This is a genomic window from Streptomyces sp. ST2-7A (assembly GCF_021390475.1).
GTDB lineage: Bacteria > Actinomycetota > Actinomycetes > Streptomycetales > Streptomycetaceae > Streptomyces.
This window is the reverse complement of sequence record NZ_JAJUWS010000051.1, coordinates 1-46401: the sequence shown is the minus strand read 5'-3', so window position 1 is coordinate 46401 and position 46401 is coordinate 1. Positions and strand designations below refer to the sequence as shown.

Here is a 46401-nt window from a genome sequence, read left to right as displayed (position 1 = left end):
CCTACGACGCGGCCGGTCGGGTGATCCGCCGCACCGTCACCCGCATCTCCCGCACCCCCGACACCTGGCACCACACCTGGGACGCCCACGACCGCCTCACCAAGACCGTCACCCCCGACGGCACGGTGTGGACCTACCTCTACGACCCCTTCGGCCGCCGCATCGCCAAACACCGCCACCACACAGGCGGCCGCCTCGCGGAGACGGTGCGCTTCACCTGGCACGACACCACCCTCATCGAGGAACACCACACCACGCACGACAGCACCGGGCCCGATACCGTCACCACCTGGGACCACACCGGCCTGCACCCCCTCACCCAAACCACCCGACGCATGGACGGCGACGCCGGGGCCGGAGACGATCTCGCGAAGGCCGATCAGGGCGAGATCGATCACCGCTTCGCCGCCATCGTCACCGACCTCGTCGGCACTCCCACCCACCTCACCGACCCCGACACCGGCCACACCACATCCCTGGTCACCACCCTCTGGGGCCACACCCCGGGGACGGCCCCCACACCACTCCGATTCCCCGGCCAATACGCCGACCCCGAAACAGGCTGGCACTACAACCTCCACCGCCACTACGACCCCACCCCCGCCCGCTACACCACCCCCCCCCCCCTCGCCCCGGCCCCCGCCCCCAACCCCCACACCTACCCCCACAACCCCACCACCTGGACCGACCCACTCGGGCTGAGTGCTTATCAGCCCTCCTCGCAGCCCGAAAAGAATAAAGTTCTTCCAAGTCGGAGTGCGGCCTTCAGGGAGGCGAAACGTGACCTTGGAATTCCCACGGGGCAGCAACCGAATGAAATCAGAAAGATTCCCATGGAGGATCGCAGTGGGCGAAAGCTGAAGAATCCCGACGGGACGATAGTGCAAACTCGTGAATACGTATTCGAGCGAAAGCGTGGAGACAGGGTTATCATTCAGGATCATTCCGCCGGTCATCGCTTCGGAGAAGGAGGGGTTGGCGATCAAGGGCCACATTTCAATGTCAGGCCATTTGATAATCCTCGGACGGGCAAAGTCCCCGGAACTGCTCAGCACTACGAGTACTAGAGGCGATTGACAATGTCGTGGATCTCCGTCCTGGATAACCCTGAAGGAATTCTCCGCATTTATCGCAACTCCCCTCCCTCGCTTCGGGGGGTGCGAATTCGCGAGTTCTCCATGAGTAGGAGTGGGCCGACCATGCGACTCCTCATCGGCCTGTCAAAATTTCCGGACAATCCACCGATGAAGTGGTGGCGCGAGGGGTTCAACAGAGTGCTACTGGATCTTCACTTCGTTGAAGTCGATGATTTTTCCTTCACTCGATTTTCGCCTGTCTCTTTTTGTGATTTCGAGATGAGTAAGGAAGGCACTGTTCGATTTTCCGCAAAATCAGACTCCATGGATCTGCACGGGGTGGCATATGCTGCGTATGTCGCACGTATTTCCGCTTATGCGGATACATCAACCCAGAGATCGCCTTGATCGGTGGTGATGTCGGGGCCACCGAGTAGATCTGTAAGGTCTGTAAGGAGTGAAGTGGGTAAATTCTCGAAGCCAGGGAAGCGGGGATAGCACAGTTGCGTACCTGTGCGTTACCCGACACTGCGAACGATATTGCGTCGATTGCGGTCGACCGATGCAATATTCCCGGTATTTTCCGGTCCTTGGTGGTCTATGCCCTGGGAATGCAGGCATGGATGCCGTTAATTTTATCGCCTTCTTGGTCGACGGAAATCCTGCGCAGTGACTCGATGCCCTAATTTTCGGAGGTGACTCATCGATGGACTGGATTTCGGCTCTGGACTATCCGGAGAAGATTACCCGTCTCTACGAACCCGAACTCCCGCCGCTTGACAGGGTGGAAATCGGTGAAGTTTCAATGAGGGAATGCGGGCCGGACCTGCATGTAATTCTCGCCCTGTCGAAATTTCCGAAAAATCCACCGCTGGAGTGGCGGAAAGATAAATGCAACGAAGTGTCTTTGGAGCTCATCTTCAGGAGAGTGGAAGAGTTTTCCTTCACTCGATTTTCGGTCGACCCGATCTGTGACCTCGAAATAACCAAAAACAGTCTTGTGTGCTTCTCTGCGAGGTCGAACTCCATCGAGCTGAGCGGGAAGTCCAATTCTGTCGATATCGGGAGAATTTCTGCCTATATAGTGTGAATCGCCTCGACAAGGGAACTCATTTCGCGACGAAGTGCATGCACGTCTATCGCCCCTTCCATGCGAATGGCCGGCTACCCGGATGCGGCGTGCGGGAATTCACAAATGTCGGCGGTTCGGGGGTGCATCTCCTCTCCAGTCTCTCGAAGAGCAGTGAATCGATGACCGTGCCGGGCTCCTCGGGAAGACCTGATGTGGAATGGTGACTTCTCCCCACTCGCACGCAAGGAGCTCGTCCCGGTGGAGGACAGAGCATGCCGTCTCCCCGGGGTGGACACGAGTGAACGAAGTGTTCCGTGAACCTCGAAGGGACGAAATTCGCACGAGGCACTTCGGCATACCCAGAACTCCGTTTCCGGTCACTTGCGGATGCGCTCCGAATCGGCCGAAAGCGCGGAGGAGCGGGGACGACGTATCGAGAGGCACGGACAGCCCAAGGTCGCGGAGCGTGGAGGGCTCCATGATCACGGTCGTTCGTGTCTGCTGTGTGTGAACCTCGCTCCGACCGGTCATTCCCCCGAGAACCGGACGTCAGCCGACTACGCCGAAGCCCTCAAGGGAGGCGGGCCGGCGACCCACCGGCCCGCCCCCCTCGCCCGGCTCAGTCCTCGTCGAGGGGCGGCCTGTTCAGCGGCCTTCGGGGCGGCACGCCGGCGGCCCCGGGTCTTCTTCGGGGCCAGGCGGTCAGGTCCTCATCGGTGAGCCTGTGCCGGGACAGCTGCCGGTTCAGGTAGGCACCGCAGTCGTCGGCCGGAACGCTCTCCCACTCCGGGTCGTACGTGTGGTGCCACTGCGACACCCACGGCATCAGTTCGTGCAACCCGGCCAGCAGGGGCAGTAGACGATTTGGTGTCCCATGCCTCCTGCTGTTCGCGGTGGTCGATGAGGCCGATCAGCGCGAGCGCCTGCTCGGAGTGGTCCCATCCGGCCCAGCCGAGCAACAGCGACGGGACGTTCTCCGGGCTCGCCTCCGGGTAGGAGATGAACCGCTCCTTCGGCACGTCCGGCTTCCCCCGGTGTGACCGGTACGACGGCTTGAGGAAGTCCGAGGACTTGTACTTGGGCGGCACGGGGATGTCGAGGCGCTGCCTGGTCCGGTCCTCCTCCCGCTGCACTCCCGGGTCTCCTCCCACTGCCTGCGCACCCGCGGGCAGGAGTCCTTGTAGTGCAGGGCGGCCAGGTGGGGGACGTGCTCGGGCTCGATCGGTTGGGTCAGGACATCCGAGAAGGGCAGGTCCGGGCTCATCAGGTGGTCGGTGGCGTAGAGGCGGGCGACGGAGGTCACCTTCTCGTCGGTCCGCAGCAGGTCAGCGAGCCGGCTGATGGTGAGCGTGCGGGGCTGCCGCATCCCGTCCCGCAACTCGAACCACAGCTGCTGGGCAATGTCCTCGCCCATGTGGCCGATCGACGGTGCCGGTTGGAGGTGCGGCGGGATGGCGACACGGTTCGGGTTCGGCTCTTCGACCGCTCCCGGCGGGTGCCCGCCGTGTTGGTGCCCGGGTGGGAGTCCGAGAGCGGTCGGGGTCTGTGGCTGTTGCGGGAGATGACAGCCGCCCTGGGCTACACCTGCGTCCCGGAGGGGAAGTGGGTGTGGTTCACCGTCCCGCTCACCACCCCGGGGGCGGGCGGATGAGCCCCGGTGTGGTCGTCCCGCTCCACGAACCCCCGTACGCGGGGGAGTTGCGCCGTTACGGTGATCGCGTGACCACGCAGGAGCGTCCCGCCGGTCCGTGCGCCACCTCGGGCACCACCCCGCCGATCCTGCCCGCGCCGCGCACCCCTGGCGGAGGACCACCACGGCAGCGGCCCGTACGACCCGGAGGATGCCCGGCCTGATCGACCAGCTGGTCGACCTCGGCGTCATGACGCGGCGGGCCAAGGGGAAGATCGACCTGCCGGACGTCTACCGGATCGCCTTCGGCCCGGGGCGAAGGGGCGGCGTCCCCCGCCGCCCCGGCCCTTGACCGCCCCCGCCGGGGGTGGGGACGGGCCCGCGGGGCCTCGCCTCTTTCGAGACGCTCACCCGTCGAATCGGATCACGACTGTGGACTGTCACCTCTCCGCCGAGCCCGCTTCCGGGACATGACCTGATCGGCAATCCGATCGTGCGTCGAACGACAACCCGGGGCCTCTCCCGGCGCCGGCGGTCCGGGAGGGTACACCGGTGCGAGGAGGTGTGGCCGTGTGGAGTACCACCGAGCACCGGAACCCCGCGAAGTCGCGTTTACGAACCCGGGAGACCGTGATGGCGGGGTTCGGCAGGAGGATTCGAATCGGATGGATCGGATCCCTCCGCAGACGCGCCGGGAGGGCCCCGGGCGGGTAAGGTGTTTTCGGCCTCGAAGAACTCCCGACGTGAAACTCTTCTTCTCGGTCATGTTCTCACAGCGTTGAATGTGTACGGACTTCCACGTGAAGGGAAGGTTTGTCATGGGAGGACCTTGGACCCGTCTCATCGTTGCGGGTGTGCTTCTCGGTCTCGGCGCCCTGGCCATCCTCGCGGTGGAGGGATGTCAGCGTTTCAACGCCGCCTCCGACACCGTGCCGGAGGGGCGGGGGGCGATCCCCGCCGGCATGCCCGTGGACGATGAGAATTCGGCTCGTGAACGGGCCGGGATATTCCGATGGAATCCCCGGGTTCCGGGGTGAGCGGGAGAGGTTCGATGGAGAGGGTGTGCCGGTGATCGGAAGGGTAAATATCTGGAGCAGGGAGAAGGGATGGGGATGATCGAAGCGGAAGAGGTTGACGGAGATATTTTTGTTCATTACTCCGAAATTTTGACGGACCCCACTCGTTTTCGAGTCCTTGAGGTTTCCGAGAGAGTCGACTTCCGCTGCGAGGAGAGGCATCAAGGGGGATTCACTCATTGGGCTTCCCGGGTATCGCCCGTGGGTACGGAAGAGGGTGAGCCCGGGACCGCCGGAGGGCCGGGGTATTCGGAGAGCGATGACGCCTACTGTTCCGAACTGACCATCGTATTCGATCTCGATGAGGAAAAACCGGGAAAATGAACGACGGGTTTCGGTGCGGCGCGCTCCGGAGACCGCTCCTCGCGTCGCCCGCTCCCCTCGGAAGCCCGCCGGTCAGGCCGCGGCGTCGGTCGGGGCGGGGGCGGTGAGGGCCGAGCCCGGGTGCAGGTGCTCGCCGTCGCCGGGGATCACCTCCACCGTGCGGCCGTCCAGCCGGGGGGTGCGCGTAGGGTTCTCGATCGTCCGCATCCGGTCCCGGCCGTGGAAGTTCCACGTCGAACCGGTGTTTTCCACCCGGCCGGGGTGGCCCTTCGACTCGACCGGGCACAGACCGCGCGGCACGCCGATCAACAGGTCGCACTCGTGCGCCCGGCCCGACCGGGCGGTGAAGGAGAACGCCGCCCACGCGCGGTAGGGCTCGGCCGCGGGCGTCAGACGCCGGATGTGGTCCGGGGCGTCCTGCTCGTGGGTGTGGCCGAGGGGTGCCGCTGGAACCAGCGCCGCCCGGCGCCCCCGCGCGGCCCGGGCTTCGGCGCCCCTCCCGTCTCCGTCACCGCACGACCTCCACGGATCCCGCCTCTCCCGTCCGTGCCCCGGCGGGGACGGCCCGACCGACCAGACCCCATCGCGCGCGACGGACACCGGGGCGGGAGCCGTCCGTGCCCGACCGGGGTCCGGGGTCGCGGCGGGTGGGAGAAACCGGCGGACACCGCGAGGACCCGTCGGGGAGACTGATGACCCGTTCGCGACGCGGGGTGACAGGACGGGAGCCCCCTCTCGTCGGGTCCGCCCGACGCCCGTTCCCCGTGGCGCGAACGGCCGGTCGAGAGCGAGAGCCCGTTTCCGGAGGGAGCCGTGTGAACCGATTCGAGGAGCTGGCCCATCCCGACGCGCCCGCGCGACCCCGTCCGGGGGACGTGGTGGAGGTGGATCTTCCCGAGGCCGTCTCCTTCAAGGAGGGCTGTGAGCGGATCCTGAAAACCGTCGAGGGAAACCGCCGGTGGTATCGGCGCCCCCGTTGGGTGGAGGTCCGGGTGGGAGGCGCGCTGATGTGCGTCACCACCCCGGCCGTGGTGATGGCCGCGGTCGAGGACCACGGCCCCATCGGTCCCCGGGGGCCCGTCGGGAGTCCGCCGATGGGCTTCGACCGGAACCCCGGTCACGCCCTGCTCGGGGAGGGGGAGGGGCGCCCGCGCACGGTCACCTACGCCTGTCCGGAAGCGGAGTGCGGGAGGACGGAGACGCTGTTCCGCCCCGGGGCGCCGGTCTGCGAGGACCACGGCGTCGGGATGGTCGAGCGGTGAGGCCGGTGAGGCCCGGTGCTCACCCGATACCGCCCGCCTTCCGGGGGCGCCGGCGATGAACCTCACCGATGTGGCCGGTCGGGTCACCGGGGTGCTGAGCTCGCGGTTCCTCCTGGTCGCCTACCTGCCGGTGCTGGCCGGGGCCCTGCCGCTGGTGGTACTGGTGTGGGCGGGGGCACCGGGGAGGGAACCCGACTTCTCCCGGGCGTGGGAGACGGCCGGGTCGCTGGGGGTCGGCGAGTCGCTGGTGCTCGTGCTCGCGCTGCTGGTCCCCGCCTTCCTCCTGCAATCCCTTCAGCTCTCCCTGCACACCCTCTGGCGCGAGGGGCCGCCGTGGCCGTGGCTGCGCCGCCACCGGGCGGCACGATGGCAACGCCGTCGGGAGGCGTTGACCGAACAGGCGCGTCTACCGGCCGACTTCCCCACTCTCACCCCTGCCGAGCGGGAGGCCGCCACGGCCCGGGCCTGGCCCGCCGCCTCCCGGCTGAGGCGCCGATTTCCCCCCGGGGCGATGCCGACCAGGCCCACGGCACTGGGTAACCTCCTGACGGCCATGGAGCATTCGGCGGGACGTGTGCACGGGTGGGACGCCGCCGTGGCCTGGCCGCGCCTGTACTCGGTCCTGCGGGATCCGGCCCGGTCCCTGGTGGACGACGCGCGGGACGCCCTGGACCAGTCGATCGGACTGGCGACCGTCATGTCGCTCTGCGCGCCGCTCTCGCTCGCCCTGCTGTGGCCCTCCGGGTGGTGGACGCTCCTGGCCCTGGTGCCGGTGGTCCCGGCGGTGGGGGCGTACCGGGCGGCCCTGCGTTCCGCCACCACCTACGCGGTCACGGTGCACGGCGCCTTCGACCTGCACCGCTTCGACCTGCTGCGCGCCCTCCACCTGCCGCTGCCCGCCGACCCGGCCGGGGAGCGGGCGCTGGCGACGGCGCTGTGCGACCTGTGGCGCCAGGACTTCCCCCTGCCCGCCGGCACCCGCTACCACCACGACGCCGGCCCCGGCGAGCCCTGAGCCGTTCGACGCGCCGGCGGATCGGCGGACCGGCGGAGGGATTGATTCCCCCGGCGCCCCGCCGGCCCCGGCGGGGCGGTCATCCGGTGCCACCGGGGTGGGACCGCACTGCCACGCCCCTCCGGGGAGCGCCCCGGGCCGGCGGGAGCGTGCGGCGGTCGCGGCCCGGGTGCGCGAGCGTGTCAGGCGTCGGTGAGGAGGGGGTCGTACGGGGCGCTCGCGCGGCGCCCCGACATGAAGGAGAGGAAGTCGCCCACGAAGGCACTCCGCCCGTAGGTGCCAGCGGTGCCATCGGTGGTGGTGAGGTCGCGGTGGAAGGCGGTGCGGAAGAGGGCCCGGTACTCGTCCGCGTCGATGGTGCCGTTGCCGTCCTTGTCGGTGGCGTCGAAGAGGACCTCGGCGACGCGGATGAGCGCGGGTCCGGCGAGGGAGGGGACGCCGGCGGCGTACTCGTCGGCGTCGATACGGCCGTCGCCGTTCGTGTCGAGGGCGGCCTGGAGTTCGCGCCACCAGGCGGCGAAGGCGTCGTAGAGCCGGGTCTCCTCGGGTTCGTCCAGGTCGAGGCGGGTGGAGAGCTCGCGGGCCATGGCGGCGAGGTCGGGCCAGTCGAGCCAGCCGTCGCCGGTTTGGTCCAACACCCTGCGGAAGAATTCCCTCGCCGGGCGCCGGCCCTCTCCCGTGTCCGCGGAAGGTGCCGGGTCGGGGGCAAGGTCGCCGCTCAGCGGGGTGAGGAGACGGAACAGGGCCGAGGCCCGCTTCACGCGGGAGCGCAGGGCGGCCGCGGTCCGGGCGCGGGGGTCGTCACTGTCGGGGGAAAGGGAGAGGAGTTCGATGATGCTGTCGGCGTTGATCCAGTCCGCCGGCAGGAAGCGGGTCAGCCCGGCGGTGAGGTAGGCACCCTGCATGAGGGTCGGGGCACCGGGCGTCTCGGCCAGGCCGGCCCGGCGCCGGTACGACTCGGGAAGCGAGGCGACGGTGATCGCGCCCAGGAGCGGACCGACGACGGCCCGGCCCGCCGCCCACAGGGTCGGCGCGCCGTCGAGCAGCGGTGGGGCGGGAAGGTGGTCGAAGAGCCGGTAGAGGATGACGCGGGCCGCCTCGGTGTCCTCCAGCTCGTTCTCGACGACCCAGTCGAAGTACGGCCAGAAGTCGTTCAGGTCCTCGGGGAGTTCGGTGGCGTCGCCGTCGAGCGCGGCGAGGTATCCGCGGTACTCGGCGTACATCCGCTCCATCGTGTCCCGGTCGAGCGGTTGGCCGCTGAGCCGGCACATGGTGACCGCGCTCTCGAAGAGCGTGGCGACCACCCAGGCCCGGGTCGCCCGGTCCATCGCGTCGTAGGGCCGGCCGCGGGAGTCGGAGCCGCTCATCCGGGCGTGCAGTCGGTTGAGCCGGGCGGCCTCCCGTTCGCGGACCACCGGGTCGGCGTCGAACATGCGCCGCATGCTGAGGAAGGTGTTGCGCAGCCGCCGCCAGGGGTGGGTGACGAAGGTGGAGTTCTCGGCGAGGGCCGCGCCGACCTGGGGATGGGCGGCCTCCAGCACGGTGGCGCGGATGATGGCCAGTGCCCAGCGCGGGTCGTCGAAGAAGGCGCGGAACCGTGAGTCCGGGCCGAACAGCGATGCCTCGTCGGCGGTGCCCGTGGTGTCGGCGCTCATGGGCGGTCTCCGTTCGTGCGGGGCGGAACGCCGCCGAAGCGGCGGTCGCGGTGGCGGTAGGTGTGCAGGCAGCCGAGGAAGTCGGAAGCCCGGAAGTCCGGCCAGAGCATCTCGGGGAAGACCCACTCGGCGTAGGCGACCTGCCAGAGCATGAAGTTGGAGATGCGCTGTTCGCCGGAGGTGCGGATGACCAGATCCACATCGGGGGTGTCGGGGAACGGCAGGTGATCGGCGAAGAGCCGCTCCGTCACCTCGTCGGCGGGTGTCCCGCTGAGGATCAGCGACCTCGCGGCCTCCACGATGTCCCGGCGTCCGCCGTGGTCGAAGGCGACGGTCAGCGTCATCCCCCGGTTGCCGGCGGTCAGTGTCGTCAGGTCCTCGATGTCCCGGGCCAGTTCGCGGGGGATGCGCGGATCTCCCGCCCCGAGGAAACGACAGCGGATGCCACGGGCCAGCAGCAGGGGCGCGTGCTTGCGCACGACCCGGCGCACCAGACCCATCAGGAACTCGACCTCGGGGTCGGGACGGTTCCAGTTCTCGGTGGAGAAGGCGTACAGGCTGAGCCACTCGACACCGGCGGCCCGGGCCGCCTCGATGATGTCGATGACGGTGGTCTCGGCAGCCCGGTGCCCGGCCGTGCGGGGAAGCGAGCGCCGCTGTGCCCAGCGGCCGTTGCCGTCCATCACGCAGGCCACGTGTCGCGGCATCGCGCGCGCCGGCCCGGTGTCCCGCCGCCGCTCGTGGAGCCCGTCGAGCCCGCCGTCGTGTCGGCGCCCGTTCGGTGGCTCCTCCGTCGTCGCGCGGGTGCGGGGGGCCGGGACGCCGGGGACCCCGACGCCCGGATCCGTCCCGTCCGGCCCCGCCTCGTCCGGAGGGGTGTGTTCGGTCGCGCGGCGCTCGGTCACGTCCACCCCGCCCCACCGCCCCCGCTTCGCCCATGGCCGCGCCCCACCGGGGCCTTCCCTCCCGGGAGTGTGCCGGAGGGAAAGGGTCCCGACCCGCCGAACGGGTGGCATTCACCCTCGACTCGTGTGTTCGGATCCCTCCGGGGCGAGCGGGGCCGCCGGTCGGCGGGTGGCGCCGTTCCCGTCCCCTCCGGGGTCCCGCGGCTCGGCGAAGGGGACCGTCACCGCCTGCGGGTGAAGTGGGTGGCGGTGACACCGTGGGAGAAGGCGGTGCGCCGGTCGACGTCGAAGAGGGTGGGGTCGAAGACGCCGTCGAAGCGCGGGACCCCGGCGCCGGCGACCACCGGGTAGCTCTTGATCACCAGTTCGTCGATCTCGGGCAGGAGGGTCCCCGCGAGCCTGCCCCCGCCGCAGAGCCAGATGTCCGAGTCGTTGCCCTCCTCCCGCTTGAGTTCGCGGATCAGGCCGATCGGGTCGTTCGGGACGACGGTGACGGCCGGATCGATGTCGGGTTCGAGGGTGCCGGAGACCACGTACTGCCGCAGGTGGGCGTACGGGTTGGTGATCCCGTGGTCGAGGGCGGGCCGATAGGCGCCGAGTCCCATGACGACGGTGTCGAAACGCCGGTGGGGCATGTCGGCGAGGCCACCCGTCGCCCCGAACTGCGGAAGGTCCTCACCGAGCGGGTCCGGGCCGACATCGACGCCAACCTCGCCTACCACGAGGCATCCGGCCTGCCCGGTGACGCCATGGCCGTCAAGCTGTTGATACTCGCCCTGAACTGGCTGATCGTCGAACAGCTCACCCTGCCCGAGGTCTTCACGGAGGCGGAGCGCGAAGAACTCGTGACGGCGGCGGTCGAACGGATCGTGGCGGTCGGCGGGACGACCGACGCGGCGTGAGACCGGCCGGCTACGCGGTGCCCCGGAAGGTGTTGCGGTAGGCGCGCGGTGAGACGCCGAGGGTCTCCCGGAAGTGCTGCCGCATGGCGCTGCCGGTGCCGAATCCCGTCCGGGCCGCGATCGCGTCCACCGGGATGTCGGTGCGCTCCAGCAGGCGGCACGCCTGCTGGATGCGCTGGTGGGTCAACCACTGGACGGGCGTCACCCCCGTCTCCCGCTTGAACCGGCGGCTGAGGGTGCGCACGCTCATCGACGCCCGGCGGGCCAGTTCCCCGAGGGTGAGCGGTTCGCCGAGGTGCTCCAGGGCGTAGAGGCGGGCGGGGGCGGTGGACGCGCCGCCGGGCTCGGGGACGGGATGCTCGATGTACTGGGCCTGGCCGCCCTCCCGATGCGGCGGGACGACCGTGCGGCGGGCCACGACGTTGGCCACCTCCGCGCCGTGGTCGCGGCGGATCATGTGCAGGCACAGGTCGATGCCGGCGGCCACCCCCGCCGAGGTGAGCACGTTCCCGTCCTCGGTGTGGAGGACATCGGGATCGACGTCGATCTCCGGGTACAGCGCGCGGAGTTCGGCGCAGGACTTCCAGTGCGTCGTGGCCCGGCGCCCCGTCAGGAGACCGGCGGCGGCGAGGGCGAAGGCGCCGGTACAGATCGAGGCCACCCGGGCGTCGGCCGGAATCCGGGCGAGGGCCGCGCGGACCCGGGGATCCAGCCGGCCCCGTTCCTGCGGGCCGTAGTCGTCCTCCGCCGCCGGGACGATCACCGTGTCGGCGTCCTCCAGGGCCTCCGGTCCCCGCCCGACGCGGAGGGTGAAGTCGGTGTCGGTGGGAATCTCCCCCGCCTCCGGGGCGCAGGTCACCACCTCGTACAACGGGCGGTCGTCCGCGTCGAGGGCCGTCCCGAACAGGCGGTGCACGATCCCCACCTCCAGCGGGATCAGCCCGGGTCGAACGAGGACCACCACCCGGTGCGGTCTCCCCGCGCGTGTTCCCGTGCCGGGGCTCCCCGGCGCGGCCCGCCGGGGACCACCCTCTTCGGATACGCCGTTTCCACCCATGGCCGGATTCTTTCACAGTGTGTCCATCCGGCCAGTGGTTCCGTTTCCCGGCCGCTCGAAGGATGTGGGGCATGACGACGAGTGCCGACCGCGCCCCCCGGGATGTCGATCCCCCGGCCGCCGACCCCCGACCCTCCGGGGATCCGCCCGCCGATCCACCCGCCGGCCCCCCGGACGCGGGCCGCCGGGCCTGGTGGGTGGCCGCCGTGACGGGGGCCGCGATCATCGTGGCCGGGGCCTTCTCCACCGTGCCCGGTCTCCTCCAGGACCCCCTGCACCGGGAATTCGCCTGGTCCCGGGGCGAGATCGGGCTGGCCGCCTCGGCGAATATGGTGTTGTACGGCCTGACCGCGCCGTTCGCCGCCGCCGTCGCGGACCGCCTCGGTCTGCGCCGCGTGGTGGTCGCGGCCCTCGCCGCCGTGGCCGCCGGCGCCCTGCTGACCACGGCGATGACCGCCGCCTGGCAGTTCGTCGCCTACTGGGGCCTGTTGGTCGGGCTGGGCACGGGCTCGCTGTCCATGACCCTCGGCGCGGTCGTCACCCACCGCTGGTTCGTCGCCCACCGGGGGCTGGTCACCGGCCTGCTCTCCTCGGGCAGCGTGCTGGGACAGATGGTGTTCCTGCCCGGCCTGGCGTGGATCATCGCCCGCCACGACTGGCGCCCGGCGCTCGCCTGCCTCGCGCTGCTCGCGCTGGCCGTCGTCCCGCTCGTGGTGCTCCTGCTGCGCGACCACCCGGCGGACCTCGGACGACGCCCCTACGGCAGCCCCGCCTTCGTCCCCAAGCCGCCTCCGGTGCCGGGCGCGGCCCGCCGGGCGCTGACCGTGCTGCGCGGGGCCGCCGGAACCACCCCCTTCTGGGTACTCGCCGGTGCTTTCGCGATCTGCGGGGCCACCACCAACGGCATCATGTGGACACACTTCGTCCCGGCCGCGCACGACCACGGCATGCCCGCCGGCACCGCGTCCGGACTGCTCGCGCTCATCGGCGTCTTCACGGTCGTCGGCACCGTCATCGCCGGCCGGCTCACCGACCGGATGGACGCCCGCCGGTTGCTCGCGGTCACCTTCGCGCTGCGGGGGCTCCTGCTGCTCTCGCTGCCGGTGGTGATGGCGGCGACGGTCACCCCGGCCACGATGGTGTTCGTGGTGGCCTTCGGTCTCCTCGACCTCGCCACGGTGCCGCCCGTGGTCGCCCTCTGTCGCCGTTTGCACGGCGCGGACGGTGCCATCGTCTTCGGCTGGATCGCCGCGACACACCAGGTCGGGGCGGCGATCGTCGCCTTCCTCGCGGGCGTCGCCCGGGACGCCTTCGGTGACTACACCCCGGTGTGGGTGCTGCTGGGCGCGGCCTGCGCGGTGGGCGCGCTGCTGTCCTGCGCCATCCACCGCCCCGCCCCGCCGGGTACCGACACCGACGAGCCGGCCGGCGCGTCGCCGGCCACCGCGCCGCCGGCCACCGCGCCGCCACCCGTCGCGAAGCCCGGCGGGTGACCGCCGCACCGACCCTCAGCGGCGGGTGGCGACGACCAGGCGGCAGCGGGGAGAGCCGTCGGGGCGGTGCCCGAGGGCGGTCAGCGCCGGGGCCTCGACCTCGAAGCCGGCCCGCCGCAGGTCCGCGAGCACGTCGGTGAGCCCGAAGGTGCCGTAGTACATGACGAACGGGGGCCGCCACAGCGCGTTGCGCACCCGCATGGCGGCGTCGAAGCCGCGCAGCAGCCAGAACGCCCGCGAGGTCGGGGGGAGCGGCGCGGCCACGGGGAAGACGAACCGCCCGCCGGGCCGCAGCGCGTCCCGCACGTCGACGAAGAGGCCCGGCCGCTCGGCGGGCAGGAAGTGCCCGAAGGCGCCGAGCGAGATCGCGATGTCGAAGGCGCCCTTCGGGGCGAACGGCAGGCGGCGGGCGTCGGCCCGCACCCAGTCGATCGGGACGGCGCCGGGCGGCTCGGGCACGGTCTCGCGGGCGACCTCCAGCATCCCGGCGCTGAAGTCCACCCCCACCACGCGTTCCCGGCACACCCCGCGCAGCATCGACGTTCCGGCGCCGGTCCCGCAGCACACGTCGAGGCCGGTGCCGAACGGACCGATCCGCCACAGCGCGTCCCCGACTGCGTCCACCACCCGGTCCGGCGTGCGGAACGGGGTGTGGTCGAACTTCGGTGCCAGCAGGTCGTATCCGCGCTCGGTGGAGGAGAGCGCCTGCGCGGCGAGTTCGCGGAACGTCGGACCCTCGGGGGAGAACACGCCCCCACCGTATCGGGCCCCGGCCTCAGCGGATGTCGGCCTCCGGGTGCGCGGCGTCCCAGCGGCGCCGCGAGTCGGCGATGGCCTCGCGGTGGCCGGCGGACCAGTCGGCGAGCGCCTTCAGTTGCAGGGTCAGGCCGTGTCCCATGGCGGTGAGCACGTAGTCCACCCGGGGCGGGACGGTGGCGTGGACGGTGCGGTGCACCAGACCGTCGCGCTCCAGGCGCCGCACGGTGAGGGTGAGCATCCGCTGCGAGATGCCGGGGACGGCGCGCAGGAGCTCGCGGAAGCGGCGGGTCCCGGCGGCGAGTTCGACGAGGACCAGCACCGACCACTTGTCGCCGATGCGGTCGAGGACGTCGCGGATGCCGCAGTCCTCGTGTTCCTCGCCGCAGGAGAGGACGGGTTCGGCCGGCCGGCCGAACCCGTCGATGGGCGGGGTGGTTACCCCGGTGTGCGTCTCCGACATCGAAGTGCCTCCTTACGCCGTGGAACGAGGTTACCGATGATGAGTGGGTTGCCGATGGGAACCACCGTGAATCGGTGGAGAAGCGGAGGAATGCCGTGCTGATGGTCACCGGAGCGGGTGGGGGACTGGGTGGGGCGATCGTGGAGCGTCTGACGGGCCGGCGGGACGTGATCGCGGGCAGTCGGCGCCCGGAGGGGTTGCCCACGACCCTGCCGACGCGCCGGATCGACTTCGAGGACCCGGCCTCCCTGCGCGATGGGTTCACCGGGGTTCGGACGCTGCTGCTCGTCTCGGCCGGGTACGGCGAGGACGACACGGTGATCGCGCGGCACGGCGCCGCGATCGACGCCGCCGAACGGGCCGGCGTCCGGCGCGTCGTGTACACCTCGCTCACCGGGGCCGGGGACCACCTGCCGTACGCGCTGCCGCACCGTTGGACCGAGCGCCGGCTCCGGGAGGGGCGCGCGGCGTGGACGATCCTGCGCAACGGCCTGTACGCGGAACTCCTGGCGGCCCTCGCCGCCCCGGACCCGGAGGGCCGGATCACCGCGCCGTTGGGGGAGGGGCGTCTGGCGGCGGTCGCCCGGCGGGAGTTGGCCGAGGCGGCGGCCCGGGTGGCGATCGAGGCGGAGTCGGCCTCGACCGACGGCGGGGCGCGGTCCCCGCACGCCGGGCGGGTGTACGAACTGGTCGGGCCGGAGGCGATCGGCGGCCGGGAGGTGGCCGACCTGATGGGTGGGGGTGTGCGGTACGAGCCGGGCACCCTGGCGGGTGCGCGGGAACGGGTCGCCGCGTCGGGGGCGGCGGCCTTCCAGGTGCCGATGTTGGTGGGAACGGCCTCCACCATCGCGGCCGGTTTCCTCGCCGGCACGGGCGGGGACCTGCCGTCCCTGCTCGGGCGGGAACCGGCGGGCGCGACACGGGTGCTCGCGGAGTTGTTCGCGGGTGCGGGTGCGGGCGCGGGCGCCTGAACTCCCCGGGGCGGTTGGGCCGTGCCGTCGCCGGACCGGAACCGCTCCGGAAGCCGGACCGGGGTCAGGCGCCCGGACGGCCGGTGTCGCCGGTGTCGCCGAGGGAGATCAGGAGTCTGCGCAGCAGGTCGGCGGTGATCTCGCGGTCCTCCGGTCCGAGGGTGGCGAGCAGGCGATCCTCGTGGGCGACGTGGCCGGTCACCAGTCGGTCGACGAGCTCCAGCCCCTCGGTGGTGAGGGTGATCAGGACGCGGCGGCGATTGTCCGGATCGACCTCGCGGGTGATCAGGCCGCGTTCGACCAGGCGATCGGCGCGGTGGGTGAGGGCGGCCCCGCCGATCATCGCGGAGGCGGCCAGCTCGCCGGGGGAGAGGGTGAACGGGGGGCCGGTCCGGCGCAGGGTGGCGAGCACGTCGAACTCCCAGGGCTCCACGCCCTGTTCGGCCAGATGCTCCCGAACCGCCTGCCCGAGCAGGCGGGAGAGGCGGGAGATCCGGCCGATCACGGCCATGGGGGAGGCGTCGAGGTCGGGCCGGGCCCGCGCCCACCGGTCGAGGATGCCGTCCACCGCGTCCCGCATCACGCCTCCCGAAAAACTTCGACGTCGAATTGTTTGACGACAGGTTAGCACCGGGCTACTCTCGCATCGTCGTATATTTCGATGCCGAAAGGTTTGATGATGTCGAATCCCGGTTCCCCCGGTTCGTTATCCGCATCCCGGACCGGCCCCACCGCCGATCCGACGCCCGTCCCGACTCCTCTCCCAGCGCCGCTCGGCGTTCCCGAGGTCATCCGCACCCGGCGGGCCATCCGCCACTACGCCCCCGATCCCGTCCCCGACCACCTCCTGCGCGACCTCCTCGACCTCACTCTTCGGGCCCCCTCCGCCTGGAACGGTCAGGCCCGTTCCGTCGTCGCCGTCACCGATCCCGCCGGACTCGCGGGTCTGGTCCGTGCCACCGGCGGGCAGTCGCAGCCCCGGGAGGCACCGGTGATGCTCGTCTTCGTCGCCGACTGTGCGGACCGACCCACCGATCGCGAGGACATCCACCGCGCCGCCCGCGAAGCCGGCGCCTGGAGCGCCGCGTCCGCCGAGGACTTTCTCGCCTCCGAACGCGCCCACCGCCGTGGCCTCGCCGCACGCGGTCTGCTGCGCGAGTACGCGGTCAAGGACGCGATGCTCGCCGCCGCCCACGCCCTCCTGGCCGCCACCGCCCTCGGCCTGGCCACCTGCCCGATGAACGGCTGGGACGAGACGGCGGTGAAGGAGGTCATCGGCGTCGCCGACCGCGACGACCTCGCCATCGCGCTGCTGACCCCCGTCGGGTTCCCGGCCGAGACCCGGCGCCCACCCGGCCGACTGCCCCTCGGACGACGTGCCTTCGCCGACCGGTACGGAGTCCCCTTCGGGGCCCCTCCCACCGGCACCCCCGGCTCGGCCGTCCGCACCTGACCGCCGTCCGCGCCGAACCGGGACCATCCCGCCCGCCGGGGAGCGGGGAGCGGGGAGCGTCCTCGGCGAACCGGCCCCGCCCCCCGGACCCCGCCCACGACCCCGAAGGAGGGCCGACCCGTGTCCGAGGGCCGCCGACCCCTGCTCGACACCGGCGTGACGGCGCTCGCCCCCGCCGTATGGGGCAGCACCTATCTGGTCACCACCGAATTCCTCCCGCCGGACCGCCCGTTGCTCGCCGCCGTGGCCCGGGCCCTGCCCGCCGGACTGGTCCTGCTGGTGTTCACCCGGGTCCTGCCCACCGACGGGTGGTGGTGGCGGGCCGTGGTCCTCGGCGTCCTCAACATCAGCCTGTTCCTCCCGCTCCTCTTCGTCGCCGCGTACCTGCTGCCCGGCGGCGTGGCGGCGCTGCTGCTCTCCATGCAACCGGCGCTGGTCCTGCTGATCGGCATCCCGCTGCTGGGCCGGGGCATCCGCCTCCCGCACGCCGTCGCCTGCGCGCTGGGCGTCCTCGGCGTCGCGCTCCTGGTCCTCGAACCGACCGCCGAACTCGACGCCGTCGGCGTCCTCGCGGCGATCGGCGGAGCGGTCTCGATGGCCTGCGGCATCGTGCTCACCAAGCGGTGGGGAAGGCCCGACGGGGTGGGGGTGCTGCCGTTCACCGGCTGGCAGCTCACCGTGGGCGGTCTGGTCCTGCTACCGCTCCTCCTGATCGGAGAGGGCCTGCCGGACCGCGTCACCGGGGCCAACCTCGGCGGTTTCCTGTACCTGGGAGTGATCGGCGCGCTGGTCTCCTACGTGCTGTGGTTCCGCGGCCTCGAACGTCTCCCGGCCTCCGCCGTCTCCTTCCTCGCCCTGGTCAGTCCGCTGGTCGCGGCGGTGCTCGGGTGGGTGGTGCTCGGCGAGGCGTTCACGCCCCGCCAACTCCTCGGCGGCCTGCTCATCGCCGGTGCGATCCTCCTCGCCCAACGCGACTCCGCCCCGCCGTCCGGGTCCGGGCGGCGCCCGGTCGGCGGTTCGCGGAAAACCGTTGCCCGGTAGGAGAGTTCGCCTAGCATCGCCCGCATGGAGCCCTCCTCCGTCGCGCTGCGACTGGCCACCGGCGCGCTGGCGCCCCTGATCGGGAAGCTGTTCGTGAAGGAGGGACCGGGCGCCGAACTGGTGGACCGGCCAGTGCGGTTGGCCTCCCTGGTCTCCTTCCGGGGCGAGCGTCGCACCCTCGGTGAGGCGGAACTCAGCAAGCTCGCAGCCGTGTTGGTGCGCCGGGCCGGACGAGCGGCCGGCCCCGTCGAGGCGCCCTCCGCCGAGACGGCCGCCGAACTCACCGACGCCCTGGTCCGCGCCCTGCACGCGCTGGGCGATGTGGACATGGACGACGTGCAAGCCGTGCGGCTCGGCCCCGAGGCCCTCGCCGCCCGGCTACCCCGCCCCCGCGACCTGTCCGCCGACGCCGAAGCCCGCTGGGACACCCTCCTGCACACCTGCTGCGTCCACGTCCTGCACTTCTTCACCACCCGCTCGACCTTCGTCGCCCGCGCACAGGTGGAACAGACCCGGACGCTGCACCGCGCGACCCGGACCATGGACCTGCTGCTGGAACGGATCGGCGACCGGCGCGCGGAGGACGCCGACTTCGAGCCGCGCTGGGCCCGGCACGTCATCGCCCGCCACGGTGAACTGACCATCCACGGCCTGGACCTCGGCCACGGGCACGAATGGCAGCTGGACGCCGCGTACGTTCCGCTGGAGGTCACCGCCCCGGAGGCGGAGGCCGATGACCCGACGGCCCCGGCCGGTGCCACCGGATCCGTCGACCCCTCCGGCCTCGTGCTGCGGGCCGAGGACGCCCTCGCCGGCCGGGACCGGGTGCTGCTGCGCGGCGTCGCCGGCTCGGGCAAGAGCACGCTCGTGCAGTGGCTCGCCGTCACCGCCGCCCGCACCCACCTCGGCCCCCCGCGCGACCACCCGCCGGGCCTCGATCACCTGGTCGGCCGGGTGCCGTTCGTGCTGCCGCTGCGCCGCGTGGTGATCGACGGCCGGCCGCCGAGCCCCGACCGCTTCGCGCACGCCGTCGGCAGCCCGCTCGCCACCGCCCAACCGGACGGGTGGGCCGACCGGGTCCTGCGCGCCGGCCGCGCGCTGCTGCTGGTGGACGGCGTGGACGAGGTGCCCGAACGCGACCGGGAGACCGTCCGCCGCTGGATCCGCGAACTCATGACGACCTACCCCGGCAACCCCTGGGTGGTCACCGCCCGCCCCTCCGCCGTCCGGGAGGCGTGGCTCGCCGACCGCGACGCGGCACGCGGCTTCGTCGAACTCTCCCTCGCGCCGATGTCCCGCACCGACATCGAGCTGTTCGTCACCCGCTGGCACGAGGCCGCCGACGCCGACCCCGCCCTCGGCACCGCCCTGGTCACCGCCATCCGCACCACCGAAGCCCTCGGACGGCTGGCGGTCAACCCGCTGATGTGCGGGCTGCTGTGCGCGCTGCACCGCGACCGTGAAGGCTTCCTGCCCACCGACCGCCGCGACCTCTACGAGGCCGCGCTCTCCATGCTGCTCGAACGCCGTGACCTCGAACGCGGTGTGGACACCACCCTCGGGGCCGGGGGGCGACTGTCCCGGGACGCGCTGGTGCGGCTGTTGCAGCGCCTCGCGCACTGGATGATCCGCAACGACCGCGCCGAGATGGACCGCGCCGACGCCGTGGCCCAACTGGACCGCGTCCTCCCGGCCATGGCCCACCACGTGTCCGCCGACGGGGACACCGTCCTGCGCCACCTGCTGGAACGTTGCGGCCTGCTGCGCGAACCCGTCCCCGGCCGGTTGGACTTCGTGCACCGCATCTTCCAGGACCACCTGGGCGCCGGGGCCGCCGTGGAGGAGGGCGACTTCCCCCTTCTGCTGGACAACGCCCACCGCGACCGGTGGGAGGACGTCATCCGCATGGCCGTCGCCCTCGGCCGCCCCGCCGAACGCGTCCGCCTACTGGAAGGGCTGCTGGACGGCGCCGGCGAGAACTTCCCGTCGGCGCCCCCGGTGGAGGAGGCCGAGGGGCGGATCGTCCGCCGGGTCCTGCTGGCCGCCGACTGCGTGGCCCACGCCACCGAACTCGACCCCGGGACGCGCCGCCGGGTGACCGACGCCGTGGCCCGGCTCCTGCCCCCCACCGACATGCGGCAGGCGAGGTTCCTCGCCCACCACGGCGGAGCACTGCTCCTCGGTCTGCTGCCCGGACCGGAAGGGCTGACGGACGAGGAGGCGGGCGCGGTGGTGGTCACCGCGCTGAAGATCGGCACGGACGCCGCCCTGCCGCTCCTGGCCCGCTACCGGCGGCACCCCTCCCTCTGGTTGCGACGCCAGCTGGCCTGGAACTGGCACCACTTCGACGCCGAACGCTACGCGCGGGAGATCCTGGCCGACCTCGACGACGAGGACCTCTACATCAGCGTCCACACCCACGAACAACTGCGGCTGCTGCGCGACCTCGGAGGCCGGGCACGGGTGCAGCTCGTCGGCACCCATCGACCGGAGGAGCTGAGCACCTACCTGGTCCCGGAGCGGCTGACCCACCTGTGGTGGCGCGACCTCCCCGCTCCCGGGGACGACGGGAGCCGGACCTCCGCCTTCCCGCGCCTGCGGGAGATCCGGGTGCGGCGGAGTGCCGTGGCCGAGGGGTTCCGGCCTCCGCCGGGCTTCACCGCCGCCCCCCACCCCGAGGACTCCGGAGCCGTCCTCATGACCCGGGACACCGGGAACACCGGGACGCCGGGGTAGACGTCCGCCCGGAAAGCCGACCGTGCTCGCTATGGGCCTCACCGGTCCGGGGCGCACGACCGCCGTCCCGCCGCCCGGCCCTCGGTGACCGGGGGCCGGAATCCCCGGATGACTCACGGCTGTTGGCCCCGATGACATCATGGTGAGCGGGCCCGTACTCTCGGTACGGCGATGGTCACCGGGGGGATGACGGATGGGTGGGGGGACACCGAGCAACCCGGGTTCCAAGGTCACACAGCGGGATGTCTTCCTCGCCGTGGTCAGCATCGTGGTGGCCGCGATCGGCGCCGGGTGGTTCCTCAACTCCTGCTCCGCCGAGGGAGATGGAACGCCGGGAGGACTGCCCTCGCCATCCGCGTCCGCCCCCGACGGGGAGGCGCCGCGGGAGGACGCGGCCCTTGACGGCGAGGGGCGGGACGACCCGGAAGCGGACGAGGGGCGGGAACGGGCGGCCTCGGAGCCCGACGTTCGCTACCTGTCGGAGCTGAAGCCGGCGCACGGCACGGCGAGGACCGGTGCCGTCCACCTGGTCGGGACGGACTACGAGTACAGCGTCCGCGTCGAGCACCTCTGCCTCGGCGAGCAGGTGATCGCCTACGCGCTGGAAGGCGCCTGGGACACGTTCGAGGCCACCCTCGGCGTCACCCTGGAGGCTCATCCCGGGGATATCCACCACTTCCGCGTCCATGTGGACAACGAGCCCGCCACCGACCGCATCGCGCTGACCAAGTACGACACGGAGCGGGTCACGGTGGATGTCAGCGGCGCCGCCGAACTCCGGTCGCACGTCAACGCCGATATCCGCTGCGGCACCGGCGGACAACCCGTCTGGGGCGACGCCGTGCTCGGTGGCGTCCCCTGACCGTCGGCCGGGGACCGGGAGTGCACTCCGTCGCAGTCAATGCCCGTGCGGAGGCACGGCCGTTCGATGCGGTCGGACACGAGCCGTCAACCCTCCGCGACCTCAGGACAGGAGGCGTTCGACGGCCGTGCGGCCCGCTTCGAGGGCGGCCTTCAGCGTCTTCCCGTCGCGGGTGAGGCGTCCGACCCGGGGTGAGTCCAGGGCCGGACGGATCGAGAGGACGGCGGGCTCCGTCCGGGTCGCCGTCTCCACCGGCGGTGCCCCGGTGGGCAGGCCCGACCGGTCGTAGGCCGCGAGGAGCGCGTCGTCCTCCGACAGTCGGCTCCCACGTGCGTGGAAGGCGTCGTGCAGGGCCTTGGGGTAGCTCCGCAGAGCGGTCGAGGTGATCAGCCGCGCCCCGAAGGAGGGGCGTACGGACCCCCGGTCACCGGCGACCGGCGAGGGCATCGGCGCCGAGCGGGAGCGCAGCACCAGCACGTGGGTCGCCCCCTGCGCCAGCGCGGTGCGGTAGGGGATGGACTCGGCGAGGCCGGCGTCGTAGAAGACCTGCCCGCCCAGGCGGACGGGCGGGCCCGCGAGGAACGGCAGGGCGGCGCTGGCACGTAGCGCCAGCCGCAGTTCGGCCGGCCCGGTCAGGAACGGACGCAGGTCGGTGGAGAGGCCGGAGTGCGCGTCGGTGGCGAGGGGGTGCAACTCCACCGGGTTGGCCAGGACGGAGTCGAAGTCCATCCGGGCGACCTCGGGGTAGAGGTGTTCGATCAGGTGGTGCACGTCCACCATGGGACGGCGACGCCAGAGGTTGGACGGGCGGATCATCGCCCTCGCGTAGAGGGGGTCGGCCCATCCCGCCAGGTTCTCCGGGGTGTTGCTGAGCAGCCAGGCGCCCGTGATGGCTCCCGCCGAGGCCCCGTATACGGCGTCGAAGACCCTCGCCACGCCCGCTTCGTGCAGTGCGAGGGCCATGCCGGCGGAGATCGTCCCGCGCATCCCGCCGCCCTCGATGACCAGGGCCAGGCGCAGGCCGTCACGGCGCGAGCCCGGGCCGCCGTCGTCCCGCGAGCGGTCGGCGATGACCCGCAACACCTCGTGCCGCTCCCCGGTGGTGAGGTCCCCGGTGGTGAGGTCTTCCCGACGCATGTGCTGCCCTCCCGCTGCTCCCGCTTTCCGGCCTCTCCGGGGCGTCCGGGGCCTTCCGGAGCCGACGGTACGGGATGGGGTGCCGGCGATGCGTGCCGTGACGCGCCGGCCGAACACACTCCCGAGTGGGGCGGGTCCGACCGGTCGAATCGGAACGGTGTCGGATCATGCCGTCGCGGCGGGGGTGGGGAGGGAGAGTTCGCACCAGACGGATTTGCCGGGCGGGGTGCCGGGGTCGGAAGGGCTGGAAGAAGAGATGACGTGCCGGCCCCAGCGGTCGGCGAGGGCGTCGAGCAGGAGCAGGCCGCGACCGTCGAGGGCGTCCCGGCGGGCGTCGAGGGTGGGTGCGGGGGCGCGGGCGGCGGAGGGGTTCGGGTCGGTGTCTTGGACGGAGATCCGCAGCGCGGGGTGGGTCCACCGCAGGGCGAGTGAGGCCGGGCCGGTGGTGTGGCACACCGCGTTGGTGATCAGCTCGGAGACCAGCAACTCGGCGCGCTCCAGGAGTTCGTCCAGACCGTGGGAGCGGAGCACGGCCCGCAGTGTGGTGCGAGCGATCGCCGGGACGCGGGGATCGCGGGGGAGGTTCAGCTCGTACCGCCACGGCTCCGCGAACCCGATCCGTTCGGGAGGGGCGGTGGTACGGGGGGTGGGACAGGGGGAGGGGGTGTGCGACATGGATCTCTCCCGAGCGGATGAGAGGGACGGGCGGGTCCCCGGGGCGGCCATCGAGCGGTGTCATTGCCGTCGTCTCCCGTGCCTGCGGGCAGGGCGAAACGGTGTACTTCCCCTCGGGAGTACCGACGCGGGTAACTGAGTCACAACTTAGAGTATTTGTGACTCACCTGTGAGTCCTATTCCCTAAACGGGTGACCTCGTGAGGGCTTGGTTGGTCCAAAAGGTGACGCGCTGCCAGACTGTCCGCCGCATGAAGAGGGGTGACATGGCTCAACGGAACGTGCCCACCGGGCGCCGTCGACGGCTCGCAACGGAGATCCGACGCATGCGAGAACAAGCCGGAATTTCACTGGTGGAGGCAGCCCGGCGACTGGGTGTGGATCGCACGATGCTCTCCAACGTCGAAGCCGGTCGCACCGGTATCAGTGAGGACCGTGTCCGTTGGTTCGCTCACCACTACGAGTGCCATGAGCCCGCGTTGATCGAAGCCCTGGCGAAGATGGCCGTCGGACGCAAGGCTCGGCACTGGTGGGAGGAGTACCGGGGGAAAATTCCCGAGGGGTTTCTCGATGTCTCGGAGGTGGAGCACCATGCCCATCGCCTGCGCACGGCCCAGACCGTCCACCTGCCCGGCCTCTTCCAGACCGAGGACCACGCCCGTGCCCTCTTCAATCTCGTGGTCCCGCCGCTCTCCCGGTTGGAAATCGAGCTGCGTGTCGCCCACCGCATGGCGCGTCGGCAGGTGATCGAGCGGGAGGACCCCGTCCCCTACGTGGGGATCATCCATGAAGCGGCTCTGCGGATGGAGTTCGGAGGTCGTGCGGTGGCGCGGTCTCAACTGCGAGGCCTCGTCGAGGCCACCGAACGCGAACACGTGACCCTGCTCGTCATCCCCTTCAGGGCGGGGAGCTTCCATGGCGCCGGTCAATCCATCCTGTACGCCGAAGGGCCTGTCCGAGCGCTCGACACCGTTCAACTCGACACCGCACACGGAAGCTACTTCGCCGACGCTCCCACACCGTTGGCGAACTACCGTTCTCTGCTGGACTTGATGGAGGCCTCGGCGCTCCCTCAGGAGGAATCCCGGGACTTCATTCATGCGATCGTCCGAGACTTGTGAGGGCTCATGCAGCAGCGAGTGAGCACTTGGCGTCGTTCCTCTTTCTGCGGTGCCGGCGGCAACAACTGCGTGGAGGTGGCGGCGACGGTCGGCGGTGTGGCGGTGCGGGAGAGTGAGGTGCCGGGGCGGGTGGTGGTGGCCGAGCCCGCCGCGTTCGCCGCACTGCTGGACGCGATCCGGGCCGGGCGGGTCGGCGGTCCGGGCGGCTGAACCCGCCCCGGGGCGTTGATGGTTCGCTACTGCCACGATTCATGTGACTTCCCGATCGCCGGTTCTTCCGGGTTCTGTCACGGGCTGTGGTGAACCCCTGCCCGGGGATGGGGATTCCCGATATCAAGGTGTGCATGTGCACACGAAGAAAGCGTTGGGTGGCCGTGACGGCCGCCGTGGTGGTCGTCGGCCTCGGAGCGACGGCGTGTTCGAGCGGGCCGGAGAGCCCCGCCGCGGCACCTCCGGTGGCGGAGGACTTCGACGCGGCGGAGTGGGAGGCCGAACTCGAGGAAGCACTCAAGGATCTGGAGGAAATGGGGGACCCGGGGGATCTGGTGGGCTGGGACGACTTCGGCACCGGTGAGCCGTTGAAGGTCGGGGACTGCTGGGGCCGGGGGACCACGGTGGACCACGACCCCCGTTCCTGCACCGAACCGCACGTCTTCGAGGTGGTCGGCGTCCACGAGGGCTTCGAGGCGCCGGAGGGCGGTGAGGGACTCGACGGGATGCGGGCGGAGCAGGATGCCAAGGACGCCATCTGTGAAGGGCTGTTCGCCGAGTACTTCGGCGTCTCGTACAACGACCAGCCGTTGCCGATGATCCTGGTCACCCCCGAGCCGGTCGAGATGGGGTCCGACCGGATCGTGTGCAGCGCCTACACCACCCGCAGCGAGGAACACACCTCCCCCTTCTCCATCGGCTGAGCGCGGGGCCCGCCACCGGGCCGGCCGTGGCGCCCTCACCGGGAGGGGCGTGAAATGTGCTCCGGATCGGAGCAAACGGCCCACCGGGACGTGACCGGCCGGTAGGCAGGTGCGCATGTGCACACGGAAGAAGCGTTGGTTGGCGGCGACAGCCGTCGTCGTGGCCGTCGGGCTGACCACCACGGCCTGTGGTGGCGAGGAGTGGTCCGATCCGCCGGAGTTCGCGGCCGACGACTTCGACGCCGGGGAGTGGGGAGCCGGGGACGCGGCGGCCGGTGAGCTGTCCGTCGGCGACTGTTGGGGCCGGGCCGACACCGTCGACGAGGACCCCCTTTCCTGCGAGGAACCGCACGTCTACGAGGTCATCGGGGTCCACGACGCGGTGGGCGAGGCCGACGACGCGGCGCGCGACGCCCTGTGCGAGTCCTCCTTCGCCGACTACTTCGGCGTCACCCCGGCGGAACGGGGATCGCCGCATCTGGTGATCACCCCCGAGCCGGCGCCCGCCGGAGCGGAGCGCGTGGTGTGCAGCGTCCACACCACCCCGTCGGAGGAACACACCGGTTCCTTCCGCTGACCCGCCCGCACGCCCGCATCCCCCCACACCACAACGGGAGTCGCCCCGGGGCCCCGGCGAACGGTACGCGAAAACCGTTGGCCGGGGCCCGCCCCCGTCCGGCAGGATCCCCTCGCATGACGCACCGTTTCCAACCCCTGTACGACCTGCGGATCACCACGCCGCGCCTGGAGTTGCGGGTCCCCGACCCGGAGACGTTGGAAGGTCTGGCCGAGGTGGCCGCGGCCGGCGTGCACCGGGACGACGAGATGCCGTTCTCCGTGCCGTGGAGCGCGGCGCCGCCGTTGGAACGGGGCCGGGCCACCGTGCGGCACGTGCTGGGGACCCTGGCGCAGTGGCGGTCCGAGGACTGGACCCTCGCACTGGCGGTCCTGCACGAGGGGCGGCCGGTGGGGCGCATGGACCTGACCGGCCGCGACTTCGCGGTCACCCGCGAGGCTTCCACCGGTTCCTGGCTGGGCCTCGCCCACCAGGGCGCCGGCCTCGGCACCGAGATGCGCGCGGCCGTCCTGCATCTGGCGTTCGGGGAACTGGGGGCGTTGGCGGTGACCTCCTCGGCGATGACGGACAACCCCCGCTCGCTCGGCGTCTCCCGCCGCCTCGGTTACCGGGAGGACGGCGAGGAGTCGGCGGCCGTCTCGGGCCGTCGTCGCACCCTGCGCCGGTTGCGTCTGGACCGGGCCACGTGGACGGCCCGCGCGGCCGACGCGCCCGCCGGGGGAGGGGTGCGGATCGAGGGCCTGGAGGGGTGCCGGGAGATGTTCGGCGTCTGACATCGGACCGGGACGGTTCGGGTGCCCTGCCGACACCGATCGACACCGATCGACACCGACCGACCGCGGGACCGGGACGGCCGCGGCCGGTCGGCACCCCGCTCCCCGGGCCCGGTTCCCACGGTGTTTTCGCAGCTCACAGCCGTGAGCTGCGTGCGCATGCGGGTGTCCGGGGGGGAACGTATTCTGAGGACGACGGCCTTCGCCGCCGCACCGCCGCCTTCGTGTGGGAGATGCCCCCGGGTGGCGGACGGCGGGTGACCCGCCCCGGCATCGTTCCGGGAGGCCCGTCCGCCGGTGGGATGCCTCGGGTGGACGCGAGCAGCGCCACGACCGGGTTCCATCTTCCCTCCCCGGCACCGATTCCCTTCGGACTCCCCCTTCGAATCCCCTCTGGAAAAGGTGAGGTCTGTGATGACATCAGCTTCTTTGCGCCGTTCGACGATCGCCCTGGTCGGCGCCACCGCCCTGGCTCTGGGCCCGGCACTCTCGGCCGCGGCCCAGGACGACGAGGAGGGCCTCGACGAACAGACCCAGCAGGAGATCGAGGACCTCCGGGAGGCGATGGAGCCGTACGAGGACGTGGATCAGGCGATCGAGGACGGCTACGTGCAGGCCGAGGAGTGCGTCGAGACCGACGACGGCGCCATCGGCTACCACTACTACAACCCGGATTACATCGGACAGGAGGTGAACCAGGAGGAACCGCCCGTACTGGTCTACCTGCCCGATCCGGACGGTGAGCCGGGAGATCTGCGACTGGGCGCGGTCGAGTACATCGTCGCGGACGAGGGGCAGGACCCGCCGGAGTTGTTCGGTCAGGAGTTCGAGAGCCCGCCGGAGGAGCGGGACACCGGAGAGCAGCTCGACGAGCAGGACACCGACGACGAGGACAACGGGGCGGGACTCATCGAGGACCAGTTCAACGGGGACGACGCCCCCGACGCCTACTCGCTGTACGTGTGGCTGTTCTGGGACAACCCGGACGGCATCTTCACCCCCTACAACACCGACGCCACCTGCGAGGTCGAGTACAACTGAGCGGCCCGAACCCGCTCTCCCGGACGCCCGGCTCCGGGGCCGGGCGTCCCTCTCCCGGGACCACCGTCGAGGGTGGGCGGTAGGCGCGTCGAGGCGTAGCCTGGAAGGTGGACTCGGGATTGTTCAACCATCCCGCCGGGAGGCGGATGATCATGACCATCGTCAAGAGGAATTTCGAATCGGCCGACGAGGTCCGCCCCTTCGAGGACCACAAGGGACACCTGGACCTCATCGAGACCGACCACGGGCTTGTGGGCCGCGCGGTCTTCGAACCGGGATGGCAGTGGTCGAAGCACGTCAAGCCGATGGTCGGCACGGAGAGCTGCGAGGCGGCCCACACCGGGTACTGCGTCAGTGGCCGGATGAAGATCGTCATGGACGACGGCGACGAGGCCGAGTACGGCCCCGGGGACTTCATGGAGGTCACGCCCGGGCACGACGCCTGGGTGGTCGGCGACGAACCGTGTGTCGCCCTCGACTGGACCGGCATGGCGGACTACGCCAAGCGGATGGCCGCACCCGCCGGCGTCTGACACCCGCACACCGTGTCCGCCCCGCCGTCGGCGGGGCGGACACGGCCACACCGAACCCTCCGGGGCCCGCCGGCCACACCGAACCCTCCGGGGCCCGCCGGCCACACGGGACTCCCGTGCGGCCGGCGGGCCGATTCCTCCCCGGCATCCAACATTCGGCATTCGGCATCCGGCGCGGACCGAAGGCCCCGGGACGGGGTCCCTCACACCAGCCCCGGGTGCTCCAGTTCGTCGGTGACGCGATGGGCGTCGGAGAGCAGAGCCCCGTACAGCGGCCACTCGCCCGGCGCGTCCAGGTTCTCCCGCCGGCAGCGCTCCATCAGCTCCTCGTACCGGGTGCGGACGGCCCCGAGAGCCGCCTCCAGTTCGTCCCGCTCCGCGTCGTCCTCCGGCTCCCCGCCGCCGAAGCGCTCCACGGCCGTGGCGGTGTCGGCGAGCAGATCGGCGTAGGGGGTGAGGAAGTCATGGGCCAGCGAACCGTAGTGCTCGCTCTGCACGGCGTAGGTCAGGCCGCGCACGATGGAACGGGCGCGGAAGCCCACCCGCTCCAGAACGTTGACCGTCGTGTGCCGGGCGGCGAGGTCGGTGGCCGACGGGTCCGGGCGCGGCGCCGTCGCCCCCGAGGCGCGGCCCGCCCGCCCCGGGGGCCGGATCGGTGCCAACCGGGCGGCGTCCTCGCTCTCGGAGACCACCCACCGGGCCGTGCGGGTACGGGCCTCCAGGTCGCGCAGTTGGCGCTCCCACCGCCGGACGGTTTCCTCCGCCGGCGCATTCTCCGCCAGGGACTCCCCGACGGAGCGCAGCATGGCCGCCACCCGCCGGGCGAGGTCCTCGCAGGCCTCCTCCGCGTCCCCGCGCCGGTGCGGGGACGGGGACAGCACCAGCGCGAAGCCCAGGCCGCACCCCGCTCCCAACGCGACGGCCAGCAGCAGATCGAGCCCGTAGTCGGGGTCACCGTTACCGGCGGCGAAGGCGAAGAGCGCGACCACCGGCAGTTGGGTGCGCTCGTTGCCGAGCGGCCACATCCGGCCGGCGGCCAGGGCGAGCAGCATGAGGATCGCCAGCGACCAGCCGTGCACCCCCGCCGTGACGCCGAAGGCGGCGGCCAGGCTGACCCCGACCACCACCGCCGCCAGGTACTTCAACGACACCCGCAGGGAACGGTGCACCGTCCCCTGGAGGACGAGCAGGGCGGTGAAGGGGGCGAAGGTGAGCACCGAGGAGGGCAGGACCGCCGAGGCGATCAGCCAGGCCACCACCGTGGCGCCGACGATCTTGAACTGGAGCACGACGTCGTCGCGCTCCCAGCCCGGCCCGCGCGCCGCGCGTCGCAGGTGGTCCACGCCCTCGGCCGTGCGCCGGCGCACCGTTCCCAGCGGGCTCATCCGTTCTCCCTCGCGTTTCCGATCCGTGGCGTCCGGTGTCCCGGCGGGGCACCGCCGGGGACGTTGTCGGTGACAACCGTCCACCGTCGGAGTGCCCCTGCCCGGATCGATGGGTACGGCAACGGATCGGTCCGGGAGCGTCCGCATCCCGGTCGGGTGGGCCGGGGGTCGGAGGTCCGGGTGCCTAGGATGGCGACGTGAGCGGGCGGCGAAGCGGAACGGGACGACGGGGCGTGGCGCTCCGGGTGTCCCGGTGGACCCGGACGCGCCGGGCGATCCGGGTGCTGCCGCTGCTGCTGGGCGTGCTGTTGCTGCACGGGATCGGGACCGCCGCCCTCGCGCACGCCGCCGTGACGGCGCCGGGCCACCACCCCGCCGCCCACCCGGACGCCGGGTATGCCGCCGGGTACGCGGACCACGCCGGGTATGCCGCCGGGTACGCCGAATATGTCGGGCACGCGGGCCACGCCCGGCACGCGGGCCATGCGGACCACGCCCGGCACGTGGAACACGTCGACCATGTCGGCGGCGGGGAGCGTCCCGGTCATGCCGGTCACGACCCCCGGACCGGGAGCGCCGAGCCCACCGGGCACGCGGACCACCACGGCCAGGGTGCGGCGCACCCCTTCACCGCCGTTCCGGGCACCCCCGGGCATCCCTCGGCCCCCGACCGGGCCGCCGACGTGCGGGAGCCCTGCGGGCACGCGGAACGCACCGAGGTCACCTGTCACGCCGCCGGCGTGGCCCTCGCGCCCGCCCCGCCGTTCCCCACCGGCTCGATCCCGGTGCCGGTTCTCTCGGCGGCGCCGCCCGCCGTCCGGCCGTGCGCGCTCCTCGACCGGCGTGCCCCGCCCTCGCTCAGCGAACTCCAACTCCTGCGGGTGTAGGAGCGCCCCCGGGCGGTCGGTCCCTCGTGGCCGGCGCCCGGCGCCGTCGCGTCCCTTTCCCCGTTCCCACGTCCGCCGTTCGCGCTCCACCGCGCGTCCGGCGGCGACCCGTCGCAGGAGTTCCCCGCCATGCGTGTGACACGCCGTTCCCCCCGCCTCCCCGTCCGCCGGCCGCTCGGCCGCCTTCTCGCCTCGGCGGCCCTGGCCGCCGGCGCCCTGACCCTCACCGCCTGCGGCGCCGCCGACGACGGGGCTACCGACCACGCCGGCCACGCGGCCCCGACCACCGGGGACGAGGAGCCCCGGGAAGGACACAACGACGCCGACATCGCCTTCGCCCGCGAGATGATCCCCCACCACCGGCAGGCCCTCGAGATGTCCGAACTGGCCCCCGACCGGGCCGCCTCGCCGGAGGTCCTGGCCCTCGCCGAGGAGATCGAGGCCGCCCAGGGGCCGGAGATCGAGACCCTCACCGCCTGGCTGCGCGGCTGGGGCGTCGAAGTCGCCGAGGAGACGGACGCCGACCACCACGGCCACGGGCTCCACGACGGCCACGACATGCCCGGCATGTTGACCGACGAGGAGATGGCACATCTCTCCGCCGTCGACGGTGAGGCGTTCGACACCGCCTTCCTCGGTCTGATGATCGAGCACCACGAGGGGGCGCTGGAGATGGCCCGGCAGGTGTTGGCGGACGGTTCCCACGAACCGACCGCCGAACTCGCCCGGGAGATCATCGACGGTCAGGAGGCCGAGATCACGCGGATGCGCGAACTCCTCGGCGAACCCGTCGAGCGCTGACATCCGGGCCGGCCCCGAAGCCGGGCCCGATCCCCGTGGCCCGTCCCAACCGTCGACGGTCGGGACGGGCCACGGGCCTCAGCGCAGCAGGGCGAAGACGGACGCGGCGACCGCGAAACCGAGCACCGTGCCCACCATCACCTGCGCCGGGGTGTGGTCCCGCAGCACCACCCGCGACCAGCCGATCGCCGCCGTCACCGGCAGCAACGCCCACGCCGGCGCGCCGAACTCCACGATCAGCGCGGCCGTCGCCCCGGCGGCGACGGCCGCGTGCACGGACACCTTCCACCACGCCGTCACCGCGATCGTCACCAGCAGACCCGTCACCATGGCCACGATCAGCGCCAGGACCGGGCGCGGCGTGCCGAGGGCCGCCGAGACGCCCAACCCCACCAGCACCGAACCGAGGGTGATCAGCAGCGGCACGGCTCGCTGTTCGCGCACCCGCACGTGCCGGTCGCTCCACACCCCGCGCCGGATGCCGACCAACACCACCAGCAGCGGCAACCCGCCGCAGAAGACGACCGCGGGGAGGGTGCGCACCAGTCCGTCGAGGCCGTCCCCGGAGCGCAGCCCGATCACCGGCAGCAGCGCGATGACCAGGTGGACGGGGGCGAGGAGGTCGGTGATCAGCCGGGCGAGACGCCGGGTGGGGGTGTTCGGGACGGCCGGTTCCCCGACGGTGGACGGCCGGGCCGGCGGGGTGGGGACGGCCGGGCGGGAAGGGTCGGTCTCGGGTGTGGTGCTCACGTGTTCTCCGGACTCGCAGGGCTCTCGGAACTCGCCGGTCGGCACCGACCGGGGTGCACCGGCCGGGTGGTGACGGCAGAACATACGCTTCGGGCGGCCCCCGGGTTCACCGTCCGCGCCGGCCGGCCCGGGACGGACCCCGCCGTCGCCGGTGGGCCGGCAGGATGTTCGCATGGCAGGCCCGGACCCCACGGAACCAACGGACGCCCCCGCCCCCGCCCCTGGTGGCGAGACCGACACCACTCCCGCCGGCGGCGACGGGATCGAGCGGGGGAGCGGACCCCCGACCGTCGTGCCCGACCCCGACCCCGACGCCCCCGCGCCCGCCGCACCCGCGCGGCCGGTGCCCTCCTCGCCGGAGGTCTCGGCGCGGATGAGCCGGCAGGCCGTGCGCGACACCGCCCAGGAGGTCGCCGTGCGGCGCCTGCTGTACGCGGCGGGACACCGCTACCGCCTGCACCGACCCGTACCGGGCCTGCCCCGCCGCAAGATCGACATCGCCTTCCCCGGCGCCCGGGTCGCGGTCTTCCTCGACGGCTGCTTCTGGCACGGCTGTCCCGAGCACGCCACCAGCCCGAAGTCCAACAGCGAGTGGTGGCGCCGCAAGCTGGACGGCAACAAGGCCCGCGACCTCCGGACCGGACAGGCCCTCACCGAGGCCGGCTGGACGGTGCTGCGCTTCTGGGAGCACGAGTCGGCGGAGGACGTCGCGGCGAGCGTCGCGGCCGTCGTGCTGGCCTGCCGCGAGGGGGACTGACCCCGGCGACGGTCGTCCCGGCGTACGCCTCCCGGCCCTCGCCCCCACCCCCGCCTCGGCGCGTTTCCCCCGGCGGGTCGCGGACCCGCGCCGACCGGGCCGTTACCCGGGGCCGTGCACCCGGAGGGTCAGCCCCTCCGGGCTGCTCAGCCACACGACGCGACGACCGGCCTCATCTTCCCGGACGACCGGGGCCCGACCGTGGTCGTGCGCGCGGGCGACCACGCCGTCCGCGTCGTCCACACCGACCGAGAGCTCCCATCGCGGGGCGGAGCCCCCGGGGTCGGACGCGGGGACGAAGTCGGCGTGGTCCGGGGGGACGCCCAGCGTCCCGCGATAGAACCGTCGGGCGCGCGCGGGCTCCGCACAGGCCAGAACCATGCGATGGGGAGTCCCCGCCATGCCGGGCGGGAACTCCCATCCGGCGAAGTCGTACGGCTGCCACAGGGCGATGGAGGCACCCACCGGATCGATCAGCACCGCCACGCGGCCCTGATCGCCCGCGTCGAAGGGGGGCAGGACGAGGCGGGCGCCGTTCGCCGTCGCCGCCTCGATACGGCGATCGACATCCTCGACCGCCAGGTAGTAGGCGATGTGGGCGGGGGTCTCCGGTGGATAGACGGGGTTCGCCAGGTCGCTCACGCCCCCGATCGGGTATCCGTCGACGCTGATCTTGACGGCCTTGCGCCAGTCCTCCTCGTCCACCGCGAAGCGCCAGCCCAATACCCCGGAGAAGAAACGGGCGGTGCCGGTCGTGTCGCGGGTCTTGAGGTCCATCCAGCAGAAGCCGTTCATCGCACCCGGGCGGATCGTCATTCCGTATCCCCTGTCGTCCTGGTGTGGGTATCAGGTGTCCGTACGACTCCGCACGGGGTTTCGGTCGGGGGAGCGTGCGGTGGAGCCGACGGTGAGCCGTTTCCCGCCGGCACGTCGCAGCGGCGTCGGTGGGGCACACGCCACGCCGCGGCTTCGCCTCCCGGGTCGGTCCGCGCGCTCCCGCCGGCGCCGCGGGCGGCCGGTCGGCGCGGAAGCGGAGGAGCGGGTGCCGGCTAGACTCCGGGCCATGACCGTCGCCGAACCCGCTCCCGCGCCCGGTGCCGTCGGGGGCCCGTCCGTGGACGAGCCCGTGGCCATCGCCGACCTCTTCGCCGGCTGCGGCGGGTTCACCCGGGGCTTCACCGCCTTCCGCCCCGCCGGCCGACCGGAGTCCGCCGGTCCCGCCTTCCGCTCGGTGCTGGCGATCGAGCGCGACCCCGACGCCGCCGCCACCTACGCCGCCAACTTCCACCCGGAGGACGCGGGCCACGGCGGGGACGCCGGGATCGGCGGCCACGTGCACACCGGCGACATCGAGCACTGGCAGCCCACCGGCGAGGAGGCCGCCGCCGAGGTGGTGCTCGGCGGCCCGCCCTGCCAGGGCTTCTCCGGCCTGGGCAAGCGCGACCCGGACGACCCGCGCAACAAGCTGTGGCGGCACTACGTGCGGATCGTCAGCGAGGTGATCCGGCCCAAGATCTTCGTCATCGAGAACGTGGACCGCTTCCTGACCTCCCCCGAGTTCCACGACCTGGAGGTGGAGACCCGCCCCGGTGGCGAGTTGGCGGACTACCGGCTGGTGGACCCGCCCGGCGCGGAGGAGACCGACACCCTCGCCGAACGCCGACGCCGCTACCTGCTCAACGCCGCCGATCACGGCGTGCCGCAGACCCGGCGCCGGGCCATCGTGATCGGGGTCCGCAAGGACCTGCCCGGTCTCGACGCGCTGCGCTACCCGGAGGCCACCCGGGCCCGTCCCGGTCGCGGCTCCGACCTGCCGCCGTGGCGGACCGTCGCACCGATCTTCGAACGCAGCGCCGCCCTGCCGCTGCGCGAGGAACTGCCGCCGAGCCCGGACGGCTGGTGGCCCACCACCGCCCTGCACCTGCGCCGCAACCCCGAGCCGCTCTCCCTGGCCCGCTACGCCGCCATCCCGCCCGGCGGCAACCGCAAGCACCTGACCGGCGTGTACGCGAAGACCGACCGCGCGGGCCGGATCCGGCTCTCGCACGAGCCGGGGTGGGAGCGCGTCCCCGGCCCGGCGACGTACCTGTCGACGCCGAGTTGGGACAACCACCGCAACGGCTCGGGGGACGTGATGGGCCGACTGCACGCCGACCGGCCCTCGGTGACCATCCGCACCGAGTTCTACAAGCCGGAGAAGGGCCGCTACCTGCACCCCACCGAGCACCGTCCGATCACCCACCTGGAGGCGGCGCTCATCCAGGGCTTCCCGGACGACTTCCGCTGGTGCGGCTCGCGGACCTCCATCGCCCGGCAGATCGGCAACGCCGTGCCGGTGGGGCTGGGCACGGCCGTGGCGGCGGCCGTCCACCGGGCCCTGCGCGGCTGACCGGGGCGGGCTGCCGGCCGGATCGGCCGGCCGAGCAGGGCCCGGCCGCCTGCGCGTCGCGGCCGTTGTCGTACGGCTCGGCGGTGTCGGGCGTCGTCACGCCGGGGTCCGGGGCGCGGTGGATCGCTTCGCGGCCGGCACGGTCGCCGTCCGAACCGGGTTCGCCGACCATCCGTATACGGCCGAGCCCCCGCGCGGGTACGGGGAGGTCCGGCCGGGGCCCCCGGGGCGGGTGGGACGCGGCGGATACCGGCCCGACCGGGGGTTCCGGAACCGCCGGAATCGTGCCGGCGGTCCGGTCCCGGACACCCCGACTGCGAGAATGCCCGACATGGAACAGCGCGAATTCGGCAGGTCGGGACAGCGGGCATCGGTGATCGGACTCGGCACCTGGCAACTGGGCGCGGACTGGGGCGAGGTGAGCGAGAAGGACGCCATGGCCGTCCTGGACGCGGCGGCGGAGGCCGGGGTCACCTTCCTGGACACCGCCGACGTGTACGGGGACGGCCGCAGCGAACGCCTGATCGCCGCCTGGCGCCGGGAGAACCCCGACGTCGAGGTGATGGTGGCCACCAAGATGGGCCGCCGCGTCGAGCAGCTCCCCGAGCACTACACCATCGACAACTTCCGGGCCTGGAACGACCGTTCGCGCGCCAACCTCGGCGTGGACACCATCGACCTGGTGCAGCTGCACTGTCCGCCCACCGCCGTGTACTCCTCCGACGAGGTCTTCGACGCCCTCGACACCCTCGTCGAGGAGGGCCGCGTCGCCCGCTACGGCGTCAGCGTGGAGACCTGCGAGGAGGCCCTGACCGCCATCGCGCGGCCCGGCACCACCTCGGTACAGATCATCCTCAACCCCTTCCGCCTCAAGCCGCTGGAGCGGGTCCTGCCCGCCGCGCGGGAGGCCGGGGTCGGGATCATCGCCCGGGTGCCGCTCGCCTCCGGCCTGCTCTCCGGCCGGTACACCGCCGACACCACCTTCTCCGCCGACGACCACCGCACCTACAACCGGGAGGGCCGGGCCTTCGACCGGGGCGAGACCTTCTCCGGCGTGGACTTCGTCACCGGCGTGGAGGCGGCGGGTGAGTTCGCCGCCCTCGCCCCGGAGGGCGCCACCCCGGCGCAGACGGCGCTGCGCTGGATCGTCCAGCAGCCCGGCGTCACCACCGTGATCCCCGGCGCGCGCTCCCCGGAGCAGGCCCGCGCCAACGCGGCGGCGGCCGACCTCCCGCCGCTGCCGGACGCGACGCTGGAGGCCGTGCGCGACCTGTACGACCGGCGGATCCGGCCGCAGGTGCACGACCGCTGGTGAACCCGTCCGGGGCGCGCCCCCGTCCCTGTCGCCGTCCCCCGCCGTCGGGCGGGAGAGGCGGGGGCGCGCCCCGGTTCACGCGGTGGTGACGCCCGCCCCGGCGGGGGCTCGGCGGAAGACCTCGCGGTCGTGCCAGGCGAGGTACTCGGCGGCCGGCCGGGCCTTCGGGTCCTCCGGCCGCCGCAGCGGGGCGCCGTGCAGGTCCAGCACGGCGCGGCCCGTCGTCCCGCTCGCCGTGTAGCGGGGGGAGACCCGTATCCGGGGCTCGGGTTCGGGTGTCAGGCCCAGCGCGCCGCGGTCGAAGAGGCCGTGGTGCAGGGCGCACAGGGCCAGCCCGTTGTCCGGGGTGGCCGGCCCCAGATGGCTGTGCCACTTGATGTGCGCCGCCTCCAGTCCGACCGGCAGGCCGTCGATCCGCCCGTCGTAACCGCACATCGCGCACGCCCGCGCCCAGGCTTTCAGGGTCGCGAGGGCGAAGCGGGGGTCCCGGCGCGGGTGTGCCCGCGAGGAGATCACCATGCGGGCCAGGTCCGTCTCCAGGGCGGTCAACCCGCCCCCCACGGCGGCCAACAGCGGTTCCTCCCAGGCGGGCGTGAAGTGGTGGTCGATGAGCACGCCGACCGCCTCGGCCCGGATCGCCGGATCGGCCAGCAGCGTCTCGACCTCCGGGAGCAGACGCCCCCGGGCCGCCCAACCCCGCAGGGCGCGGTCGGTCCGGGGGCCACCGGCGGGGATCGGCTCCCCGTTTCCCTTCACGGGACACCACAGTTCGCGTTCCAGGTGCACGAACGGCATGGCGGGCCGGTCGACAGGGGAGGCGGCCGGTGGGCCGAACTCCTCGATCAGCCCCCTCAGCGGTCCCGCCAGGTCCTCGTACGCGACCTCCGTCGTGCCCCGCTCGGCGAATCGGTTGATCAACCACAGCAGCATCAACGGCTTGTGCGGCGCGCGGTGCCCCTTCGAGACCGCCCGACGCAACTTGGCCAACTTTCCGAAGAGTTCGTCCCGCTCCACGCCCACACCGTAGCCGCCGGCACCGACGGACGGGGAGGGTCGGCCACGATCCCCGTGTCCGTTCGGGGGCCGGGGCACCGGCGGGGACGCCACGCTTTTCGTCGGCGCCGCCGTGGTGGGTCGAACTCCCTCGCATGAGCGGGTGATCGGTGGGGATCGTCCCTACCCTCTGAACCGGATGAGCCGTGCCGCTCGTTCCGTTGTGGTCCCACATTCGACACCGCCGAGAACGTTCGAACGCCATGCGGTGTGCGTCGCTCCCGGGTTTTCGGAAGAGGGCGTGGGGTCCGGAATCGGACAGTGGTGCGGCGAAGGGGTCCGGCACGGCGGAGCCGTGCGAACCGGGGGAGTGTGATGGATCGAATCGACAGGATGCGAATCCGGGACAGGGTGAAAAAAATTGTCGAGGCGGAGGATTCCCGGCCCCTGTCCGTGGCGATCGTCGGACAGACCGGGGTGGGGAAGTCCTCTCTTCTCAACGCGCTTTTCGGTACCGAACTGGAGGTCGGGGACATCACCCCGACTACGAAGGAGCCGGAGCCCGTTCGGATGAAAGGTGAGCGTGGCCACGAGATCGTCTTCTGGGACATGCCGGGATTCGGCGAGTCGGCCACCGCGGACCGGGGATATCTGGAGCTCTACCGCACACGCCTGACGGAGTGCGACGTGGTGCTGTGGGCCCTGCACGCGGACAGCCGTTCGGTGACGTACGACCTGAATGTCCTCGAGCGGCTCCTCGACTCCGCCGGGGACGAAACGCGCAGGGCCCTGGTGGGGAAACTCACCCTCGTCCTGACGAAGGTGGACATGCTGGCCCCGCCGCCCTGGATCTTCGCCAAGGACCGGAAGACCGGGTTCTTCGCCCCCGGCCCCGAACTGGCACCGAGGATCACGGCCAAGGCGGATTACTTCGAGGAGGTGTTCCTGGCCCCGTACGCCGAGTGGTTCCGAACCCGCACGTACGACGACTGCGGGTTCTCGCCGCCGGACGGACGGTTCGAAACCACCCCCGGCCACGTGATCTTCAACGGCTACCTGACCGGGGAGGAGTGCGAGACGCTGTCGCGGGAGCATCCGGAATTCTCGAAGGTGTTCTCCCGGCTGAGGGACAACTGTCGGGTCATCTGCTGTTCGGCGAATTTCCGGTACGGGCTGGTGGAGTTGCTCGGCGTGGTGGTGAACAAGATCGATCTGTCCGCGAGTGGTCGTTTCCGGAACGCCATCGGGGATATGGGCGACATTCAGCGGGTGAGCGTCTCCGACGTTCGCTCGGCGGGCACCATCGTGGTGTGGGACACCCGCCGCGACCGCAAGGTTTTCGATTTTCGTGATGTCGGGCTCTGACGGAGGAGACGAAAATGTCGGAAATGCAGATCCGCGGAGCCGTGCGAACGCAGGCCATGCGGGACAGTGAGTTCATGGGTCAGGTGACCCGGGCCGCGAGGGCCGGAGCCCTCGCCGCCCTGGAGCGGCTGATCGAGACCGCCCTGCTCGAGGTGGGTCAGAGGGCGATCGACCTCACCCGCGCCACGGTGAGGAACATCGCGGAGTGGATCAAGGCCAACTGGTGAGTCGGCTCCGGTGTCCCCTCGCCGATCGGTGGGGGACACCGGCCGGCGAAAGGGCGGGGGACCGTCCTCCTCCTTCCGGGGGTGTTCCGTACGGGACGCCCCCGGAAGTACGTCGGGGCGTGCGGCGGCCCCGGGCCGCCGGCCGTTCGGAGGTGCCGGGGAACGCGACGCGGCGGTGGCGTACCCGGTGGGTGGTCGGTATCCCCGGTTCCGAGCGGAGTGGGCGGTCGGCCCGTCCCGGTTGCGCCGTCCCGTCCCCACCCCGTGGCGGGTCGAACGGACCCCGAACGCGGTTGTCCCGATGGTGGAACGGGAGGGTTCTCCGGGATGGTTGGGGGCGATCGGGGGTGTCCGGGAACGGCCGGGGCAGGGGGCGCGGGTGGCGCGGAACGAGTGCGCGGAGGTTGGTGTGGCATCCCCCTATTCCCCTCCCGAGGGGTGATCTCGCTCCGCCGAAAGAGTGAAAGATCGGTGGTTCGGCGACCATTCGGGCCTTCGGGCACGAAACATCCATGTGTCGGCGTCGTTAGTCGGCACAGGTTCGCGAGAACCGATCGGGGAAACCCGAAGCCCGTGAAAAAGCTGAACACTCCGTCAAGACAGGGAGACCACATGTCTCGCATGGCCAAGTCCGCCGCCTTCGCGGCCGCCGCCGGGATCGCCGTCCTGGGGACCGCCGGCACCGCCGTCGCCGACAGCGAGGCCCAGGGTGCCGCCGTCGGTTCCCCCGGCGTCCTCTCCGGCAACGTCGTCCAGGTGCCGATCCACATCCCCGTGAACGTGTGCGGCAACACCATCGACATCATCGGTGTCCTGAACCCCGCCTTCGGCAACGTCTGCGTCAACGCCTGACGTCTCCGTATCCCGATCGGACACGACCCGCGGTGCACACCGCGGGTCGTGTCCGACCAGGCGGGTTCCTCGGCCGAGAGCCGATCCCACGCGTGCCGCGGGCACCCCACCGGGTGCCCGCGGCACGCCGCGTTTCCGGGGCGGGGAGGATCGGCGTCCTCCCGGCCGGGAAGCCGGCGCGAGGGCCCGGGCCGTCGTGCCGGGATTCCCGGCACGCTCCCGCGCCGGTCCCCGCGCCGGTCCCCGGGTTGTTCCCCGCACCGCTCCCGATACGGTGTTCGACCGGCTGTTCCGCCTCCCACCCGTCCCCCGTGCCGCACCCGCCCCACCGGGGCGGGTGGCCCGGCGCGAGTACTCACCCCCACCCCGTCCGGGCCCACCACCGGGATGAGTACGAAAACCCATGTGCGACCCCGGCCGGCGGCGCACACTTCCGGCCATGGATCAGCACGATCACGGCGCGCCCGGGGACGACCGGGCCCCGAACCCACCGGCGGGAACACCCGCCCGCATCGGCATCACCGGCATCGGCTCCGCCCTGCCCGACCACGTCCTGACCACCACGGACCTCCAGGCCGGGATCACCGCCGCGAGCGGCCTGCCCCTGCCCGACGGCCTCCTCGAGCGCGCCACCGGCATCCGCACCCGTCGCGTCGCAGCCGACGACGAGTACGCCTCCACCCTCGCCGTCCGGGCCGCCCGCCGCGCCCTGGACGACGCCGGACTCGCCCCCGCCGACATCGACCTGCTGCTCTTCGCCTCCGCCACCCGCGACATGGCCGAACCCGCCACCGCCCACGTGGTGCAGGACGAACTCGGCACGCGGGCCCACGCGCTGGACGTCACCAACGCCTGCAACAGCTTCCTCAACGGCATCGACCTCGCCCGCGCGTTCCTGATGGTCGGGCGCGGCCGGCGGGCGCTGGTCGTGGTGGGGGAGACCCCCACCCGGGTGATGCGCCGCCGCCCCCGCGACCTCGCGGAGTTCCGCGCCGGCTTCGCGGGCTACACCTTCGGCGACGCCGGCGCCGCCGTGGTGCTGGAACCCGTGGCACGCGGCGGCATCCTGGACATCGCCGGTGAGACCCGTTCCGAGCACTGGCGACTGGGCGGCATCCCCGGCGGCGGCTCCCGCCTGCCGCGCGGCGACGAGCACACCTGGTTCACCGGGGACGGGCAACTCCTGCGGGAGACCTTCGAGAAGATCGGCCCGGCCCTGCTGGACCGTGCCCGGCGGCACGCCGTCGGGGAACACTTCACGCACGTTCTGGCGCACCAGGTGACCATGCCCTACCTGCGGCGCTTCGCGGAGATCGCCGGCGTTCCGGAGGACCGCCTGGTGGTGACCGTCCCGGAGTTGGGGAACGTCGCGGCGGCCACGATCGGCGTCCAACTCGACCGGGTGCGGGAGCGGTTGCGGACCGGGGACCGGCTGCTGCTGGTCGGCCTCGGCGGCGGCGTCAGCATCATGACCGCCGTGTGGGAGGTGTCGTGACCCCCTCCCGGATACCGACCGGTGCCGTCGGCGGCACGCCCGCCGTGCCCGCCGACGCCGCCGACCGCCTGTGGGTGATCGTCCCGGCCCGGGACGAGGAGGACCGGCTGCCCGACACCCTGGCCGCCCTCGCCGCCCAGCACGACACCCGGATCGTCCTGGTCCTCGTCGACAACGCCTCCACCGACGCCACCCCCCGCGTCGCCCGCGACTTCGCCGCCGGCGCCCCCTTCCCCGTGCGGGTGCTCCACGAGCCGCGGAAGGGCGTCGGCTGCGCCGTGGACACCGGCTTCCGGTACGCCATCGCCGCCGGGGCGCGTCTGTTGGCCCGCACCGACGCCGACTGCCTGCCCCGCCCCGGCTGGACCGCCGCCGCCCGTGCCGCGCTCACCGCCCCCGGCGCCGGCCTGGCCTGTGGCCGGATCCTCGCCCGCCGCGACGAACACGGCCCGCTGGGCCGCGCCGGCTTCCGGGTCCTGGTGGCCCTCGCCGCCCTCTTCGGCCGGCTGCGCCCCGCCCACCGTCGCCGGCACGGTTTCCGCGCCCCCTACCGGATGCACGCCGGCAACAACATGGCCGTCACCGCCGACCTCTACACCGCCGTCGGCGGTATGCCGCGCCGCCCCTCGCCGACCGACCGGCTCTTCCTCAACCGGGTGCGCCGACACACCGATCGCATCGCCCGGGTGCGCGGCATGGTCGTGGAGAACTCCACCCGCCGACTGCGTGCCTACGGTCTCGCCGGCACCGCCCGCTGGTACCTGGACCGGGGCGCCGGCCCGCTCGGGGAGGACCCGCGATGATCCTCGACCGCGTCCCCGCCGTGCTGCGCGCCGCCCCCGAACGACCCGCCGTGCTCACCGCCGGACCCCGGGGCGGCACCCGGATCGCCGCCCGGCGCGGTGACCTCGCCGACCTCGCCGACGCCTGCGTCGCCGGACTGCGCCGGCGCGGACTGCGGCCCGGCGACACCCTGGGCGTCGCCGTGCGGCCCGGCCCGCGTGCCCTGGCCGTCCTGCTCGCCGCCCACCGGCTGCGGCTGCGCGTGGCCGTGCTCGACCCGTTCGCCGGCCCCGAGGTGCTGCGCGCCCGGCTGGCCCTCGTGCCGCCCGCGCTGGTGGTCGCCGACGCCGCCGCGCAGGCCGTCGCCGGTCCCGCCCGTCGCCTCGCCCGACGAGCCGGCCTCGCCCTGCCGCCGCTGGGGGACCTCGCACCCGTCGTCGCCACCGTCGGGCGTCGCCTCCCCGGCTGCGCCCCCGCCCTGGACGACCCCGACGGCACCCCGCCCCGTGCCGAGGTCCCGACGCGCGGGAATCCCGGAGGGGACGCGCGGGACGGCGACGCCGTGATCGTCTTCACCTCCGGAACCACCACCCGGCCCCGCGCGGTCGTCCACGACCGGGCCTCCCTGGACGCGGCCCTGACGGCGGTCACCGACCTGGTGGACCCCACCCCCGGCCGGCCGGTGCTCGGCGGCACCCTCTTCGTGCTCGCCCCGGCCCTGGCACGCGGCGCCACCGTCGCGCTGCCCGCCCGGCGGCCGACCGCGCTCGCCGCCCAACTGGCCCGCCTGGAACCCGCCGACACCTACCTCACGCCCCCCGCGCTGCGCGCCGCCCTGGACCGGGGAGCCCGGTTGACGGGCCGGGGGTGGGCGGGATCGGCCCCGGTCCCGGCGGCGCTGATGCGCCGGGCCCGCCGCGCCGGCGCCCGGACCGTCACGGGCGTGTACGCGCTGACCGAGATGTTCCCCGTGGCGGCGGTGGAGGAGGCGGAGAAGACGGCCTTCGAGGACTCCGGCACCCCCGGCGACCTCGTGGGTGCCCCGCTGCCCGGCGTCACCGTGTGGACCGACGCCGGCGGCGGTGACGCGGGCGGTGGCGAGCTGCTGCTCTCCGGGCCCGCCGGCCGGGTCCGCTGCCTCGGCGAACGCCCCGACCCGGTGATCCGCACCGGCGACCGGGCCCGCCTGGACACCGGACCCGACGGCGGACCGCGCGTCGTGCTGGAGGGACGGCTGAAGGACATGGTGCTGCGCGGGGCCGAGAACATCTATCCGGGTCTGCACGAGCCCGCCCTGCACGTGCCGGGCGTGGAGGTGGCCGTCCTGGTGGGTGTTCCCGCGGCCGGGGGAGCCGGCGCGGGGCCGGGCGGCGGGGACGACCGGGCGGGTGAGGAACGGCTGGTCGCCCTTGTGGAGCCGAGTCGTGGCGCCGACCCGGCGCGGCTGCGGGCCGCGTTGCGCGCCCCGCTCGCCGGGATGGCGGGCGCCCGCCCCGACGCCGTCGTACTCGCCGCCGTCCCCCGCTCCGGGCGGTCGGGCAAACCGGACCGGGCCGCCGCCTCCCGACTCGCGGCCGAACTGTTGGAACGCCGGAACCGCCGAAGGACGGAGGGGAACCGTCGATGACCACCCGTCCGCCGATCGACCCGACGCCGGAATCACCGGAACCACCGGAACCACCGTCCGGGGACGCGCCCGCCCTGTGGGTGGTGGTCCCGGCCCGCGACGAGGAGACCGGCCTGCCCGCCACCCTCACCGCCCTGGCCGCCCAACGCGACCGCGACTTCGCGCTGGTGGTCGTCGACAACGCCTCCGTCGACGGCACCGCCGACGTGGCCCGCCGCTTCGCCTCCGCCGCGCCGTTCCCCGTGCACGTGGTCGTCGAACCGGAACCCGGGGCCGGCTCGGCCGCCGACACCGGCTTCCGGTACGCCATCGGCGCCGGGGCGCGCCTGCCGGCCCGCACCGACGCCGACTGCCTGCCCGCGCCGGACCGGACCGCCCGCCTCCGGGCCCGGCTGACCACCGACGCCGATCCGGTCTGCGGGCGCAGCGCGCCCCGCCGCGACGAACGATCCGGCCCCGCCGAGCGCCGACTCCTGCCGATGGTCCTGCGGATCACCGCTGTGTACGGCCGCCGACGGCGCGCCCACCGGGAGTCGGGATACCTGACGCCATACGTGTTGTGCCACGGTCACAACATCGCCCTCACCGCCGACCTGTACGTCCGCTGCGGCGGCACGCCGCGCATTCCGCTGGAGGAGGGCGACGAGGACGTGATCCTCCTCAACCGGGCCCGCCGGCACAGCACCCGCGTCGTGCGGGACGAACGGCTGGTGGCGCACAACGGTCTGCGCCGACTGCGGGCGTGGGGCGCCCGCCGCACGCTGCTCTGGTACTGGGACCGCCGCTACCGGCCGGTGCCGGGCGACGGGATGGAGGTGCACATCCGATGACCGAACCACCCGCCCCCACCGTGCCGTCCGACCGGGGGTGCCCCCTCGGCGGGGAGGTCCCCACCGTGCCGGCCGGCCCCCCGGCACCGGACGGGACACCGTCCGCCGCCCCGTCCGGGCCGCGCGGGGCCCGGGGTGCGCGCCCCGACCGCGCCGATCCGGCACGGACGGTGCCGGCCGGGACCGCGACGGGTGACCGTCCCGACGGGTCCGGCCGGCCCGCACCGGTCCCGGTCGGTGAGGGAGCCGGTCGGGACCGGCCCTCCGGAGACCGGGAGGCCGCGCCCGTTCCCGCAGGCCCGCCGCCGAAGCCCCCGGCCCGGTACCGGGCGTTCGCCCGGGCCCGGGACCGCCGCGTGCACCTCGCCTCCCACCCCTTCCTCTTCCTGCTGCTGGCCCTCGGCCGACGCGCCCCGGTCCGGCGGCTCGGCGGCACCGTGATCGTCCACGGCACCCGGGCCTGTCGGGAGGCGCTGACCCGCCTGTCGCTGGACCGCGCCGGCGAGGGCACCACCGGCGCGGTCGCCCGCGAACTCGTCGGCTCCGGAGCCCTGTTCGACGAGAGCGGCGGGGAGCACCGGGCCGGCCGCCGGCACCTGGCCGACCGGCTCGGCACGGCCGGGATCGAACGCACCCGGGCCCTGCGGCGGGAGGTGCTGTGCCGCCGGTTGGCGCCCCTGGCGCAGGGCGGGGAGGTGGACGTCGTGGATCTGGCCCGCGAACTCGCGGGTGTCTCCGCCGCCTCCCTGCTGGACCACGACGGCGACCCCCGGCGGTTGGCCGACGCGGCCCTCGCGGCCGCCGCCGACGCGGTGCGCGCCCACCTGCCGTCACCGTGGCCGCTCGCCGGTCGGCGGGCCGTGGCGCGGGCCCGCCGTTCGGCGGACCGACTCGCCGACCTGCTCGACGGGTCCGCCCCGACCGACCCCGCCCGGACCGGCGCGGTACCGCTCGGCACGCTGTCACCGGATACCACCGAGGCGGTCGACGAGGCGGTCGACCCGGTACCGGGCGCCACCGGGCGGGCCTCGCTCCGAGCCCTCGACTCCCGATCGTCCGGGACGGGTTCGGGCGTCGCCGGAGGGAACGCCGCCGGACCGACCACCCCCGCCCGGGCCGGTACGTGTCCGATCGCCGGGGGCCCCGCCCCCGATCTCGCGCTGCGGGCGACGATGGCGACCGCCGCCGTCGCCACCACCGTGGCGCTGCTGCCCCGCGCGGTGGCACGTTGCGCCGACGCGCGGTTGTGGGCGTGGGCCGACGACCCCGACGACCGGGCCGCCCTGGCCGGGGAGGCGCTGCGGGTGGTCGCGCCGTCCCCGGTGCTGCCCCGGCGTGCCGCCGCTCCCGGCGTCGTCGACGGCCGACCGGTCCCCGCCGGGGCCCGGCTGCTGCTGGTGGTGCGGCACGGCGCGCTCGCCCACCG

At 72.8% G+C, this 46401-nt stretch carries 48 protein-coding genes and 3 pseudogenes; 35 read left to right on the top strand and 16 right to left on the bottom strand.

Annotated elements, in window-relative coordinates; translation table 11 throughout:
* The 3 genes from LZF96_RS23620 to LZF96_RS23610 all read left to right on the top strand — a co-directional run.
* The coding region (locus LZF96_RS23620; protein ID WP_267941286.1) for an HNH/endonuclease VII fold putative polymorphic toxin at positions 1-1067 on the top strand (1067 nt) is incomplete at its 5' end.
* Positions 1068-1079: 12 nt separating this feature from the next.
* Positions 1080-1484 (top strand): Imm50 family immunity protein, encoded by a 405-nt coding sequence (locus LZF96_RS23615; protein ID WP_233876376.1) that lies wholly within the window; start codon positions 1080-1082, stop codon positions 1482-1484.
* A gap of 298 nt (positions 1485-1782) precedes the next feature.
* Positions 1783-2166 carry an Imm50 family immunity protein gene (locus LZF96_RS23610; RefSeq protein ID WP_233876374.1) on the top strand — a complete coding sequence of 128 codons (384 nt, stop codon included), beginning with the start codon at positions 1783-1785 and terminating at the stop codon, positions 2164-2166.
* A gap of 601 nt (positions 2167-2767) precedes the next feature.
* Here LZF96_RS23610 and LZF96_RS27430 read toward each other — a convergent pair.
* Complete coding sequence (locus tag LZF96_RS27430) at positions 2768-2974, bottom strand: hypothetical protein (RefSeq protein WP_374203316.1); 207 nt, start codon at positions 2972-2974, stop codon at positions 2768-2770.
* Positions 2975-3092: 118 nt separating this feature from the next.
* Positions 3093-3514: pseudogene (locus LZF96_RS27425) on the bottom strand (SAM-dependent methyltransferase); the annotation flags it as partial.
* Between the two features lie 48 nt (positions 3515-3562).
* On the opposite strand from LZF96_RS27425, the gene LZF96_RS27420 reads away from it, so the two are divergent.
* From LZF96_RS27420 to LZF96_RS23590, 3 genes are all read left to right on the top strand, one after another.
* Complete coding sequence (locus tag LZF96_RS27420) at positions 3563-3799, top strand: ATP-binding protein (RefSeq protein WP_374203315.1); 237 nt, start codon at positions 3563-3565, stop codon at positions 3797-3799.
* A 190-nt stretch (positions 3800-3989) separates the two neighbouring features.
* Entirely contained in the window at positions 3990-4130 is a 141-nt protein-coding gene (locus tag LZF96_RS23595) for a hypothetical protein (protein WP_233876368.1), read from the top strand.
* A 736-nt stretch (positions 4131-4866) separates the two neighbouring features.
* Positions 4867-5178 (top strand): cold shock domain-containing protein, encoded by a 312-nt coding sequence (locus tag LZF96_RS23590; protein WP_267941294.1) that lies wholly within the window; start codon positions 4867-4869, stop codon positions 5176-5178.
* Between the two features lie 72 nt (positions 5179-5250).
* Here the strand turns inward: LZF96_RS23590 and LZF96_RS27190 are convergent, their stop codons facing one another.
* Positions 5251-5778, bottom strand: coding sequence for an NERD domain-containing protein (locus LZF96_RS27190; protein WP_233876364.1), 528 nt, complete (start codon positions 5776-5778; stop codon positions 5251-5253).
* 215 nt (positions 5779-5993) lie between these two features.
* Between LZF96_RS27190 and LZF96_RS23580 the strand changes: the two genes are divergently transcribed.
* Positions 5994-6440, top strand: coding sequence for a hypothetical protein (locus LZF96_RS23580; protein WP_233876362.1), 447 nt, complete (start codon positions 5994-5996; stop codon positions 6438-6440).
* Positions 6441-6495: 55 nt separating this feature from the next.
* Entirely contained in the window at positions 6496-7455 is a 960-nt protein-coding gene (locus LZF96_RS23575) for a hypothetical protein (RefSeq protein ID WP_233876360.1), read from the top strand.
* Positions 7456-7637: 182 nt separating this feature from the next.
* On the opposite strand, the gene LZF96_RS23570 is transcribed toward LZF96_RS23575, so the two are convergent.
* The 3 genes and pseudogenes from LZF96_RS23570 to LZF96_RS23560 form a co-directional block, all read right to left on the bottom strand.
* Positions 7638-9110: an oxygenase MpaB family protein gene (locus LZF96_RS23570; protein ID WP_233876358.1), complete on the bottom strand. Its 1473-nt coding sequence runs from the start codon at positions 9108-9110 to the stop codon at positions 7638-7640.
* Positions 9107-9817 (bottom strand): polyprenyl diphosphate synthase, encoded by a 711-nt coding sequence (gene uppS, locus LZF96_RS23565; RefSeq protein ID WP_233876382.1) that lies wholly within the window; start codon positions 9815-9817, stop codon positions 9107-9109. The genes LZF96_RS23570 and uppS overlap by 4 nt, the downstream gene beginning before the upstream one ends.
* Positions 9818-10236: 419 nt before the next feature.
* Positions 10237-10662: pseudogene (locus LZF96_RS23560) on the bottom strand (dihydrofolate reductase family protein); the annotation flags it as partial.
* Between LZF96_RS23560 and LZF96_RS23555 the strand changes: the two are divergent.
* A pseudogene (locus LZF96_RS23555) lies at positions 10657-10917 on the top strand (TetR/AcrR family transcriptional regulator); the annotation flags it as partial. The pseudogenes LZF96_RS23560 and LZF96_RS23555 sit on opposite strands and share 6 nt — an antisense overlap.
* Positions 10918-10927: 10 nt before the next feature.
* On the opposite strand, the gene LZF96_RS23550 reads toward LZF96_RS23555, so the two are convergent.
* The gene (locus LZF96_RS23550) at positions 10928-11881 is read right to left on the bottom strand and encodes a helix-turn-helix domain-containing protein (RefSeq protein WP_308294272.1); all 954 of its coding nucleotides are present in this window, start codon (positions 11879-11881) and stop codon (positions 10928-10930) included.
* A gap of 164 nt (positions 11882-12045) precedes the next feature.
* On the opposite strand from LZF96_RS23550, the gene LZF96_RS23545 reads away from it, so the two are divergent.
* Complete coding sequence (locus tag LZF96_RS23545) at positions 12046-13467, top strand: MFS transporter (protein WP_233876354.1); 1422 nt, start codon at positions 12046-12048, stop codon at positions 13465-13467.
* Positions 13468-13482: 15 nt separating this feature from the next.
* Here LZF96_RS23545 and LZF96_RS23540 read toward each other — a convergent pair whose 3' ends face one another.
* Both LZF96_RS23540 and LZF96_RS23535 read right to left on the bottom strand, forming a co-directional pair.
* On the bottom strand, positions 13483-14217 hold the full coding sequence (locus LZF96_RS23540; RefSeq protein ID WP_233876352.1) for a class I SAM-dependent methyltransferase: 735 nt from the start codon (positions 14215-14217) through the stop codon (positions 13483-13485).
* Positions 14218-14242: 25 nt separating this feature from the next.
* A complete protein-coding gene (locus tag LZF96_RS23535; protein ID WP_233876350.1) occupies positions 14243-14686 on the bottom strand; it encodes a helix-turn-helix domain-containing protein in 444 nt (147 codons plus the stop codon).
* 74 nt (positions 14687-14760) lie between these two features.
* Between LZF96_RS23535 and LZF96_RS23530 the strand changes: the two genes are divergently transcribed.
* A complete protein-coding gene (locus LZF96_RS23530; RefSeq protein WP_233876348.1) occupies positions 14761-15657 on the top strand; it encodes an NAD(P)H-binding protein in 897 nt (298 codons plus the stop codon).
* A gap of 64 nt (positions 15658-15721) precedes the next feature.
* Here the strand turns inward: LZF96_RS23530 and LZF96_RS23525 are convergent, their stop codons facing one another.
* The gene (locus LZF96_RS23525) at positions 15722-16237 is read right to left on the bottom strand and encodes a MarR family winged helix-turn-helix transcriptional regulator (RefSeq protein WP_233876346.1); all 516 of its coding nucleotides are present in this window, start codon (positions 16235-16237) and stop codon (positions 15722-15724) included.
* An 81-nt stretch (positions 16238-16318) separates the two neighbouring features.
* Here LZF96_RS23525 and LZF96_RS23520 point away from each other — a divergent pair, with 81 nt between their 5' ends.
* From LZF96_RS23520 to LZF96_RS23505, 4 genes are all read left to right on the top strand, one after another.
* Positions 16319-17110, top strand: coding sequence for a nitroreductase family protein (locus tag LZF96_RS23520; protein WP_233876344.1), 792 nt, complete (start codon positions 16319-16321; stop codon positions 17108-17110).
* A 120-nt stretch (positions 17111-17230) separates the two neighbouring features.
* Positions 17231-18151, top strand: coding sequence for an EamA family transporter (locus tag LZF96_RS23515; protein WP_233876342.1), 921 nt, complete (start codon positions 17231-17233; stop codon positions 18149-18151).
* A 24-nt stretch (positions 18152-18175) separates the two neighbouring features.
* Positions 18176-20887, top strand: coding sequence for an NACHT domain-containing NTPase (locus LZF96_RS23510; RefSeq protein ID WP_267941285.1), 2712 nt, complete (start codon positions 18176-18178; stop codon positions 20885-20887).
* Between the two features lie 193 nt (positions 20888-21080).
* Positions 21081-21749, top strand: a complete 669-nt coding sequence (locus tag LZF96_RS23505; protein WP_233876340.1) for an NPCBM/NEW2 domain-containing protein — start codon at positions 21081-21083, stop codon at positions 21747-21749.
* Positions 21750-21851: 102 nt separating this feature from the next.
* Here LZF96_RS23505 and LZF96_RS23500 read toward each other — a convergent pair whose 3' ends face one another.
* Positions 21852-22886: a patatin family protein gene (locus LZF96_RS23500; RefSeq protein ID WP_233876338.1), complete on the bottom strand. Its 1035-nt coding sequence runs from the start codon at positions 22884-22886 to the stop codon at positions 21852-21854.
* 165 nt (positions 22887-23051) lie between these two features.
* On the bottom strand, positions 23052-23561 hold the full coding sequence (locus tag LZF96_RS23495) for an ATP-binding protein (protein ID WP_233876336.1): 510 nt from the start codon (positions 23559-23561) through the stop codon (positions 23052-23054).
* Positions 23562-23826: 265 nt separating this feature from the next.
* Here LZF96_RS23495 and LZF96_RS23490 point away from each other — a divergent pair, with 265 nt between their 5' ends.
* The 7 genes from LZF96_RS23490 (at position 23827) to LZF96_RS23460 (ending at position 28519) form a co-directional block, all read left to right on the top strand.
* The gene (locus LZF96_RS23490; protein ID WP_267941284.1) at positions 23827-24681 is read left to right on the top strand and encodes a helix-turn-helix transcriptional regulator; all 855 of its coding nucleotides are present in this window, start codon (positions 23827-23829) and stop codon (positions 24679-24681) included.
* Between the two features lie 6 nt (positions 24682-24687).
* Positions 24688-24891, top strand: coding sequence for a DUF397 domain-containing protein (locus LZF96_RS23485; RefSeq protein ID WP_233876332.1), 204 nt, complete (start codon positions 24688-24690; stop codon positions 24889-24891).
* 134 nt (positions 24892-25025) lie between these two features.
* Entirely contained in the window at positions 25026-25595 is a 570-nt protein-coding gene (locus tag LZF96_RS23480) for a septum formation family protein (protein WP_233876384.1), read from the top strand.
* 115 nt (positions 25596-25710) lie between these two features.
* On the top strand, positions 25711-26172 hold the full coding sequence (locus LZF96_RS23475) for a hypothetical protein (protein ID WP_233876330.1): 462 nt from the start codon (positions 25711-25713) through the stop codon (positions 26170-26172).
* A gap of 116 nt (positions 26173-26288) precedes the next feature.
* Positions 26289-26945 carry a GNAT family N-acetyltransferase gene (locus LZF96_RS23470; protein ID WP_233876328.1) on the top strand — a complete coding sequence of 219 codons (657 nt, stop codon included), beginning with the start codon at positions 26289-26291 and terminating at the stop codon, positions 26943-26945.
* A gap of 414 nt (positions 26946-27359) precedes the next feature.
* Entirely contained in the window at positions 27360-27986 is a 627-nt protein-coding gene (locus tag LZF96_RS23465; protein ID WP_233876326.1) for a hypothetical protein, read from the top strand.
* Positions 27987-28138: 152 nt separating this feature from the next.
* The gene (locus LZF96_RS23460; RefSeq protein WP_267941283.1) at positions 28139-28519 is read left to right on the top strand and encodes a cupin domain-containing protein; all 381 of its coding nucleotides are present in this window, start codon (positions 28139-28141) and stop codon (positions 28517-28519) included.
* 203 nt (positions 28520-28722) lie between these two features.
* Here LZF96_RS23460 and LZF96_RS23455 read toward each other — a convergent pair whose 3' ends face one another.
* Positions 28723-29904 (bottom strand): aromatic acid exporter family protein, encoded by a 1182-nt coding sequence (locus tag LZF96_RS23455; RefSeq protein ID WP_233876324.1) that lies wholly within the window; start codon positions 29902-29904, stop codon positions 28723-28725.
* Between the two features lie 197 nt (positions 29905-30101).
* On the opposite strand from LZF96_RS23455, the gene LZF96_RS23450 reads away from it, so the two are divergent.
* Positions 30102-30791 carry a DUF6153 family protein gene (locus LZF96_RS23450; protein WP_233876322.1) on the top strand — a complete coding sequence of 230 codons (690 nt, stop codon included), beginning with the start codon at positions 30102-30104 and terminating at the stop codon, positions 30789-30791.
* 129 nt (positions 30792-30920) lie between these two features.
* The gene (locus tag LZF96_RS23445; RefSeq protein ID WP_233876320.1) at positions 30921-31592 is read left to right on the top strand and encodes a DUF305 domain-containing protein; all 672 of its coding nucleotides are present in this window, start codon (positions 30921-30923) and stop codon (positions 31590-31592) included.
* 78 nt (positions 31593-31670) lie between these two features.
* On the opposite strand, the gene LZF96_RS23440 is transcribed toward LZF96_RS23445, so the two are convergent.
* A complete protein-coding gene (locus tag LZF96_RS23440; RefSeq protein WP_233876318.1) occupies positions 31671-32342 on the bottom strand; it encodes a hypothetical protein in 672 nt (223 codons plus the stop codon).
* Positions 32343-32715: 373 nt separating this feature from the next.
* On the opposite strand from LZF96_RS23440, the gene LZF96_RS23430 reads away from it, so the two are divergent.
* A complete protein-coding gene (locus LZF96_RS23430) occupies positions 32716-33099 on the top strand; it encodes a very short patch repair endonuclease (protein WP_233876316.1) in 384 nt (127 codons plus the stop codon).
* 102 nt (positions 33100-33201) lie between these two features.
* Here the strand turns inward: LZF96_RS23430 and LZF96_RS23425 are convergent, their stop codons facing one another.
* Positions 33202-33915 carry a VOC family protein gene (locus tag LZF96_RS23425; RefSeq protein ID WP_233876314.1) on the bottom strand — a complete coding sequence of 238 codons (714 nt, stop codon included), beginning with the start codon at positions 33913-33915 and terminating at the stop codon, positions 33202-33204.
* 247 nt (positions 33916-34162) lie between these two features.
* On the opposite strand from LZF96_RS23425, the gene LZF96_RS23420 reads away from it, so the two are divergent.
* A complete protein-coding gene (locus tag LZF96_RS23420; RefSeq protein WP_233876311.1) occupies positions 34163-35488 on the top strand; it encodes a DNA cytosine methyltransferase in 1326 nt (441 codons plus the stop codon).
* A 331-nt stretch (positions 35489-35819) separates the two neighbouring features.
* A complete protein-coding gene (locus LZF96_RS23415) occupies positions 35820-36803 on the top strand; it encodes an aldo/keto reductase (RefSeq protein ID WP_233876308.1) in 984 nt (327 codons plus the stop codon).
* Positions 36804-36878: 75 nt separating this feature from the next.
* On the opposite strand, the gene LZF96_RS27185 is transcribed toward LZF96_RS23415, so the two are convergent.
* A complete protein-coding gene (locus LZF96_RS27185) occupies positions 36879-37817 on the bottom strand; it encodes a phosphorothioated DNA-binding restriction endonuclease (protein WP_233876306.1) in 939 nt (312 codons plus the stop codon).
* A gap of 372 nt (positions 37818-38189) precedes the next feature.
* Here LZF96_RS27185 and LZF96_RS23405 point away from each other — a divergent pair, with 372 nt between their 5' ends.
* The 8 genes from LZF96_RS23405 to LZF96_RS23370 form a co-directional block, all read left to right on the top strand.
* On the top strand, positions 38190-39161 hold the full coding sequence (locus LZF96_RS23405; protein WP_233876304.1) for a GTPase family protein: 972 nt from the start codon (positions 38190-38192) through the stop codon (positions 39159-39161).
* Between the two features lie 23 nt (positions 39162-39184).
* Positions 39185-39388 (top strand): hypothetical protein, encoded by a 204-nt coding sequence (locus LZF96_RS23400; RefSeq protein WP_233876302.1) that lies wholly within the window; start codon positions 39185-39187, stop codon positions 39386-39388.
* Positions 39389-40000: 612 nt separating this feature from the next.
* Positions 40001-40240 (top strand): chaplin, encoded by a 240-nt coding sequence (locus LZF96_RS23395; protein WP_182663873.1) that lies wholly within the window; start codon positions 40001-40003, stop codon positions 40238-40240.
* Between the two features lie 439 nt (positions 40241-40679).
* Positions 40680-41735 carry a 3-oxoacyl-ACP synthase III family protein gene (locus LZF96_RS23390; RefSeq protein WP_233876301.1) on the top strand — a complete coding sequence of 352 codons (1056 nt, stop codon included), beginning with the start codon at positions 40680-40682 and terminating at the stop codon, positions 41733-41735.
* Positions 41732-42538, top strand: a complete 807-nt coding sequence (locus LZF96_RS23385; protein ID WP_233876300.1) for a glycosyltransferase family A protein — start codon at positions 41732-41734, stop codon at positions 42536-42538. The genes LZF96_RS23390 and LZF96_RS23385 overlap by 4 nt, the downstream gene beginning before the upstream one ends.
* On the top strand, positions 42535-44145 hold the full coding sequence (locus LZF96_RS23380) for a class I adenylate-forming enzyme family protein (protein ID WP_233876298.1): 1611 nt from the start codon (positions 42535-42537) through the stop codon (positions 44143-44145). Before LZF96_RS23385 ends, LZF96_RS23380 begins: the two co-directional genes overlap by 4 nt.
* Positions 44142-44975 (top strand): glycosyltransferase family 2 protein, encoded by an 834-nt coding sequence (locus LZF96_RS23375; protein WP_233876296.1) that lies wholly within the window; start codon positions 44142-44144, stop codon positions 44973-44975. Before LZF96_RS23380 ends, LZF96_RS23375 begins: the two co-directional genes overlap by 4 nt.
* Before the next feature lie 356 nt (positions 44976-45331).
* Positions 45332-46401, top strand: a 1070-nt coding sequence (locus LZF96_RS23370; RefSeq protein ID WP_233876294.1) for a cytochrome P450, incomplete at its 3' end; no start/stop codon positions are given.

Bases quoted from the DNA above. Each gene is read 5' to 3' on its own strand.
- LZF96_RS23520 (WP_233876344.1), top strand. From the start codon at position 16,319: ATGCCGAAAGGTTTGATGATGTCGAATCCCGGTTCCCCCGGTTCGTTA.
- LZF96_RS23595 (WP_233876368.1), top strand. From the start codon at position 3,990: ATGCCCGGCCTGATCGACCAGCTGGTCGACCTCGGCGTCATGACGCGG.
- LZF96_RS23455 (WP_233876324.1), bottom strand. From the start codon at position 29,904: ATGAGCCCGCTGGGAACGGTGCGCCGGCGCACGGCCGAGGGCGTGGAC.
- LZF96_RS23505 (WP_233876340.1), top strand. From the start codon at position 21,081: ATGGGTGGGGGGACACCGAGCAACCCGGGTTCCAAGGTCACACAGCGG.
- LZF96_RS23485 (WP_233876332.1), top strand. From the start codon at position 24,688: ATGCAGCAGCGAGTGAGCACTTGGCGTCGTTCCTCTTTCTGCGGTGCC.
- LZF96_RS23420 (WP_233876311.1), top strand. From the start codon at position 34,163: ATGACCGTCGCCGAACCCGCTCCCGCGCCCGGTGCCGTCGGGGGCCCG.
- LZF96_RS27430 (WP_374203316.1), bottom strand. From the start codon at position 2,974: ATGCCGTGGGTGTCGCAGTGGCACCACACGTACGACCCGGAGTGGGAG.
- LZF96_RS23575 (WP_233876360.1), top strand. From the start codon at position 6,496: ATGAACCTCACCGATGTGGCCGGTCGGGTCACCGGGGTGCTGAGCTCG.
- LZF96_RS23460 (WP_267941283.1), top strand. From the start codon at position 28,139: ATGACCATCGTCAAGAGGAATTTCGAATCGGCCGACGAGGTCCGCCCC.
- LZF96_RS23490 (WP_267941284.1), top strand. From the start codon at position 23,827: ATGGCTCAACGGAACGTGCCCACCGGGCGCCGTCGACGGCTCGCAACG.
- LZF96_RS23570 (WP_233876358.1), bottom strand. From the start codon at position 9,110: ATGAGCGCCGACACCACGGGCACCGCCGACGAGGCATCGCTGTTCGGC.
- LZF96_RS23535 (WP_233876350.1), bottom strand. From the start codon at position 14,686: ATGTCGGAGACGCACACCGGGGTAACCACCCCGCCCATCGACGGGTTC.
- LZF96_RS23545 (WP_233876354.1), top strand. From the start codon at position 12,046: ATGACGACGAGTGCCGACCGCGCCCCCCGGGATGTCGATCCCCCGGCC.
- LZF96_RS23510 (WP_267941285.1), top strand. From the start codon at position 18,176: ATGGAGCCCTCCTCCGTCGCGCTGCGACTGGCCACCGGCGCGCTGGCG.
- LZF96_RS23470 (WP_233876328.1), top strand. From the start codon at position 26,289: ATGACGCACCGTTTCCAACCCCTGTACGACCTGCGGATCACCACGCCG.
- LZF96_RS23465 (WP_233876326.1), top strand. From the start codon at position 27,360: ATGACATCAGCTTCTTTGCGCCGTTCGACGATCGCCCTGGTCGGCGCC.
- LZF96_RS23390 (WP_233876301.1), top strand. From the start codon at position 40,680: ATGGATCAGCACGATCACGGCGCGCCCGGGGACGACCGGGCCCCGAAC.
- LZF96_RS23430 (WP_233876316.1), top strand. From the start codon at position 32,716: ATGAGCCGGCAGGCCGTGCGCGACACCGCCCAGGAGGTCGCCGTGCGG.
- LZF96_RS23610 (WP_233876374.1), top strand. From the start codon at position 1,783: ATGGACTGGATTTCGGCTCTGGACTATCCGGAGAAGATTACCCGTCTC.
- LZF96_RS23480 (WP_233876384.1), top strand. From the start codon at position 25,026: ATGTGCACACGAAGAAAGCGTTGGGTGGCCGTGACGGCCGCCGTGGTG.
- LZF96_RS23400 (WP_233876302.1), top strand. From the start codon at position 39,185: ATGCAGATCCGCGGAGCCGTGCGAACGCAGGCCATGCGGGACAGTGAG.
- LZF96_RS23425 (WP_233876314.1), bottom strand. From the start codon at position 33,915: ATGACGATCCGCCCGGGTGCGATGAACGGCTTCTGCTGGATGGACCTC.
- LZF96_RS23380 (WP_233876298.1), top strand. From the start codon at position 42,535: ATGATCCTCGACCGCGTCCCCGCCGTGCTGCGCGCCGCCCCCGAACGA.
- LZF96_RS23500 (WP_233876338.1), bottom strand. From the start codon at position 22,886: ATGCGTCGGGAAGACCTCACCACCGGGGACCTCACCACCGGGGAGCGG.
- LZF96_RS23415 (WP_233876308.1), top strand. From the start codon at position 35,820: ATGGAACAGCGCGAATTCGGCAGGTCGGGACAGCGGGCATCGGTGATC.
- LZF96_RS23445 (WP_233876320.1), top strand. From the start codon at position 30,921: ATGCGTGTGACACGCCGTTCCCCCCGCCTCCCCGTCCGCCGGCCGCTC.
- LZF96_RS23495 (WP_233876336.1), bottom strand. From the start codon at position 23,561: ATGTCGCACACCCCCTCCCCCTGTCCCACCCCCCGTACCACCGCCCCT.
- LZF96_RS23395 (WP_182663873.1), top strand. From the start codon at position 40,001: ATGTCTCGCATGGCCAAGTCCGCCGCCTTCGCGGCCGCCGCCGGGATC.
- LZF96_RS23615 (WP_233876376.1), top strand. From the start codon at position 1,080: ATGTCGTGGATCTCCGTCCTGGATAACCCTGAAGGAATTCTCCGCATT.
- LZF96_RS23375 (WP_233876296.1), top strand. From the start codon at position 44,142: ATGACCACCCGTCCGCCGATCGACCCGACGCCGGAATCACCGGAACCA.
- uppS (WP_233876382.1), bottom strand. From the start codon at position 9,817: ATGCCGCGACACGTGGCCTGCGTGATGGACGGCAACGGCCGCTGGGCA.
- LZF96_RS23525 (WP_233876346.1), bottom strand. From the start codon at position 16,237: ATGCGGGACGCGGTGGACGGCATCCTCGACCGGTGGGCGCGGGCCCGG.
- LZF96_RS23475 (WP_233876330.1), top strand. From the start codon at position 25,711: ATGTGCACACGGAAGAAGCGTTGGTTGGCGGCGACAGCCGTCGTCGTG.
- LZF96_RS23405 (WP_233876304.1), top strand. From the start codon at position 38,190: ATGCGAATCCGGGACAGGGTGAAAAAAATTGTCGAGGCGGAGGATTCC.